At 36.8% G+C, this 57,671-nt stretch carries 65 protein-coding genes, 4 pseudogenes and 1 riboswitch (1 of these 70 only partly in view); of the genes and pseudogenes, 13 read left to right on the forward strand and 56 right to left on the reverse strand.

Annotation, left to right across the window (positions count from 1 at the left end):
• Nucleotides 1–150 precede the first annotated feature (150 nt).
• A pseudogene (locus tag KQI21_RS17130) lies at nt 151–319 on the reverse strand (Imm70 family immunity protein).
• A gap of 216 nt (nt 320–535) precedes the next feature.
• Between KQI21_RS17130 and KQI21_RS12295 the strand changes: the two are divergent.
• Complete coding sequence (locus tag KQI21_RS12295) at nt 536–718, forward strand: hypothetical protein (RefSeq protein ID WP_216484486.1); 183 nt, start codon at nt 536–538, stop codon at nt 716–718.
• 297 nt (nt 719–1,015) lie between these two features.
• Here the strand turns inward: KQI21_RS12295 and KQI21_RS12300 are convergent, their stop codons facing one another.
• The gene (locus KQI21_RS12300; RefSeq protein WP_216484487.1) at nt 1,016–1,342 is read right to left on the reverse strand and encodes a winged helix-turn-helix transcriptional regulator; all 327 of its coding nucleotides are present in this window, start codon (nt 1,340–1,342) and stop codon (nt 1,016–1,018) included.
• A gap of 111 nt (nt 1,343–1,453) precedes the next feature.
• Between KQI21_RS12300 and KQI21_RS12305 the strand changes: the two genes are divergently transcribed.
• The gene (locus tag KQI21_RS12305) at nt 1,454–1,789 is read left to right on the forward strand and encodes a DoxX family protein (protein WP_216484488.1); all 336 of its coding nucleotides are present in this window, start codon (nt 1,454–1,456) and stop codon (nt 1,787–1,789) included.
• Nucleotides 1,790–2,348: 559 nt separating this feature from the next.
• On the opposite strand, the gene KQI21_RS12310 is transcribed toward KQI21_RS12305, so the two are convergent.
• The 4 genes from KQI21_RS12310 to KQI21_RS12325 all read right to left on the reverse strand — a co-directional run bounded on the left by KQI21_RS12310 (nt 2,349) and on the right by KQI21_RS12325 (nt 6,085).
• Nucleotides 2,349–3,113: a 3-oxoacyl-ACP reductase gene (locus KQI21_RS12310; protein ID WP_216484489.1), complete on the reverse strand. Its 765-nt coding sequence runs from the start codon at nt 3,111–3,113 to the stop codon at nt 2,349–2,351.
• Between the two features lie 71 nt (nt 3,114–3,184).
• The gene (locus KQI21_RS12315) at nt 3,185–3,850 is read right to left on the reverse strand and encodes a hypothetical protein (RefSeq protein ID WP_216484490.1); all 666 of its coding nucleotides are present in this window, start codon (nt 3,848–3,850) and stop codon (nt 3,185–3,187) included.
• 314 nt (nt 3,851–4,164) lie between these two features.
• A riboswitch (TPP riboswitch) is annotated at nt 4,165–4,261 on the reverse strand.
• A gap of 167 nt (nt 4,262–4,428) precedes the next feature.
• Nucleotides 4,429–5,469, reverse strand: a complete 1,041-nt coding sequence (locus KQI21_RS12320; RefSeq protein WP_216484557.1) for an NAD(P)/FAD-dependent oxidoreductase — start codon at nt 5,467–5,469, stop codon at nt 4,429–4,431.
• Nucleotides 5,470–5,761: 292 nt separating this feature from the next.
• Complete coding sequence (locus KQI21_RS12325) at nt 5,762–6,085, reverse strand: hypothetical protein (protein WP_216484491.1); 324 nt, start codon at nt 6,083–6,085, stop codon at nt 5,762–5,764.
• 224 nt (nt 6,086–6,309) lie between these two features.
• Between KQI21_RS12325 and KQI21_RS12330 the strand changes: the two genes are divergently transcribed.
• The 6 genes from KQI21_RS12330 to KQI21_RS12355 all read left to right on the forward strand — a co-directional run bounded on the left by KQI21_RS12330 (nt 6,310) and on the right by KQI21_RS12355 (nt 12,666).
• Nucleotides 6,310–7,140 (forward strand): ABC transporter ATP-binding protein, encoded by an 831-nt coding sequence (locus tag KQI21_RS12330; protein WP_216484492.1) that lies wholly within the window; start codon nt 6,310–6,312, stop codon nt 7,138–7,140.
• The gene (locus tag KQI21_RS12335; protein WP_216484493.1) at nt 7,112–8,029 is read left to right on the forward strand and encodes an iron-hydroxamate ABC transporter substrate-binding protein; all 918 of its coding nucleotides are present in this window, start codon (nt 7,112–7,114) and stop codon (nt 8,027–8,029) included. The genes KQI21_RS12330 and KQI21_RS12335 overlap by 29 nt, the downstream gene beginning before the upstream one ends.
• A gap of 3 nt (nt 8,030–8,032) precedes the next feature.
• Complete coding sequence (locus KQI21_RS12340; protein ID WP_373687670.1) at nt 8,033–9,049, forward strand: FecCD family ABC transporter permease; 1,017 nt, start codon at nt 8,033–8,035, stop codon at nt 9,047–9,049.
• Complete coding sequence (locus tag KQI21_RS12345; protein WP_216484494.1) at nt 9,046–10,056, forward strand: FecCD family ABC transporter permease; 1,011 nt, start codon at nt 9,046–9,048, stop codon at nt 10,054–10,056. Before KQI21_RS12340 ends, KQI21_RS12345 begins: the two co-directional genes overlap by 4 nt.
• A gap of 1,039 nt (nt 10,057–11,095) precedes the next feature.
• Complete coding sequence (locus KQI21_RS12350; RefSeq protein WP_253291453.1) at nt 11,096–11,347, forward strand: hypothetical protein; 252 nt, start codon at nt 11,096–11,098, stop codon at nt 11,345–11,347.
• A gap of 398 nt (nt 11,348–11,745) precedes the next feature.
• A complete protein-coding gene (locus KQI21_RS12355) occupies nt 11,746–12,666 on the forward strand; it encodes a putative glycoside hydrolase (protein ID WP_253291455.1) in 921 nt (306 codons plus the stop codon).
• A gap of 531 nt (nt 12,667–13,197) precedes the next feature.
• Here KQI21_RS12355 and KQI21_RS12360 read toward each other — a convergent pair.
• Complete coding sequence (locus KQI21_RS12360) at nt 13,198–13,476, reverse strand: hypothetical protein (protein WP_216484495.1); 279 nt, start codon at nt 13,474–13,476, stop codon at nt 13,198–13,200.
• A gap of 326 nt (nt 13,477–13,802) precedes the next feature.
• On the opposite strand from KQI21_RS12360, the gene KQI21_RS16925 reads away from it, so the two are divergent.
• Nucleotides 13,803–14,012 carry a DegT/DnrJ/EryC1/StrS family aminotransferase gene (locus tag KQI21_RS16925; RefSeq protein ID WP_216484560.1) on the forward strand — a complete coding sequence of 70 codons (210 nt, stop codon included), beginning with the start codon at nt 13,803–13,805 and terminating at the stop codon, nt 14,010–14,012.
• A 230-nt stretch (nt 14,013–14,242) separates the two neighbouring features.
• On the opposite strand, the gene KQI21_RS12370 is transcribed toward KQI21_RS16925, so the two are convergent.
• The 6 genes and pseudogenes from KQI21_RS12370 to KQI21_RS12395 all read right to left on the reverse strand — a co-directional run bounded on the left by KQI21_RS12370 (nt 14,243) and on the right by KQI21_RS12395 (nt 21,331).
• Entirely contained in the window at nt 14,243–14,800 is a 558-nt protein-coding gene (locus KQI21_RS12370) for a hypothetical protein (protein WP_216484496.1), read from the reverse strand.
• A 14-nt stretch (nt 14,801–14,814) separates the two neighbouring features.
• Nucleotides 14,815–15,666 carry an SAR2788 family putative toxin gene (locus KQI21_RS12375; protein WP_216484497.1) on the reverse strand — a complete coding sequence of 284 codons (852 nt, stop codon included), beginning with the start codon at nt 15,664–15,666 and terminating at the stop codon, nt 14,815–14,817.
• A 37-nt stretch (nt 15,667–15,703) separates the two neighbouring features.
• Entirely contained in the window at nt 15,704–16,552 is an 849-nt protein-coding gene (locus KQI21_RS12380; protein WP_216484498.1) for a S8 family peptidase, read from the reverse strand.
• Nucleotides 16,553–16,672: 120 nt separating this feature from the next.
• Nucleotides 16,673–17,509: pseudogene (locus tag KQI21_RS12385) on the reverse strand (transposase).
• A gap of 284 nt (nt 17,510–17,793) precedes the next feature.
• Nucleotides 17,794–18,183, reverse strand: a complete 390-nt coding sequence (locus KQI21_RS12390) for a transposase (RefSeq protein WP_216484499.1) — start codon at nt 18,181–18,183, stop codon at nt 17,794–17,796.
• Between the two features lie 253 nt (nt 18,184–18,436).
• Nucleotides 18,437–21,331 (reverse strand): DEAD/DEAH box helicase, encoded by a 2,895-nt coding sequence (locus tag KQI21_RS12395; RefSeq protein WP_216484500.1) that lies wholly within the window; start codon nt 21,329–21,331, stop codon nt 18,437–18,439.
• A 1,224-nt stretch (nt 21,332–22,555) separates the two neighbouring features.
• On the opposite strand from KQI21_RS12395, the pseudogene KQI21_RS12400 reads away from it, so the two are divergent.
• Nucleotides 22,556–23,395, forward strand: a pseudogene (locus KQI21_RS12400) (IS256 family transposase); the annotation flags it as partial.
• Nucleotides 23,396–23,655: 260 nt separating this feature from the next.
• Here KQI21_RS12400 and rpsI (KQI21_RS12405) read toward each other — a convergent pair.
• The 3 genes and pseudogenes from rpsI (KQI21_RS12405) to KQI21_RS12415 form a co-directional block, all read right to left on the reverse strand.
• A pseudogene (gene rpsI / locus KQI21_RS12405) lies at nt 23,656–23,721 on the reverse strand (30S ribosomal protein S9); the annotation flags it as partial.
• Nucleotides 23,722–24,024: 303 nt separating this feature from the next.
• Entirely contained in the window at nt 24,025–24,819 is a 795-nt protein-coding gene (locus KQI21_RS12410; RefSeq protein ID WP_018709159.1) for an abortive infection family protein, read from the reverse strand.
• Nucleotides 24,820–25,019: 200 nt separating this feature from the next.
• Nucleotides 25,020–27,530 carry a DEAD/DEAH box helicase family protein gene (locus KQI21_RS12415; protein WP_216484501.1) on the reverse strand — a complete coding sequence of 837 codons (2,511 nt, stop codon included), beginning with the start codon at nt 27,528–27,530 and terminating at the stop codon, nt 25,020–25,022.
• Between the two features lie 318 nt (nt 27,531–27,848).
• Between KQI21_RS12415 and KQI21_RS12420 the strand changes: the two genes are divergently transcribed.
• Nucleotides 27,849–28,046, forward strand: a complete 198-nt coding sequence (locus KQI21_RS12420) for an Arm DNA-binding domain-containing protein (protein WP_216484502.1) — start codon at nt 27,849–27,851, stop codon at nt 28,044–28,046.
• Between the two features lie 139 nt (nt 28,047–28,185).
• Here the strand turns inward: KQI21_RS12420 and KQI21_RS12425 are convergent, their stop codons facing one another.
• Together KQI21_RS12425 and KQI21_RS12430 are read right to left on the reverse strand one after the other, a co-directional pair.
• Nucleotides 28,186–30,471 carry a S8 family peptidase gene (locus KQI21_RS12425; protein WP_216484503.1) on the reverse strand — a complete coding sequence of 762 codons (2,286 nt, stop codon included), beginning with the start codon at nt 30,469–30,471 and terminating at the stop codon, nt 28,186–28,188.
• A 16-nt stretch (nt 30,472–30,487) separates the two neighbouring features.
• Nucleotides 30,488–31,576: an AAA family ATPase gene (locus KQI21_RS12430; RefSeq protein ID WP_216484504.1), complete on the reverse strand. Its 1,089-nt coding sequence runs from the start codon at nt 31,574–31,576 to the stop codon at nt 30,488–30,490.
• 466 nt (nt 31,577–32,042) lie between these two features.
• Between KQI21_RS12430 and KQI21_RS12435 the strand changes: the two genes are divergently transcribed.
• Together KQI21_RS12435 and KQI21_RS12440 are read left to right on the forward strand one after the other, a co-directional pair.
• The gene (locus KQI21_RS12435; RefSeq protein ID WP_216484505.1) at nt 32,043–33,002 is read left to right on the forward strand and encodes a site-specific integrase; all 960 of its coding nucleotides are present in this window, start codon (nt 32,043–32,045) and stop codon (nt 33,000–33,002) included.
• 37 nt (nt 33,003–33,039) lie between these two features.
• Entirely contained in the window at nt 33,040–33,216 is a 177-nt protein-coding gene (locus KQI21_RS12440) for a site-specific integrase (RefSeq protein WP_216484561.1), read from the forward strand.
• Nucleotides 33,217–33,330: 114 nt separating this feature from the next.
• On the opposite strand, the gene rpsI (KQI21_RS12445) is transcribed toward KQI21_RS12440, so the two are convergent.
• The 38 genes from rpsI (KQI21_RS12445) to fusA form a co-directional block, all read right to left on the reverse strand.
• Nucleotides 33,331–33,723 (reverse strand): 30S ribosomal protein S9, encoded by a 393-nt coding sequence (gene rpsI, locus KQI21_RS12445; RefSeq protein WP_216484506.1) that lies wholly within the window; start codon nt 33,721–33,723, stop codon nt 33,331–33,333.
• 20 nt (nt 33,724–33,743) lie between these two features.
• A complete protein-coding gene (gene rplM / locus KQI21_RS12450; protein WP_216484507.1) occupies nt 33,744–34,181 on the reverse strand; it encodes a 50S ribosomal protein L13 in 438 nt (145 codons plus the stop codon).
• 1,369 nt (nt 34,182–35,550) lie between these two features.
• Nucleotides 35,551–36,291, reverse strand: a complete 741-nt coding sequence (truA, locus tag KQI21_RS12455; protein ID WP_216484508.1) for a tRNA pseudouridine(38-40) synthase TruA — start codon at nt 36,289–36,291, stop codon at nt 35,551–35,553.
• An 18-nt stretch (nt 36,292–36,309) separates the two neighbouring features.
• Nucleotides 36,310–37,107, reverse strand: coding sequence for an energy-coupling factor transporter transmembrane component T family protein (locus KQI21_RS12460; protein ID WP_216484509.1), 798 nt, complete (start codon nt 37,105–37,107; stop codon nt 36,310–36,312).
• Nucleotides 37,100–37,972, reverse strand: a complete 873-nt coding sequence (locus KQI21_RS12465) for an energy-coupling factor ABC transporter ATP-binding protein (RefSeq protein ID WP_216484510.1) — start codon at nt 37,970–37,972, stop codon at nt 37,100–37,102. Before KQI21_RS12465 ends, KQI21_RS12460 begins: the two co-directional genes overlap by 8 nt.
• Nucleotides 37,948–38,787 (reverse strand): energy-coupling factor ABC transporter ATP-binding protein, encoded by an 840-nt coding sequence (locus KQI21_RS12470; RefSeq protein WP_216484511.1) that lies wholly within the window; start codon nt 38,785–38,787, stop codon nt 37,948–37,950. Before KQI21_RS12470 ends, KQI21_RS12465 begins: the two co-directional genes overlap by 25 nt.
• A 433-nt stretch (nt 38,788–39,220) precedes the next feature.
• Nucleotides 39,221–39,574: a 50S ribosomal protein L17 gene (rplQ, locus tag KQI21_RS12475; protein ID WP_077319006.1), complete on the reverse strand. Its 354-nt coding sequence runs from the start codon at nt 39,572–39,574 to the stop codon at nt 39,221–39,223.
• Nucleotides 39,575–39,832: 258 nt separating this feature from the next.
• The gene (locus KQI21_RS12480; protein ID WP_077319005.1) at nt 39,833–40,777 is read right to left on the reverse strand and encodes a DNA-directed RNA polymerase subunit alpha; all 945 of its coding nucleotides are present in this window, start codon (nt 40,775–40,777) and stop codon (nt 39,833–39,835) included.
• A 210-nt stretch (nt 40,778–40,987) separates the two neighbouring features.
• A complete protein-coding gene (gene rpsK, locus KQI21_RS12485) occupies nt 40,988–41,377 on the reverse strand; it encodes a 30S ribosomal protein S11 (protein ID WP_216484512.1) in 390 nt (129 codons plus the stop codon).
• A gap of 23 nt (nt 41,378–41,400) precedes the next feature.
• Nucleotides 41,401–41,766, reverse strand: coding sequence for a 30S ribosomal protein S13 (gene rpsM, locus KQI21_RS12490; RefSeq protein ID WP_216484513.1), 366 nt, complete (start codon nt 41,764–41,766; stop codon nt 41,401–41,403).
• Nucleotides 41,767–41,789: 23 nt separating this feature from the next.
• Nucleotides 41,790–41,903, reverse strand: a complete 114-nt coding sequence (gene rpmJ / locus KQI21_RS12495; protein WP_005999442.1) for a 50S ribosomal protein L36 — start codon at nt 41,901–41,903, stop codon at nt 41,790–41,792.
• A 30-nt stretch (nt 41,904–41,933) separates the two neighbouring features.
• Nucleotides 41,934–42,152, reverse strand: coding sequence for a translation initiation factor IF-1 (gene infA / locus KQI21_RS12500; protein WP_010095735.1), 219 nt, complete (start codon nt 42,150–42,152; stop codon nt 41,934–41,936).
• Nucleotides 42,130–42,465 (reverse strand): KOW domain-containing RNA-binding protein, encoded by a 336-nt coding sequence (locus KQI21_RS12505; protein WP_077319002.1) that lies wholly within the window; start codon nt 42,463–42,465, stop codon nt 42,130–42,132. The genes infA and KQI21_RS12505 overlap by 23 nt, the downstream gene beginning before the upstream one ends.
• 181 nt (nt 42,466–42,646) lie before the next feature.
• On the reverse strand, nt 42,647–43,291 hold the full coding sequence (locus KQI21_RS12510) for an adenylate kinase (protein WP_216484514.1): 645 nt from the start codon (nt 43,289–43,291) through the stop codon (nt 42,647–42,649).
• Nucleotides 43,292–43,323: 32 nt separating this feature from the next.
• Complete coding sequence (gene secY, locus KQI21_RS12515; protein WP_216484515.1) at nt 43,324–44,613, reverse strand: preprotein translocase subunit SecY; 1,290 nt, start codon at nt 44,611–44,613, stop codon at nt 43,324–43,326.
• Nucleotides 44,613–45,053 (reverse strand): 50S ribosomal protein L15, encoded by a 441-nt coding sequence (rplO, locus tag KQI21_RS12520; protein ID WP_216484516.1) that lies wholly within the window; start codon nt 45,051–45,053, stop codon nt 44,613–44,615. Before rplO ends, secY begins: the two co-directional genes overlap by 1 nt.
• Before the next feature lie 32 nt (nt 45,054–45,085).
• Nucleotides 45,086–45,268, reverse strand: a complete 183-nt coding sequence (gene rpmD, locus KQI21_RS12525) for a 50S ribosomal protein L30 (RefSeq protein ID WP_216484517.1) — start codon at nt 45,266–45,268, stop codon at nt 45,086–45,088.
• 13 nt (nt 45,269–45,281) lie between these two features.
• Nucleotides 45,282–45,785: a 30S ribosomal protein S5 gene (gene rpsE, locus KQI21_RS12530; protein ID WP_216484518.1), complete on the reverse strand. Its 504-nt coding sequence runs from the start codon at nt 45,783–45,785 to the stop codon at nt 45,282–45,284.
• Between the two features lie 20 nt (nt 45,786–45,805).
• On the reverse strand, nt 45,806–46,171 hold the full coding sequence (gene rplR / locus KQI21_RS12535) for a 50S ribosomal protein L18 (protein WP_216484519.1): 366 nt from the start codon (nt 46,169–46,171) through the stop codon (nt 45,806–45,808).
• A 28-nt stretch (nt 46,172–46,199) separates the two neighbouring features.
• The gene (gene rplF / locus KQI21_RS12540; protein WP_077318995.1) at nt 46,200–46,736 is read right to left on the reverse strand and encodes a 50S ribosomal protein L6; all 537 of its coding nucleotides are present in this window, start codon (nt 46,734–46,736) and stop codon (nt 46,200–46,202) included.
• 31 nt (nt 46,737–46,767) lie between these two features.
• Nucleotides 46,768–47,166: a 30S ribosomal protein S8 gene (gene rpsH / locus KQI21_RS12545; protein ID WP_077318994.1), complete on the reverse strand. Its 399-nt coding sequence runs from the start codon at nt 47,164–47,166 to the stop codon at nt 46,768–46,770.
• Between the two features lie 29 nt (nt 47,167–47,195).
• Nucleotides 47,196–47,381: a type Z 30S ribosomal protein S14 gene (locus KQI21_RS12550; protein WP_077324032.1), complete on the reverse strand. Its 186-nt coding sequence runs from the start codon at nt 47,379–47,381 to the stop codon at nt 47,196–47,198.
• A 25-nt stretch (nt 47,382–47,406) separates the two neighbouring features.
• A complete protein-coding gene (gene rplE, locus KQI21_RS12555; protein ID WP_216484520.1) occupies nt 47,407–47,946 on the reverse strand; it encodes a 50S ribosomal protein L5 in 540 nt (179 codons plus the stop codon).
• A 24-nt stretch (nt 47,947–47,970) separates the two neighbouring features.
• Nucleotides 47,971–48,282, reverse strand: a complete 312-nt coding sequence (gene rplX / locus KQI21_RS12560; protein ID WP_077318991.1) for a 50S ribosomal protein L24 — start codon at nt 48,280–48,282, stop codon at nt 47,971–47,973.
• Nucleotides 48,283–48,475: 193 nt separating this feature from the next.
• The gene (gene rplN, locus KQI21_RS12565; RefSeq protein ID WP_077318990.1) at nt 48,476–48,844 is read right to left on the reverse strand and encodes a 50S ribosomal protein L14; all 369 of its coding nucleotides are present in this window, start codon (nt 48,842–48,844) and stop codon (nt 48,476–48,478) included.
• A 42-nt stretch (nt 48,845–48,886) separates the two neighbouring features.
• The gene (gene rpsQ / locus KQI21_RS12570) at nt 48,887–49,150 is read right to left on the reverse strand and encodes a 30S ribosomal protein S17 (protein ID WP_077318989.1); all 264 of its coding nucleotides are present in this window, start codon (nt 49,148–49,150) and stop codon (nt 48,887–48,889) included.
• Between the two features lie 27 nt (nt 49,151–49,177).
• Nucleotides 49,178–49,378: a 50S ribosomal protein L29 gene (gene rpmC, locus KQI21_RS12575; protein ID WP_216484521.1), complete on the reverse strand. Its 201-nt coding sequence runs from the start codon at nt 49,376–49,378 to the stop codon at nt 49,178–49,180.
• Nucleotides 49,368–49,802 carry a 50S ribosomal protein L16 gene (gene rplP / locus KQI21_RS12580; protein WP_216484522.1) on the reverse strand — a complete coding sequence of 145 codons (435 nt, stop codon included), beginning with the start codon at nt 49,800–49,802 and terminating at the stop codon, nt 49,368–49,370. Before rplP ends, rpmC begins: the two co-directional genes overlap by 11 nt.
• An 18-nt stretch (nt 49,803–49,820) precedes the next feature.
• The gene (rpsC, locus tag KQI21_RS12585; protein WP_216484523.1) at nt 49,821–50,462 is read right to left on the reverse strand and encodes a 30S ribosomal protein S3; all 642 of its coding nucleotides are present in this window, start codon (nt 50,460–50,462) and stop codon (nt 49,821–49,823) included.
• A gap of 3 nt (nt 50,463–50,465) precedes the next feature.
• A complete protein-coding gene (gene rplV / locus KQI21_RS12590; RefSeq protein WP_077318985.1) occupies nt 50,466–50,807 on the reverse strand; it encodes a 50S ribosomal protein L22 in 342 nt (113 codons plus the stop codon).
• A 19-nt stretch (nt 50,808–50,826) separates the two neighbouring features.
• Nucleotides 50,827–51,105 carry a 30S ribosomal protein S19 gene (gene rpsS / locus KQI21_RS12595; RefSeq protein ID WP_077318984.1) on the reverse strand — a complete coding sequence of 93 codons (279 nt, stop codon included), beginning with the start codon at nt 51,103–51,105 and terminating at the stop codon, nt 50,827–50,829.
• A gap of 57 nt (nt 51,106–51,162) precedes the next feature.
• The gene (rplB, locus tag KQI21_RS12600) at nt 51,163–51,993 is read right to left on the reverse strand and encodes a 50S ribosomal protein L2 (RefSeq protein WP_216484524.1); all 831 of its coding nucleotides are present in this window, start codon (nt 51,991–51,993) and stop codon (nt 51,163–51,165) included.
• Nucleotides 51,994–52,024: 31 nt separating this feature from the next.
• A complete protein-coding gene (rplW, locus tag KQI21_RS12605; protein ID WP_216484525.1) occupies nt 52,025–52,312 on the reverse strand; it encodes a 50S ribosomal protein L23 in 288 nt (95 codons plus the stop codon).
• On the reverse strand, nt 52,312–52,935 hold the full coding sequence (rplD, locus tag KQI21_RS12610; protein ID WP_216484526.1) for a 50S ribosomal protein L4: 624 nt from the start codon (nt 52,933–52,935) through the stop codon (nt 52,312–52,314). Before rplD ends, rplW begins: the two co-directional genes overlap by 1 nt.
• 26 nt (nt 52,936–52,961) lie before the next feature.
• Nucleotides 52,962–53,591: a 50S ribosomal protein L3 gene (rplC, locus tag KQI21_RS12615; protein ID WP_216484527.1), complete on the reverse strand. Its 630-nt coding sequence runs from the start codon at nt 53,589–53,591 to the stop codon at nt 52,962–52,964.
• A gap of 29 nt (nt 53,592–53,620) precedes the next feature.
• Complete coding sequence (rpsJ, locus tag KQI21_RS12620; RefSeq protein WP_143695765.1) at nt 53,621–53,929, reverse strand: 30S ribosomal protein S10; 309 nt, start codon at nt 53,927–53,929, stop codon at nt 53,621–53,623.
• A gap of 376 nt (nt 53,930–54,305) precedes the next feature.
• Nucleotides 54,306–55,496: an elongation factor Tu gene (gene tuf / locus KQI21_RS12625; RefSeq protein ID WP_216484528.1), complete on the reverse strand. Its 1,191-nt coding sequence runs from the start codon at nt 55,494–55,496 to the stop codon at nt 54,306–54,308.
• Nucleotides 55,497–55,619: 123 nt separating this feature from the next.
• A protein-coding gene (gene fusA / locus KQI21_RS12630) for an elongation factor G (RefSeq protein ID WP_216484529.1) crosses the window boundary here: on the reverse strand, nt 55,620–57,671 show its 3' portion. 27 nt of this gene lie beyond the right edge of the window; 2,052 of the gene's 2,079 nt are visible here — the last part of the coding sequence; the start codon falls outside the window, past its right edge; the stop codon is at nt 55,620–55,622.

Genomic DNA, 57,671 nt, shown 5'->3' on the forward strand with positions numbered 1-57,671 from the left:
AAAAATCATAGTGGACAGGCATAACCCGATCAGAAACTATTTTATTGAAGAATAGAAATTACCATATTCCTATAGAAAGAGCCATCCGTAATAGTAGGCAATGATGGTTAATTTTTTATTAGAGTTATCGTATGTTCGCCACCTACAGATTTATTGGCTTACAATTTCTAAATCAATCTTTTCATTTATTGAATCCTGTAATCCTCTTTTCCGAACCTCGATTAAATCTCTGCCATCACTTGTAACAAAGTAATTCGATATCTGTTATTTCAGAGCTAATATTGTCTTTCAATGGAGGTTGTTTAGATAAATCTTCAATATCCCAAGGACTGTATTGCTTATAGTAGTCTTTTTGTCAAGAACGCATACTACATTAACTACAAAGTCCGCATTTTATGGGATTAGACCTTATTTTTATGGGAAACTTGAGTTATAACAAAAGAAATGAAAAAATTCGATGACTTTAAATTCAAGAATAAATAAGTGATTATAATGGTAGATAATATTGAAAAAAACTATGGGATGCATTCAAAGATTGGGAAAGAAAACAGAAGATAATGAGCGGTATTCAAGTGATTGTTATGAAGAAATCACTAAAAACCTTACTTCTACAGAAACTTTTGAGAGTATCCCTGAAGTGATTTCAGTGCTATTAAAACTAAAAGACAGTTTTTTAATTGGAGAACAATTAATTACCTGCATGGACTATACAGCATAGCTGATACTACTGAAATACACCCTTTTTTGGAAAAAAACTCAAATAAGATAAGTGACCATATTAATGAATATGGAGACGAATTTACTAAAAATGCGTTCAAAGAATTCAAGTGATCAATAGGTATAAAAGAAGATTAACATGCTTCGTGTCCTTTGAATGTTTTATACATAATGCCTTTTTCTTTAACTGTTTCTATACTTTCGATATTTTTAGAACCAGTAAATATGTATAAAACTAAAAGTAGCCCTTCCTTTCCTGTAAAGAAGGGCAAAAATTACTTTAAATTTATTTATGTTGTTATGGTTGTTGTAGATAATTTTTATGGGATGTTCCCCACTTCTGCATGGATTTCAAGATCGGAATCACTTCTTGGCCATATTCCGTTAAAGAATATTCAACTTTCGGTGGTACCTGTGGATACACTTTTCGGTGCACTATTTTATGCTGCTCGAGTTCTCTTAACTGTGATGTCAACATTTTTTGCGTTATTTTTGGAATAGATCGCTTTAATTGATTGAATCTCATAATTTTATTTTCCATGAGGTGATATAAAATTATCGGTTTCCATTTTCCTACAATCGCTTCTATAGCAACTTCAACACCATTGCATGTATTGTCTTGCATACACAAATCCCCTTAAGTATCTTTTTTGATACTATACCACTTTTAAGTGCCTACTTCCATTAAATACTATACAGGCTATAATGTAATATAAGAAATGGAGGCACTATTATTATGTTAGCAATTATTATACAAATCATTTTAGCATTAGGCTTTTTTATGTTTGGTTTAATGAAATTCACTTCCGAAAAAATGGTAGAAGGGTTCAACCATTTTGGGTTGCCGCAGTGGTTTCGAATTGTGACAGGAATCTTCGAATGGATTGGAGCTATCGGGTTGATTGTCGGAATATGGTATCCAATTGTGGCTGCCCTGTCAGGAATTTGGATAGCAATTATTATGTTTTTTGCTATTATTACACATATCCGTGCAAAAGATCCTCTTTCCCAATCAGGAATGCCAGTGGTTTTTCTAATTTTATCTGTATTCGTATCATTTTTAAATATCTAATGACATGATTACAGTCAATGCTTTGATATAATAAAGATAATTTCCTTTCTATGGAAACAAGCTCCGACAGTTGGTAATGCCCCAGAAGTTAGAGTAAAAAATCTAACTTCTAGGGGGATCGCCGTTTGGAACTTGTTTTATAGTGGGCCTTCCATATTTGGACACATAAAGAAAGATGTTTTTTCTTTGATAAGTAAATACTATTTTATAACCTATTTTATGGGCATAGTAATGAATTATTTAAGTTATCTGCCCACTAAACAATTTAAATGTCTAAATTGCATAAAAATATAAGTTAAAGCGGTTCTAGATCTCCAAATAAATTGAGTAATTTAGCGGTTTGCATGTAAAGTTTCAACCGTTTTTTAAAGTTACCTTTTTAGGATATTAAATTATTCATTTATACTTTTATAAACTTATCCTTCACTTTGTGCTAGTTTTGATTTGATAAAGCAGTAATAATACCGTTTCTATCTATTTTATCCAGATATTGAGTTCTAAATAATAAAGGAATAAGACAACAAAAAATGACTACGCTTTAATAATATTGTACAATTTTTTAATCCATGACTAAGCCGCCATCGACCACCAGATTTTGCCCCGTTACGGCTCGACTCCATGGAGAGGCAAAAAATAAAATAACATCAGCGACATCTTCGGGCGTTGTCACTTTTCGTAGAGGGGTGCCTTCTTTAATCAGCTCAAAAACGGCATCCGGAGTTTCAGCACTCGCATCTGTTTTACTTAACAAACCACCAGATACCATGTTCACTGCAATCCCATCTGGACCAAGTTCTTTAGCCATGGACCGAGTAAAACCAAGTAAAGCAGCTTTTCCAGTATTATAATCGTGATAGGGAACGACTGGATGTTGCACAAGATTCGTTCCAATATTAATGATACGACCAAACTTTTGCTTGACCATATCTGCTCTTCCTGCTTGCAGTGTGTGGAACGCAGCCTTTACACTTCCTTCAAATTGTGTTTCGAACTCACTCCACTTTATCGAATCTAACTTATTACGTAACTCACCATTAAATGTAAAATCAATAAGTGCATTATTTACAATCGTTGTAATTGGCTTCCTAAAATGTTTCTTCGCCTTTATAAACAATGCATTTACTTCTTCCTGACTACGAACATCTGCCTTAATAGCAAGGGCATGATCGCTTCCAATCTGCTCAACCACTTCTTCAGCTTTTCCCTTATTCGTAAAGTAGTTGACAACTACTTTTGCACCAACTCTCCCAAAAGCTTTGGCAATAGCTGCTCCAAGCCCTCTACTTGCTCCTGTAACTAAGATAATCTGTTCCTTAATTTCCATACCAAACAACTCCTTCGTAATTAAAGTTTGATCAACGAAATGATAGTTTTTCCAACATCGAACAAAAGCAGCTAGAAAGCGCTCAGGTTAGTGACGTACAAACGGCAGAGCTGCTGACATTCAAGGAGTGCTTTTCTCCTTGAAAAATCACTATGCGCCGCTACCATAGCTTTTCTTGTCCTTGAAAAACCGCGATGTATTGCTGTCGTAGCAACTCTGTCCTTGAAAAAGAAGAACACTTTTTCTGCGTGCGATGTATCGCTGTCGAAGCTTTTCTTGTCCTTGAAAAAGAAGAACACTTTTTCTGCGTGCGATGTATCGCTGTCGAAGCTTTTCTTGTCCTTGAAAAAGAAGAACACTTTTTCTGCGTACGAAGTATCGCTGTCGAAGCTTTTCTTGTCCTTGAAAAAGAAGAACGCTTTTTCTGTGTGCGAAGTATCGCTGTCGAAGCTTTTCTTGTCCTTGAAAAAGAAGAACGCTTTTTCTGTGTGCGAAGTATCGCTGTCGAAGCTTTTCTTGTCCTTGAAAAAGAAGAACGCTTTTTCTGTGTGCGAAGTATCGCTGTCGAAGCTTTTCTTGTCCTTGAAAAAGAAGAACGCTTTTTCTGTGTGCGAAGTATCGCTGTCGAAGCTTTTCTTGTCCTTGAAAAAGAAGAACGCTTTTTCTGTGTGCGAAGTATCGCTGTCGAAGCTTTTCTTGTCCTGTCGCCCCAAACAATTCAGGGGTCTAGAAGCCATTTTTCTCAACATTATAAGCAGGTTTTTGAAATAAAAAAATTACGGTTTCTTACATCTGGGATAAAAGAAACATACCTCTAAAACAAGGGTATGCCGACGCTTTACAGCAAGCCCGCTTTTAGTCGGACTTCCTTTATATTCGAGTCGATGTTGACTTATCGGTGAAAGAAGTTCGAGGGTTGCTAACGACACGAGCGCTTAAGCTAGACGGCTCAAGCTACTTTTTAAAAAGTTATCCACAGTCGCAGAATTTTATAATTTTTCTATACAAAAAAAGATCACCCAAGGTAGTGATCTCATGACAATAAAAGAAATATCAATGGTAGTCACTTCCCTACGTCAGCTTTAACTGCATCAGGTTCAAAGGGTCAGAGTTTTCTCTTCTCAGCTATAGCTCCCCTAGTGTTCTATATATTATTGTTACAGATTAGTCTATCATATCGTGAGAAACAAGCAAGAATCTAAGATCATGTGTATCATTTTATCTCAATAGAGTTTAGGTCGTAACCTGTTCATCCGTGGCTTAACATTACACGGATTATAAAAAACTTGGAAACTTCCAAGTTTTTTACATTACTTTATTCTTTTAATAAATCTTCAACAATCTTTTCGTTTCTCTTATAAAGCTTTTCATTATGAGAGGATACCATTGCAGTTTTGGTTGCTTCAGGTTCAAGGTAAAGCTTGGCTTGATTAACTGCATTTGCTGCGTCCTGAAAAGCACCAGCAATTAGATGCAGTTTTCCATCGTGGTGTAAAATATCTCCAGCAGCGAATAAACCGGGAACAGAGCTTTCACTGCTGCTTGATCCAGCTATGAAATAGTTATCCGAAATTTGAATATCGAGTGGGCTGTTTTCTAGTAATGAAGTATCCCGCTCATAACCGTGGTTTACAATTACCTCATCAACTAGTAAATGCTGTACAGCACCAGATTCTCGGTTTGTGAGTTCAACTGCCTCGATACGGTCACCAGCACGATTAGCTTCTAATTTCGTCATTTCTGTTTGTGTAAAACAAACGACAGAATTATTTTTGAGATATGTAATCTGGGATTCATGACAGGAAAAATCACTACGGCAAGCAATATAGACTTCTTTTGCAATGCCTGATAATTCCTTTGCCCAATCGGTTGCAGCGTTACCACCACCAGAAATAAGCACGCGTTTATTTTTAAAGTCCTTCAAATATTTAACAGCATAATGTAAATTGGTATCTTCAAAATCCCTCGCATTATGAAGCGGTAACCGTTTAGGATTTCCGCCAACTGCAACAATTACTGTCTTGGAATAGTGTCTATTTCCTGATGCTGCTTCTACGATAAATATACCTTCCTCATTTTTATCTATAGAGATAACTTCCTCATTAAGTACCACTTCAGGATCAAATGTAAGTCCTTGTTGTGTTAGATTTTCTACTAATTGCAGTCCAGGAATAGGAGGCAGCCCTCCGATATCCCACACAATTTTTTCAGGATATACATGAACTTTACCACCAAGAAAAGAATGGTACTCAATGATTTTTGTTTTCATTTCTCGAAGTCCACTGTAAAATGCGGAAAATAAACCAGCGGGGCCTCCTCCAATAATTGTAATATCATAAAGGTCTGAATCAGGAATATGTACCATTTATATGCTCCTCACAAATGAAAATGATTATCAGTTGCACTTATCGTACAATATTTTAAGATATGATTCAACCTTTCATATAAATATTTTGTCTATTAGTGAAAAATATCAAACTATGTTATGAACTTATAAAGTATTTTTTACTTTAATTTATATAGTATTCTCACTAGAAAGTGATTGACAATTATGAGAAAAAAATATATCATTTTTTAATGATAATCATTATCAATTATTGATATATAAATTCAATTTAAAGTGAAACTTTATTCAATACGGGTTTTCTTTATTCAATACTAATAAGAAGTAAAACAAAGGCTCGGGCGCCCTTGAAAAAGTAAAAACACTTTTTCTGCGGCGATGTGTCGCTGACGTAGCTTTCCTTATCCTTGAAAAAGAAAAACGCTTTTTCTGCGTGCGATGTGTCGCTGACGTAGCTTTCCTTGTCCTTGAAAAAGGAAAACGCTTTTTCTGCGTGCGATGTGTCGCTGACGTAGCTTTCCTTATCCTTGAAAAAGAAAAACGCTTTTTCTGCGTGCGATGTGTCGCTGACGTAGCTTTCCTTATCCTTGAAAAGAAAAGCACTTTTCTGCGTACGATGTCTATTCAAGCAGTATCTCTAGTCCTGTCACCCAAACGAATAGGGCATTTAGTGCCGTTATCTCACGCTTAGACTTTACTTCTTCGTATTCTCTATAAATTCTTGAAGTAAAAGTCTGACGACACCTTAGATGCGGGATAATTTATAAAAACTGTAGCCGATTATCAACCGGTGTATTATCAAATGGTCATTATCAAAATTTAGTTGTGAAAATAAGCAGAGGTGAGTATATGATGTTTCGTTTAGCGGCGAACGACTTAAGTGTTGGTTATGGTAAAGAACCGATTGTAGAGAATTTATCTGTTAAAATTCCAGATAAACAGATTACTTCTATTATTGGTAGTAATGGTTGTGGAAAATCTACTTTGTTAAAAGCAATTACTAGAATTATTCCATATGAAGGAGGAACGGTGCTTTTAGACGGTTCCCAAATTGCAACCATGAAGACAAAAGACGTTGCAAAGAAAATGGCAATTCTCCCGCAAACAACGGATAGTGCAAGTGGGTTAACGGTTGGGGAATTAGTATCTTATGGGCGCTTCCCACATCAAAACGGATTTGGCAGATTAAAGCAGCAAGATATAGAAGCTATTCATTGGGCAATGGAAGTAACTGCTATTTTACCGTTTAAACATCGAACGGTTGATGAGTTATCTGGAGGACAAAGACAACGTGTATGGATTGCAATGGCTCTAGCACAAGAGACCGATATTATTTTACTCGATGAACCAACAACATATCTTGATATGGCACATCAACTGGATGTTTTACAATTATTGGAACGACTGAATAAAGAAGAAGGACGTACGATCGTCATGGTGCTGCATGATATTAATCAAGCTGCTCGTTTTAGTGACTTTTTAATCGCCATGCGTGCAGGTCAAATTATTCAATCCGGTAGTCCAGAGGAAGTATTTACAAAGGAAATGTTGCTACATGTGTATGAAATTGATGGTGAGATTGGAAAAGATCCACGTACAGGAAGGCCGATGTGTATGACCTATGATCTTGTAAAACAAAAGGAGAAAAACAATCATGAAAAGACTATTAATACTGCTATTTAGTATCATTCTTTTACTTAGTGCTTGTAATACCGACGAAGAAAAGAACAAAGATGATAAATCAAGTAAAACGGAAAAAGATACGATCACATATCAATCGGAGAACGGTCCTATTAAAGTCCCGGCCCATCCAAAGCGTGTTGTCGTACTAAGTCAATTTACTGGTGATTTATTGAAACTTGGGATCAATGTGGTTGGAGTTGATTCATGGGCAAAAGATAATCCCCGATTTAAAGAATTAAAAGATGTTGACACCGTTTCAGAGGATAATTTAGAAAAAATAATCGAATTAGAACCGGATTTAATCATTGGTTTATCTACCACAAAAAACTTGGATAAATTAAAAGAAATTGCGCCGACTGTCACCTATACTTATGGAAAAGTAGATTATTTAACACAACATATTGAAATTGGAAGGCTAGTGAATAAAGAAAAAGAAGCACGCGAGTGGGTAGAGAACTTTAAGCAAGAAACTGCTGAAGTAGGTAAACAAATCAAAGCAAAAATCGGCGAAGATACAACCGTTTCGGTAATCGAAAAATTTGATAAACAATGGTATGTATTTGGTAATAACTGGGGTAGAGGTACAGAAATTTTATATCAAGCAATGGGGCTGAAAATGACGGAGCCTGTGAAGAAACACGCCTTAAAAGACGGATATTATGCACTTTCAGAAGAAGTAATTCCGAAATTTGCTGGTGATTATTTAATTATTAGTGATCAATCCGGTGCGAAAGATACCTCATACTTAAAATCAGACATTTTCCAAAGTATCCCGGCTGTAAAAAAAGGAAATGTATTCGTCATTGATGGGAAGAAGTTTTATTTCAATGATGCATCCACACTTGATTTTCAACTCGAGTTCTTTAAAGAAAAATTTTTAGGGGAGTAAAAAGTGAAGCAAGTGGAAAAAGAAATCAATGATTCAGCTTTCACAATCAAATTAATAATAGCCATCACTTTATGCTTATTCACCTTCATTATTGCAACAAAAGTAGGAGCAAAAGAGACTAGCTTTAGCGATGTTTTTTCTGCGCTTATTCATCAAGATAATAGGGATGGTTATTCTGTTATCCGAGATATTCGCTTGCCGCGAGAAGTTGCAGTGATGTTTGTTGGTGCTGCACTAGCTGTATCAGGTGCGATTATGCAAGGAATGACACGAAATCCATTAGCAGATCCAGGTTTACTTGGTTTAACATCCGGCGCAAATGCAGCATTAGCATTTGCGCTAGCACTTTTACCAAAAGTAGATACATTTGGTATTATGATCACATGTTTTATTGGTGCCGCCATGGGGGCTGGGCTTGTCTTTGGTATCGGATCGATAAAAAAAGGTGGATTTACCCCTGTAAAGTTAGTCTTAGCAGGTGCGGCAATTTCTATCTTTCTTCAAGCTGTAGCCGATGGTATCGGGTTATATTTCAAACTTTCGAAAAACATTTCCCTTTGGACTGCAGGTGGTGCAATTGGAACTACCTGGCATCAATTATCTATTATTGTTCCATTTATTATTTTAGGGTTGGTAATTGCCTTATTCCTTTCTCGACAGGTTACCATTTTAAGCTTAAATGAAGAGGTTGCCATTGGCTTAGGACAAGAAACGAAGCGGATTCGCTGGTTATTATTTATCGTTATTGTCATTTTAGCAGGTGCTGCAGTAGCCTTAGTTGGCAATCTGGCGTTTATCGGATTAATGATCCCACACATCGTACGAGTAATAGTCGGTGTAGATTATCGTCAAATTATTCCGATGTCCATTTTTACCGGCGCCATCTTTATGTTACTTGCAGACTTGGTTGGTCGAACTATCCACGCACCAATGGAAACGCCAGTTGTTTCCATTGTAGCTGTTCTTGGTCTTCCATTCTTTCTATTTGTTGTTCGAAAAGGAGGAAGAGCATTACAATGATCTCATCACATCTGGTACGAAAACAACGTATCATTATACTCATTTTAGTAGTGCTCATTTTCATCACTTCCATTATAGCAATCGGTGTTGGTCCGTCATCCGTGTCTATTGATCGCTTAATTCCGACTATCTTGGGTGATGGAACTTTCAAAGAAGATTTTGTCTTTTTCTCGATTCGCTTACCACGGCTTATTATTGTTGTATTAGCTGGGATGGCGCTGGCACTTTCAGGAGCTATTCTACAAGGATTAACACGAAACGACTTGGCCGATCCAGGAATCATTGGCATCAACTCCGGAGCGGGGGTAGCCATTGCAGTATTCTTTTTATTCATGCCAATGGAGATTGGAAATTTTGTTTATATGATACCAATCGTTGCTTTTATAGGAGCAATGACCACTGTAATATTAATCTACTTATTTTCTTATCAAAGGAAAACGGGAGTAAAGCCTGTACATCTTGTCCTTGTTGGAGTCGGATTTTCGATGGCATTTTCTGGTTTAATGGTCGTACTCATGTCCGGTGCTAAAAGAGAAAAAGTGGACTTTATTGCGAACTGGCTGGCAGGAAATATATGGGGGACGGACTGGCCGTTCATACTGGCGCTATTTCCATGGATTCTAATTTTATTTCCATATGCATACATGAAATCGTATCAATTAAATATTTTTGGTATGAGTGAACCAGTTGGAATCGGCCTTGGAATGCAAGTTCAAAAAGAAAGAGTTATCTTATTAATTGTATCAGCAGCATTAGCAGCGGCCACCGTTTCTGTCACAGGCGGTATTGCATTTATTGGTTTAATGGCACCGCATATCGCAAGAGGACTTGTGGGTCCAAGACACCAGTTATTCTTGCCTATCGCTGTTTTAATTGGCGGTTGGTTATTATTAATAGCAGATACAATTGGCAGAAACATTCTACCACCTGATGGAATCCCAACAGGAATTGTTGTTGCTATTATTGGTGCACCATATTTCATTTATCTATTACTACGAAGCAAGTGACAAGGCGAGTGGGCAGAGACTTACTCGCCTACTTGTGTGACTTGAATTATTGAGGTATATATCCTTTCTATGGGAGCAGTAGATCCAAGTGAAAATTTCAGAAGCAATGAATCTGAAAATAAACACACGGTAAAAATTAAATTTTGTACTCAATATTTTTTAATACGTGTTGTAACTACTAGAACGATACTAGTCAGTTTTTGCTAAATAAAAATAAACAGTTTTAATAGCATGGAATAAAAAAAATGAAATACACTGATATATAGTTTCTAATGTTTAATCCACTGCCATCTTTGTTTATTTAGCCATCCTCTTTTTAATTGCTTCTATATGAACAAGGCTCCTGGTTATAGCTTTTCAGCTTTCATTGGTTGAACAAAGTATGAAAAAACGTTGTTTAACAGGTTACTATAAATTGGATAAAGATGAAAATATTAGTAATTTAAGATGTTTAACATGCAATGATATTACGATACAATGTAAAGTAGTTAACACCTTGCGATAAAATTGCGTAATAGAATTATTTTTGCTATAGCTAAGTAGTTGGTTGGAAGTGAAATATGAATTGACTGGAAGACAAAAACAAATAGTGATATTTTATTTTTTCATCGTTATTTGTCTTTCTATAGCTACCATATTAGGTTTATACGGTCAAGGATTGGCATATTTTTTGAATGAAGAAGTGTACTCAGCTATACATCCTATATATTATTTAACAGTTAGCACCATAATTAGTATTGGTATGTTTTTATTTTCCTTGCTATTAGTCTATCGTAGCTAAAAAGAAAATACTAAGTAAAAACATTTCCTCTAGATATACGTTTGTTATTTTTATAATTGATTTTTTTACTTCATGTTGGTCCCTGTTTGTCTTAGCTATGTGGTGGGGATAAACAAACCATGCAACCTTTCTTTTTATAAAAGGAGTTATTACACAGTAAAACATGAATATATTAAAATTTTATAATGAACCTAGATCCCCAGGTATTTGGCTGGAGGATATTACAAAACGGAAATTTAATTAAAAAGAAGAACCCAATTGAATTTTGAATATGTTAAGTTTGAAGTACTTCTGCCTGAAGATTACATATTTCTATTACGTAATGAACTAAACAAATATAGACTTATAACTGTTGGAGACTATGATCATGTTGTTTCTTACGGTGAAACAAAAGGATATTGGCAGTCTTTGGAAGCATCTAACCCCTTTCAAGTAAAAAAGAAAATATATCCTATGGTTCAAAATGCAAAACGGAATTTAGAGCTTCATATAAAAAAGTGGAAGAAGTAAAAAGCTATCATAAGAAGTATCCATTCTTAATACATCACATAAAATGCGTTTTTATAAAGGGTTTACGTATGGTTAACATTGGGATGGTCTGATAGCGCTACAATTCTATTGCGCACGAATACAACCTTAATTGGAACTCTGTTTAATTTTTATAAAATTCCGATTAATTAAAAGCAATGCGTCTTGTCTCATTTATTTTTCTCTGAATAATTGTCTTGTTATCGTACTTTCATTGTTAAGTTTTCGAAGCAAATGGTCGATATGCAGAGGTAAGTAAACTCAGTCTTTACATTGATTCCTATTGGATACGCGGATTCATAGAATAAGTAAATCATCAACGTTGAATGGTAACAGAAAAACAAATAATTTAGCAAATAAATATAGAAAAGAGGGTTTGTATGAATCGAAAATTTTTAATAATCATCGCGATAATGTTGGCTATACCTTTAATCACATTATCCTTTAAACTAGTAAAGTCAGTAGCGATGATTGAACAAGAAGAGATAGTGGAAGAACATCAAGAGCAAACTGATAAGCAAATTTCTAAACAAAAAACCATCCAACAAAGATTAGAAGATGTAGAAGAATTTAAATATTATCTAGATAAAGGGGATGAGTCAATAGCTAAGAAAATGAAGCAAATGGATTTAGTTATCGTTGAACCGATTGAAATGCAACAATCATATATTAACGCTGCGCAAAAAAGCGGAACTTTGCTTTATGGATACATTAATGCAATGGAAGGTGATAAATGGAATAAGGAACTTTATAACCAGTTAACTGAAGACGATTTTTATAAGGACGAAAATGGTGATAGAATGTACTTTGAAAAGTGGGATTCTTATATGATGGATATGACTTCCATCCATTATCAAGATGTATTATTACAAGAGATTAAGAAACAAGTAGTTGATAGAGGATTAGACGGCGCATTCTTAGATACTGTCGGAAATATTGATTCATTTTTACCTTCTGCTGAACAAAAAGAACAAAATAAGGCATTACTAGAATTTATAAAAAAAGCAAAAGAACAATTTAATGACTTATCAATTGCCCAGAACTGGGGATTTAATACGTTAATAAATTACACTGCCCCTTATATAGACTTCATCATGTGGGAAGACTTTTCATACAGCGTAGTTGGAGACGATGAATGGGCATTAAATAAAATGGAGCAATTAAAACAAGTAAGAGAAAAATACGGAACACAGGTTATGGCTGTTGGATTTTCTGAGCCTGATAAGAGTAAGGAATTAGCTCTAAAACATCGATTTAAATTTGTTTATAATGCTGCAGGATCTTATTATAATAAATGGTAAAAATTGAACAGTTGCAGTACATGCTGTAATCGACTGAAAGCATACCGTAAAAATGTATCATTATTCGTATTGAAGAACTCCTTCTTTACATGCGATTAAGCACGCGAAATACTCGGGGGTGTTTATAACCATTTATAGGAGGGGGTTGTTCGAATTTGGATAAGAAGAGATAAGTCCCTTTATATCTACAGCTAATATTATTAACTTATGTAGAACATCAGAAGCTGTCATCAACGAAAACTTTACAACATGTACCAGCTCAGCAAAATAACTGATGTATAGGTGCACCAAGAATTGGAACAACCATTGATTCTATACTAAGAAGTTTTCCCGGCAACTAATTCATTCCTTGTGGTGATAGTGGATTTACCAATATGACTTGTGTGAGGGGATCAATTTATTATACTACCCGAAAAAGTCTTGCGGAAGAGTATCATCCTTCTACTATTCCTTTATCAGAAACCATATTACGGGAAGAAGGAAATCATACATTGTTTTAAGACAACCATCTTAACAGAGATTTTGTAGCTTCTAATCCAAATGAAAAATGAGCGACAGATTACACTTATTTGATTCTGCAGCGCCCATTGGACGCATGTCTATTGTTGTATCTATTCCTTTTGCTTTTAGAAGATCACGATAATCTAATAAGGTATTTCTATTCTCATAGACAAAAACCTTAAATCCGCAATCTCTTGTTGCTTTTCTGCCAATAGGATCATTCGCATCCGCTGCAAAATAAGCTTTTCTCCGTTCTTGTTTTAAGCGCTTACTTAAAGCTCTTTTTATCCATTTTTTAAATGATAACAACCATAAGTATAAATAGCGCTTTCAAAATAGTCCACGCCTGCACGAATCCAAGGCCCTCCATCCCCAGTAATGACAAGGTATACTGACTGTATACATACTGGCTGAACGACTCCCAGAAATCCTCCCCATTTCTTAAAGAATACCAATAGCTTTTTTTATTCTTGAGTTCATGTTCTCTGCTGCCTGGATGCTTTTGCTCCCAGCCTTCATGAACCAGATTTGTAATTCATGAATAATGTTTCTTCCATGTATTTTAATGCTGGCCAATTCTTGATATCATAATACATGAGAACTCCTCCTAGTTATTTTTTGTCCAAAACTATTATATAAAAGGGAGAGATTATGATCCAGTATATGGGTCTTTAACTTTAGATGAGGTCAAACGACTTCAGAGTGATAAAACCAAAACAGTAGTTGTTGTTCATATTAGCGGAATTGTTGCGCCGGAAATATTTGAAATTATTAACCTTATAGAAGATGCTGCTCATGCTGTAGGTTATAGCTATAGGGAGGGTTATCTTGGAGATATGCGGTAGAGCATGAAAAAAGTAATAAAGAAAAGAATCAGTTCTTTCTTTGGAATCCTAAAATCATAGTAGCAAGCTTATTTTCCTAAGTTAAGATTATCACTGTTATCTATAAGGTATCATTTCGCTATCGTTTTCGATTTCAGGGAATGGAGTAGAAGAGCTTATTAGGGTGATAAAATATAGTAATATTGAATCATTATGCAAGTGTCTAATTAAAGGCAGTCCAAAGACTGCCTTTAATTTAGAAAACCAAACTCGTGGAGGTTTTGAAGATAAAAAGTAAAATCTTCATCATCCAGATCCTCTAGTGTATCAGTAGCTCCTTTTGATAATAGAGCTCCAACAACTAGAGCATTTAGGTATTTATTTAGATACGTAGACTGGTCTCTTATTACAAACTCTGTGACTATTTCCCCGTCGCTCTCCAAAATAATATCTATACGGCGACCTTCTTGCTCATCTAATAGAATGTGATTGTAAACTTGCTCTTGGTTTTTTTTAATTTTTTTAAAATTCAATGGGTTTTCTCTGTTATCAATTATTTCTTCACCATGGCTTTTTATCTCATCTTCATTAAATAAGCTTGAAAGAACTTTGCTATCTGTAATAGAAAGAGCTGTATAGATATGCTTATAATTCAGTTGATTATCATTTGGGAGATCTAATAGAATACGATGGTCAAATTGTTTTGCTTTAAATTTCTTCTTTAAAATCTCTACTACTTGTTCGCGATTATAATATAGTTGTTGTTTCTTAGAATTGTATTTTTTCTTCAAAGTACCTAAGCTTACCAATTATAATACCTCCTTTACTTTACAGGGCTACCGTAAAATGAATGTGCTTTAGGAGTTCTTTTGTACGGATGCCAATGATAGTAATAACCTTTTTTTGGCTTACCATTTTTCCTATCTACCTCATGTATAGGCTGACCATTTCTATTTGCTCCAGCTGCAACAGCTTTTGCCTGATTTTTTGATACTGAATATACATCATTTCTACCTTTCATTCTACTAATTGCCTTGCTTCGCGATAAACCACCTCCAATATAGACTGATCCACCTCTTACAATAGCTCTAAAGTGATTATATTTTTTACTTTTCTTAGCTTTAGTAGCCACAACGTATGCAACACCACCAGCAATTATCATTGCGCCTGTTGTAAAAAGAGCTGCCAATAGTGCTTCTGACATTACAATTCCCACTGGGATAACAAAAGCGATTGATGCTTGTCCCTTGGTGGAATCCAAATTATATACTTCTCCGGTAGCTACATCAGTAATGCTTCCCTTGATAGTTTCTTCTGACAATTGAGAAATCTCTATGCTATACTTTTTCTTTGTTCCTTCTTCAGTTATAAATAAGTTGAATTGATTTGTACCTGGTTCAATCTCAAACCTAGCTTCTACTACTCCTATTTCATCGTCAGTAGTTGCTGCTTCCACTGTTACTGTATCATTTTCATTTGTAAAGTCTATATCTTCTACTGTTATGTTTTGCTCCTCTAATTCTTTATTAAGTGAATTTTTCAATTCTGATTCACTCAATGGAAGGCTTAAACCATTTTCATTAGAATCAGCATTAATTTGAGAAACGGGAAGAATATTGAAAATTAGAATAGCAACTAATAGAGTACTTATAAACCTAATAATTTTGGAGTTCATGTTATCACTCTTTTTTTTTATTTAAAAGATATTCCATTCAATCTTTAATTGGTACTCCTTTCCCATATATTTTTGAATTGCCTAGATTGGTAGATATTTTCTGCAGTTCTTTTTTAACAGCTTTATACCTATCCTTGTTTCTAGGAATATCTTTTTTATCTAATATTTTTATCACACTACTGGTTATATAGGGGGTAGCAAAGGATGAGCCGGTATATTGTGATTGACCGCCTTTAGAGCTGATTGAATTAATATTTTCACCAGGAGCTACAAAATCAATTTTGCCTTTAGCATTGAATTTAAGAGGGTTATTATCTGAGTCTATGGAACTCACTGAAATTACATTTGGATATCTAGCAGGGTAATCTGCATTTAAGCCATAGGTATTACCACTTGACGCGATAATTATTACTCCTTGGTTCACCAATTCATTAATAACATACCTTATATCTGATGAATCATTTCTAAATCCAAAACTAATATTAATTACATCAATATGCCCTTGCTTTTTTAAGTGATCTAAAGATTCTAGAAAAGCTTTGTAATCAATTTTTCCTTTACTGTCTATAACTTTGTATGAGTATAGAGAAATTTTTTTATTATAGGAATTTTCTTCTGAAAGAATGATTTCGCTAATTGGTGTCCCATGATCAAGGTCGTCACTATTTTCATTAACAAAACTCTTGGTTTCGACAATATTATTTTCTAAATTTGGAGTCGGATTTATACCGCTATCAATTACTGCAATATTAATATTTTCTTTAGAATACTTAGCATTGGCATTTGAATCATGTGTGTTATTGTTGCATCCAGAATTAATTAATATAGTAGAAAAGATCAACATATAAATAAATGATTTTTTGAACATTTTTCCATCTACTTCCATTTTTATTACTATATAATTCGATTAAAGTAAAGTATTATTAAATGAGTCAATTTCATAATTGCCCTTTTTAAAAATACAAAGACATACAGAATTTTAAAATTGTATTTTAAAAAACAGAAATCATGCTACTTGTTGCTGATTTAATTGTGCATTTATACGATCAGCAGCTAGTTTGGAAGCATTGTAAATAAGTGTTACCATGTCAAAATGAATTTTTGCGCGTTTCCCAGTGCGATAACGAACATTGTTAAGCTGAAAGAATTCCTTCAGATATGCATGAACCCGTTCGACAGCGGTACGACGTTTAAAAATGCATTTCGGGTCTTGAGGAACTTCAGCGCGTAGTTCGGCTAAAGGCACATCTAATTGAGCTTCAATTTTTCTATCATATAACGGCGAATTCACTTCTTTTTCAGCTTGTTCTTTTAGCTATGGTTCATGATCTTGTTTCGATTTACGTCCACGTTTTTTTGGTTCGGGTTTTAGCTTTTCTTCTTTTGACGGTGCTTGATCACGTGCTTCAAAATGAGTTGCATCGATGGCAGCTGTATCATCCAAGATAAAACCTTCTGCGATTGCTTGAAGGACAACATGATCTCGTTCTGTCTCTAAAACACCGCACTCGTCTAATTTCGTTACAAGCCGTGAATAAGAAGCCTCTGAAGGTACAGAGTCTGATACTAAAAATCCGCAATTCAATTTGAAAACAATATCATCATGTAGCCGTTTGACTAGATCTTTCATCGTTGGGATGTGTTCGACATATCTCACAAAAGTGGAAATAATCATAGCTGCATAATTTAGTTCTTCCGGCGCACCTAGTCGTGATTTTTTGGTTACTTTGTGATAAATCTTATCCAAATCTATCGCTGAGATAATTGCATCATATTTTTGGGTAGGTTCCATGTCGTATAATTCTTGAATGCTAAATAAGCTAGTTTGTCGTATAATGGTCATAGGGAGTACACTCCTCCAGTCTTTTTTTGGCTGTATAGCAACTACCATTATACAAGATTTGGGGAGGTGCTTCCTTTTTCGTGTCTCTAAGCCCTTGTGGTATAAGGACTTAGAATTATGAAATTCATTCAAATACAACCATAAAAGTGATTTTTCATTATGCCTAAGTAATCATCATATGGAAGAGAAATTAAATCAGCTACTAAACTCAAAGAAAAGAAATAAAGGTAGAAATAAACTTTTAAAAGAGGTCAGAGAAACAGCAACAGAGTTTAGGTTCTTTGTCAAATTTGGTGGCGGAATATAGCCGCTATAGCATCATCTCTTTTGACCTTAAATGATTTTTTAACCTTTTGTTGCCATAATATTTTCTTTTTCATTCGCTCAAAACTTTTGATCCCAAATGAATTGCATTTCAATACTTTTATGATGTTATTTACACCTTCAATATAGCCATTGTTAAATAGGTACATAAACGAATGAACAACTTCTTTCTTCCAGCGTTGGAATGTCTTCTTTACAGATTGAAATGCTTCTAAATTTGAGTTTTCCATACTTTTATACAGGATTCCAAGCTTGATTTTACGGTATTCTTGATTACTTTCTTTTAACCAATGTACTAGCTTATTCTTTAACTCACAAGCTTCTTTTAAGCGAGGATCTATAGGAGGCAACTTGCCCCCTCCTTTTCCTTCTCGTCTTCATCTAATTATAGATTGATTTCCATTTCACTTTTGTTTTCTGCTTTTACTACAAAATCCCTACGTCGTGTATTTGTGTACCGTACAGTTGCGATTATATCTCCGACTTTATCTTTTCCAGACAGCAATTTAGCATCTTATAATATGAGGTTTCAAAAACTAATGATCTATTTTCTAGAATTTCCTTGTAAAAGCTTTACTAGCATCTCCCTAACCACTTAATTTTTTATGAAATAATCGGGTTATTTAATATTAGTTTTCGCAACAAACCGCTTGGCTTATCAGTTTCTGGTGATAAGCAATTTATATCACCAAAGACTAGAAAGCTATCTTTGGCACGCGATATCGCAACGTTTAATAAACTATTTTTACTGTCTACAAAATGACATCCTTCCTTACCACCATAAACAGTGGATAGAATAATAAGCCTTCTTTCACCACCTTGAAATGTATGAACTGTTCCTACATCAACTAAATCTTTTATTTCTTTTGGTAATCGCCTTTTAATTTCATTAGCTTGTCTTCTAAACGGAGTAACTACACCAATAAGTTCTCCTAAAAATTCGTTATCATCATCCGCAGAATTATTATTTTCAACATATGATCTCATTATTTTATCGAAATTAAGTCTGATCCATTTCACTACTTCCTCTGCTTCTTTGGTGTTATATCTGCTTCCTGAGGCTGTTTGTGATTGGTCAGAGTCAATTTGCAAATAGCCAAGGTGTGGGATTCCTAGTTTATAAAGAGCGTATTCAGGATCTTCAGAACCAAAGCCACGTTTTGGCTCAAGCATCCCTTTATAAACAAGTTTATTACAATAATCAATAATTTCGTTATAACATCGCCTATGTTCACTTAAGAAGAGCCCTCTTACATTATTTTTAACATATTTACTGCATTTACATGCTATTTTCATAACACTAGACGATGATGTATTTAATCCGAGCTCTTTTAATGTCTCGAATTCCTCTTTAGATTGGATGACTTCTGTAGTAAACGCTAAAGACATATCTAATGACTCATTAATATTCCAAACAGGTTCAATTTGATAAACATCCCCAACTACTACCGCTCGTTTCGCTAATGCAAAGGAACCAACAGCGATTTCTGGTGAGACTTGTCCAGCCTCATCAATAATTAATAAATCGATAGCATTATATAGGTAAAAGTTTTTGTTCGTTGCCACATCATAGGCTTTGAGCAGTTGTGATAATTGGAAAAATGTCATAACGAAACAAGGAGTAATCATACTTAGATTTCCATAGATTTGCTCTAATACGTTTTTAAAGTTCTTTCCAATTTGTCTTTCCGTAAGCCTCTTTGCTTCCAACCATTCACACTCATAATAATGAACAGCTAACCAGAATACATGATATCTTAACGTAGTGTCAAGACTCTCATTAAAATGATTTAGCGAATCAAATGTATTCTTACTATCTAAAATATTTAATTGACCTAATTTATCAATATACTCTGCTATCTCTTGCTCTATCTTTTTAACTTTGGCGTATTCCGCTTGTTTACTTTGGTACTGACTTCTTAACTTTTCCATCCTATCTCCATATATTTTTATAATATATTCTTCTGTTATTTTTTCATGTGGAAAATCCTCATCAATAGTAAGGAAGCCATATATTCTCATATTTCGCTTTTTTTTGATCGCTGGTATAAATGAAAAATACTTTTGAATAAACGGTGTATTTTTAAAGTGATTCTCCCACTCCAATAGTCGGTTCTTGTTTTTCTCAAAAGTGCTTTTTCCTTTATCGATTTCACGTTGAATCCAGTCTAAATAGAAGTCAATTGTCTTGTGTTTTTTTATGTAGGGATCTATTTGGTGAATTAATGTGATCAATTCCTTCTGAATCCTGTTTATTTTAGTCAATCTACTATGAATTGCCTGCTTACAGCTTTCTATATCTCTAAAAGTTTGATGAAAAAACAAACTACATTCTTTTAGCAACTTTTCCTTTGATAGACTTATATTAATATCACTTTCAATTTCTTTAAAAAATGCTTCTCCTTTAGGATTCGTATAGTGAATACCTTTAGATCTTGCTTCTCGTTCTTTTAATTTAGATGGAAAATATACACCGAAACTATTGACCCCTTCAATCCACCTTTTAGTGAGATTGCTAGCGTATAAAGCATCATTTTTATCAGCAGAGGTAATAAAAGATTCAATAATGTTTGTAACTGCTTGGTTATTAGTTGAAGTGGCTACAATAAATGGTGCTTTTTCTTTTTGTAGCGCCTTCTCTACATATAATGTTGCAATTAGTGATTGTAGTAGGGCAGTTTTCCCTGTACCAGGTGGTCCATTAACCGCAAGTATTTCCCCCTCCTCCATCTCATTAAAGTGGTTTACACATTCTCTTTGGGATGGGGATAACGAGTATTGGTTATTCATTTGAGCTACATGCTTTTTCATCGCTAGTTGATCATTTTCAACTAACGGGAATTCATCTTGAAAACCTCTATAAATAAATGACTGATAGAGCTTAAGATTATTAATATCCTCTTTAAGAATATCATCGTACAGCGCAATAATACCTTTATTCGCATCTATTGACTTATCTTTAATGACGTATATATTAGATTCGAATTCCATATTATGAATATTTGTATCTGTAAGCTCTGCTTTTGTTACAGCTTTAAACATATCTTTAGCAAACTCGAAATACGTTGTCCAACTTTTATTCTGTTCTAAACGCTGAAAGTTATTACTTATGTATTCGTCAATTTCTTTCATACTTCCAATAGCTAACTCATCATCTATTAAAGGAAATAAATATTCACGAGGTATCCATGGTAGCTTATTATTATTTGGGATCTTTAAATAACCCTCTTTATTAATAACAGCTGGAATATAGAACACGCCTGTCATTTCATCAACCTGAGTATTTTTTTTAGTTTGATCCATATAATTTGTCTTAATCGTTTTGGCAGCAATGATAATGTCTTGCTCGGTTTTCTGAATCCATTTTTTATTTTCATTCATTGTCAACTTTCCTGATTCAATCGTTTCTAAATCAGTAATAAAGAATTTTTCCTTTCTAAAGTCTATCTTTAATTTTGCTGCTAAACTTTTACGATAATAATTAGTGAATTGATGCAATTGATTAAATCTCCTTTTCTATAAAGCACTTTTAAAGTATTTTAGAGCGAAATTGTTTTACTCAATTAATTCCACTACTTTAGAAATTTTTAATTGTTGAAATGAGTTAACTTCTCATTTTATATAAAGCACTTTTAAAGTATTTTAGAGCGAAATTGTTTTACTCAATTAATTCCACTACTTTAGAAATTTTTAATTGTTGAAATGAGTTAACTTCTCATTTTATATAGTTTAAATTCCATTCCATTTAGGTACTTATACCTACAACCTTTTTTACCACTAAATACTATTTTAAAAATTTTACAACTATTTGTCCATGAATTCGAATATATTCGCTTTCTTTGTAAGCGCCAAATAGTCCCCACCTGTCATCAGATGGGGACTATTTGGACAAGAATGTACGATTATCTTCATTTGATAAATGTGGTGCGCCTATAAATACAAAAAAAGTTCATGAACAGGTGAAAGTTCAAAGGTTGGATAAATACATTAAGCAATATAGCTGCTCCAAATTTTTAAAGAAAAAGATTATCCCTCAAACTGGGGAAAGAAAATATTCCCCATAAAAAATTATAGTAAAGATTAGTATACTTTTTTTCTGTCTACTATAAGAGGATCATAACAATCAGTGGGGATTTTCTTTTATCTTTTACCGATTATTAGATGTACAAAATCGAACATTCGACTTACAGTTGGATCCTCTACTTATCCTCTGAGATTTCACCTCGTAGCATGGAAGGGCGGTCTTACTGCCAGTTACGTCTGGATAAAAGATGTTCAAGTTAGACTGGGGACACTCTGACATTCAAACCACTTTAACTATCTATACCCAGGTCACCAATGCTACAAAAAAACAGCCCATCTGTTTAAAAACCATGTGGATTTTTAAATATGGTAGCCGTCACTATAACTTCAAACAAAAAACAGCACTTTCCAAGATGTGAGAAAAAGCTGTATCCCAATAGTAACAAGGGGTTTTAACGTTTTGAGAAATATACAGATAAATTTTAAGTATATTGGATACATCGTAATCCACTTGTATCAATGTTTTATATAATTAATAGTGGATAAAAATGTATGAAAAAGGATTGAAAATGATATTACTTGAACCAATTTGAGAGAGTATAAAATATTTTGTGTAAATGAATAAAACGACGAAAAAGGAAGACCTTTTCTTGGTAGAATTAAGTCACCACAACCAATCCTAGAAAAGAGGTCTTCCCTATGAACCAGTTTACAACAGAAATCGTCGAAGCTCTAGTAAAAAAACAAGATATTACCGAAGTTTTTCGGACGCATTTAGAAGCAGCCATCAATACGCTACTGGCAACAGAACTAACGGCTTTTTTAGATTACGAAAAATATGATCGAATTGGCTTCAACTCCGGCAATTCACGTAATGGTTCATATTCACGTACATTACACACGGAATACGGTGATTTAAACATCCAAATTCCACGTGATCGTAACGACGAGTTCAAGCAACAGACAATCGCCCCCTATAAACGTTCAAATGACACGTTAGAATCAACCGTTATTCACCTCTTCCAAAAAGGGATTACGATGTCAGAAATCGCCGGTTTAATCGAAAAAATGTATGGCCATCATTACACGCCACAGACGATTTCCAACATGACAAAAGTGGTCACAGAACAGGTAGAAGCCTTTAATAAACGTCCCTTAAATGCACGCTATGTCTGCGTTTATTTAGATGCGACCTATATTCCTGTTCGTCGTAAAACGGTATCTAAAGAAGCTGTTTATATCGCTGTTGGTATTCGTGAGGACGGCTCAAAAGAAGTACTGGCCTACACGATTGCACCAACTGAATCTGCTTACAACTGGCAGGAACTGCTCACAGAACTCAAGGAACGTGGTGTCGAAGAAGTGCTTCTGTTTATTTCTGATGGCTTAAAAGGCATGGTGGATGCCATTTCTACAGTCTTTCCGAAAGCACAGTACCAAACTTGTCTAGTACATGTGGCACGGAATATCTCCCACAAGGTCCGTGTAGAAGATCGTCAAGAAATCTGTGATGACTTTAAAACCATATACAAGACTAACTATATAAAGTCAACTAGCTTTAGCGACGACATTTAACTGTGTATGGCAAAATAAAAGTGCAAACTTTGCAAAGAAAAAATGCAGAGTCTTGCACTAAATTTTTGTGCAAATAAAAAAGAATTGCCAGTCACCCCAAGTTCCACTACATTAAATTGTGTTGATCAAAATAATATCGTGGTCAACATGTGGTCAAATACTATTTAAAGGCATAAAAAAGACCCTTTCCACCGAAGTGAAAAGAGCCTTGAAACATAGAGATATTAACGTTTTGAGAACTGTGGTGCACGACGAGCGCCTTTAAGACCGTATTTCTTACGTTCTTTGAGGCAGGGTGTTTAACATATTACACAAAAAGCCCTAAAATGCCTAAAAATCAAAGTTTAAGGGTATTTAACAAAATATCGGTCTACCAATTTATCTGTGTTTATATTAAATTTACATTCAGATTACATTCAATAAGCTAGAATTACATTCACTAATTTATATTAAATGTCACCTTCAAATTTTTCACCCTTAGTGAATACCAAAACAAATAATATATTAAAAATGTGCAGAGAATCCTCTTGATGTTTTAGTTTTTCCTGTAGTTACATTATTCTGTTCAAGCCCCCTCCTCTGTAATATCCTCTTTATCTTTCATCAAGATAAGTTTGTATTAGAAATAGAGACATAGAACCAGCTAAATTAACTGCTAGCTCTGCATGGCGAGCAGAAGGTTTATAGTATTGTACTTTCCCTTTTCCGTGAGCATCACCATGTATATTTCTTAAATTTCCTAGTCCATTAACAATTGATGAGCATCCACCTAAAATTTGTTTAAAAAGTTTTTGGTTATGTTGTTCAGGAGATAAATTTAGTTCATTAGCTACCAACTTATATATGTCATGTAAATTAGCACTTTTGCTGTAATTTATATTTCTTTCATCCAATATATATTTCAGAACGCCTTCTACAAGTGTTCTGGATAAAGTTATAGCACCTTCAGGATCATTTTCTATTCTCTCTACAGCTGTGTTCCAGTAATTAATGACATGTTCAGAATTAAATATTTGTAAGTTCTCACCAATTGATTCAATTAAGGGTAGTTTCTCCTGATCTTCAAGATATTCTAGCAGTTTATTAAAGTCATCCCATATAAATTGTCTTCTTTCAGCATATGTAGGGAACTTATACTTTATAAACTGCCAAAACTGGGAAAGGTCTCTATTATTTATTACATAGCGGGGTAACAACTGTTTAGTTTGACCATTTTTCATGAAATAACTTCTAAGTTCAATATAATGGTCGTCATTAACCGGGCCATCGTTAGTGCTCATATTAATTAATAACCTTTGCAAGTATTCCGCCTTCTCACAATCACTTATAAAATCATCTAAGTTTGAATTTTTGCTTGCCTCTAATAGGTTAACATGTGTATTATTCAAATGAACCACCCTTCTTAAATGATGCGCTATTTAAGTACCGCCATTACGTAATAATGGCAGCATTTGAATTGTAACTTTTCTTGACAACCCAGCCTAAGTAAAACGGGCGCTGAATCTTGCTCCTCTCTTACGCCGCTTACTGATTTCACTTTTTGCCTATTAAAGCCACATGTCGAATGTTGAAAAGGCGAAACAAAATTTTACACGCAAATTTCAAAAGGTACCAAATAGTTTTTTGCAATGCGGTCTGAACGTAGAGTCGAACTTTCTAATAAACGATTACATTCCACTTCTAGCATTTCAATATCTAATTGTGATTTGCTAAGTGAAGATAATAGTAAACGTGCATCTGAAACCAAAGACATTAGCTTCTCATATGTGAGTGCGTGGGACGCCCCTGCTACAGCAGCGCGAGTAGCCTTATTCTTAGGATGCACACTAACTCTTACGCAATCGTATTCCGGATATTCACTTGCAAACCACTCTGCCGCTACCAAGAGTTGCCCATGCTGTTCCTTTGTCAATGCATTTTTTTCTTTTTTCCTACTCTTTGCTTCAATAACAAATCCAACTCTTTCTGGTAGTAGCCAAAGTACATCCGGACCTTCACCGTCTAAATCGTGACGTTCAGAGCTGAGTCCAATCATAGCAGCCAAATCGCAAAGAGCTTGTTCAAATCGATTAGCTGTAGCATCTTCATGCAAATTTGCTACAACTTCCTCGAATGATTGTAAAAACCCCTGTCGGAGTCGATAGCCTCCTATTTTCTGAGCAATTGCTCTTGCCTGTGAGCTTGGTATAGATAAGGGACGATATGGTGGAAGAATTCTTGGTCTAATTAAGTTTCTGTTGTTGGCAAACGCTTGACGTTGTAGGTCTAAAGCTCTATCTGCGTTCCCCCATCTCTCTGCTATACGAGCTGCTAATTGTTGAAACCATCCACGCATTTGTATATCAAGAGCTTGTTCATTATTTTTTACCACTTGTTCAAGTTTAGCAATTGCTTGTTCATGATAACCATCACTCCAAAGATTTATTGCTTTCCTTTCCGCTTTTGCCTGAGTAAAATGGAAATCATTAGACTCATCTTCATCGACCAATTCAGCTAGAGTTTCAGCGTGGTATTCAATCCAGTCTTTATCTCGATCTATACTTCTTTGAATAGTTTGTGCTAAATCTTTAAGACTTCCTATTTCCTTACTTACTTCAATTCCCATATCTAATTGAGCTCTGGTTGCACTAGTAAGGAAACGAAAGTTCGCATCCTTTGCTACCCAAGATGAAATATCTCTTCCCACTAATAGAATTACACAATGATCCCCTGCTCCACGAGCACCCCTACCTATTCCTTGCTCAATCCTTTGAGCTAACATACGAGTGATAGTCGTCCCTCCGTATAGCGCACTTGCTCTATAAAGCTCATAATCTGATGTTCCTGATGGTAAGCCATTCATAAGAAGGATTCGACAGGAGTCTCCAGGCAAATCCATTCCATCATAGCGATTGGCAAAGACAACAGGGCCTCTAATCTCTTCTTTTTGCAATTTAGTAACCAAACTTTCGACTTCTTTTGACCCCTTTGCCACAGTGGCCACTTCCGACCAAGCTTCTGTCGCTTTATCAGATGGAACCAGAACAATCGACCCCACGTCTAATTTATCCGCGGCCCATTTAATTATTCTTTCACCATGTTCCTTTTCGTATTCAAATGACATTAATTCAGGAATAAGGATCATTCTTTCACTAATACCTGCCAAGGAACGAGATTGAAGAGCCTTTTTAACAGAATCAGGATTTACATCAAAAGTTCGAATAATTTCACTATCATCTGCAATAGTTGCTGACATATAAATTCTTCTAGGTGCGTCATAGAATGTTGGAAATACATTTAATAAGGGAAGAATGGGTGTAATTGTAAAAGCTTCTTTACTTACAAGTGCGTGGCAGAGATGAAGTTGATCCCTCAGTAAAGGCCAAACTAATCTATACTTAACCGAATCAGATTTTAATTGCTCCCTAACCGCATCTAATTGTTCATGCCAAGCCCAGTAGGGTACTTCCAGAATTGAATAGTCAGAACCAGACACTATATCTTCTAATGTCCCTAGTTTATCAATATCCCTAAATGATTTTCGAAATAAGTCAACTAGTTCTAGATAACGAGAAGGGTTATCCTTAGATTTCACTTTAAGAGTAAAAGAATCACGAACTACAGAAAAAGCTGCATGTGCATCGTCAAGAATAACTGCCGCTACATTCTGAGGATTTACTTCACCTCGAAGACCAAATTTACTTTTTCCATTAAACAGTGCCTTATACGTCCCGACCATAATAGCTTTCCCATTAACAAAGTCTTCATCAAGTGGTTTACCTGTTACATATGGTACAGCATGGATACCTAATTCATCCGCCTTTTCAAGTGTTTGCTGAACAAGTTGTGTTGTCGGAGCTAAATAGAGAACTGGTTCACCAGTCTCGTTTTGAGTAGATTGTGCCATAAGTAATCCAACAAGAGTCTTGCCGCCTCCCGTATGTAATTTCAGTACTATATCCTTTTCATTTCTACGTTCAAACCATTTTTGAAGAATCTCAGTTTGACTAGTATATAAGTCATTAACCCCCTCGGGTTTTGGTAATCTTCTAAATATCTCTGTAGGATCTATCGACTTCGATTTTGATTTTTTTGACTTTAGTTTTTTAAAATCAACCATATCATCCACTTCCTCTTAGTTTCAGTTATATATAGGACGATTTTATCACAAGTATATAAAAATTCCCTCTACTTTTCCTATAATGTGTAAATATTAACTATAACTAAACTATTCTACTTGTTAACCCAAAAAGACCGATTCAAATATATAGATCGATTGTTAAAAAAATATTACAAAGTCCCTCATCAAAAATCAAAATATTTATTAGCCTTATTATTATATTTCTCACAGGCTCTTTTACTCAAGAGCTCTGTTATTTTTGATTATCCTATTTAGATATATATCAATGTATTTTCTTTAAAAAGGAGTTTTGTATTATTGGCATCATATAAAAAATATCAATCTAAATCAGGCTTACGCTGGCTGGTTCAAATTAGCTTGGGTAAAGATCCCATTACTGGTAAGTATAAAAGTACTACTAGAAGAGGATTCAAAACAAAGAAAGAAGCAGAAGCTGCTGCAAGAGAAATACTTATAAGACATTCTAAATTTATATGTTTTCTTTATAGCCTTTAAAAAATGTATAATCAAACTTAACGAATAAACCTACACATTGCGGGAAATTTTGAATCTCATGCACAAATTCATATGAAAAAAGCCCATCACACATTAAGGCAATGAGCTAGGAAGGAAGTTCTTAAATCTAACTTTATCTTTATTTTACAAATAGTTCATTTCTATTTTTCACTTGGGCCATTTCTAATTTATTATACTGTGTAATTGTGCTTTGATATGCGTCACCTTGATATTTCTCGTACTCTACAGTAACAACTACAGCATAATTAAAAAAGTCAGAAAGGTGTTCTTCAATATTTCTATCCATAGCATGTAATACCAAGAATGGAGAATCTAGATTTTTATATTGTACAGAAACACCTTTTTTCACAATTGTATCCCATTTAAATTCAGCTCTTCTTTCTTGTTCATTCAGATACCTTGTGCCTGACTTTGTAATAGGAAACCGGCTTTGTTTCCAATTTTGATTCAATAATTCCTTTACCTCATCTTCCTGAGTGATTAGATTCCTTTTGTAATTATGCTTTCTATCAGGAGATGTAAACTTATACTCGTTTGCATTTGGATAAAAGTATTCCTCAATCCCGCTTGTTGTGTAATCTTCCGTATTTAGAGGATTAGGTTTTGCGGCAAAAGCAATAGTCCAATAGATATTTACCTTTCCATTATAATCAAGATCCTTTACTATCGGGATTTCTAACCGAGCATATTTTTTAGGTAGTATCCTTTGTTTATATAAAACTGTAACTCTATTACTATCGCACCCTAATATATCTTCTACCTTATTTGGAGTTGCACCATAACCTAAATACCTATCAAATTGCATGTTAGGATGAATTGAACTATTTATAATTAATGCTTTAGCAACCAATGGATCAACCAAATTACATCTTCCCATCAACTCCGCCGCTTTTCTAGCCACCAACGGTGCAGCAAAGCTAGTACCACTAGCAAAAAAACGCGAACTTCCATCTATACCCACCAAATGAAAAGGGTTTCTTTCGCAACCACCAAATTCTACTATGTCAGGCTTTACCTTAGCTCCTTCTCTCCCCTCTCCAGTACTACTATATGGCGCTCTAATTATTTTTTGTTCTAGATCAAATGTATAAGCTCCAATACCTAGACCATTTACAGTATCCGAGGGAGATTGAATTCTTCTACTATCATCGTCTTCCAAATCACCATCATTTCCTACAGCTACTGTAAATAACCTTTCTCCATTTTGTGATAGACTGTCGATTACATACGTGAATCTTGAAATATAATCATCTTCAATAGGTCCATATGGACCTATTGATAAATTATATATTTTTATATCCGTTCTTTTGGGTACAACCTCTTCAATAACATCTATAACTTCATATAAGTCTACATCATTGGGATCAGATGGAGGAAGGACACGGAAGCTCTCCACATTTACAAATGGGGTTTCAAGCGTATCTTCTTTCCCGTATTCCTTTAGATCACCATAGAGGATTGTACCTACCACTCCCGTTCCGTGTTGGATAAAATCTGGGATTTCTTCTGTTTCAATAGAATAATTTTCTTTAGAGAAATCTTTAAAATACGGAGAATTTTCTTTGAGTCCCCCGTCAAACACTCCCACTAAAACAGATGATTTTGTTTTTTCAGGCGGAGGTTTTGGCAAAGATAGGTTAGTTAGAGATCCTCTAATTTCTGGAACTCCTCTAAAAACCATTGGATGTACAGTTCGAATTGGATTAAAATTTACCAAGTGCTCTAATGTTTCCCGTTCCACATATGCACTGATGAATGTTGGGCCAGGTGAATAACTGCGAATTTTAACCTTATTAGGATTTCCCCCATATTTATTAAACAGATTCATAAATCTTTCTTCCGCTACATCTTCCAAGTTACCAAACGGATGTAAAACAAATTCAACACGCCCACTATCCCAGTCTTTATTAAAAATATTTAGAAGATAATTGTTATCCCCAATATAAAATTCCTCCACTATTCTAATGTCATCAATAAAACCTTTAGGTAATTCAGAAGACTTTTGATTAAGTAGATGCTCTAAATACACTAGTTCATCCTCTGACATTCTTAGGAATATACTCTTCCCCTGCCTTATTTTCTCTTTTCCATTGTTCACTTCTTTCTCCTGCCATTTTTTTGAACCAACGTCTTTTACTCCCGACTGCTTTATTAAATTATTGGGATGATATGATTTCGCGGTATAACCCAGAGCCATTTTCATGTTAAATATTACTTCATCTAATCTATTTTCAGGTGGAATTTCTTTAACTTTGCCTTTCACCGTATAAATCTGACTGAGTAGTTTGTTCCTTGCCTCTTCATAAGATGGTCTTCTGTCAGTAATAGGGGCACCCGGTCTATTTTGATCTGGAAAAATATAGTTCTCTCCTCTACCTAAAATAGGTCTAAATTTATCATCCATCTAAATTTCCTCCTTTTTATTTTAGATAATACTGTATAGTTGAAGGACTTTTTCCTAACCAACTAGCTAAAGTCCTTATAGAAACATCTAAGTTTTCCTTTGCTAATTTACAAAACTTCTTGTTAAATTCAACAATATCTCCTTTTATAAAATCGGGTAATTCCCTAAGTAAAGCATTTTCAAGACTTATTTCAGAAAGAATAGACTTCCTTTTAGCTCTTTCCACTAACTTGCAAATATCAGCACCTGACAATCCTTCAGCCATCCCACCTATTAATTGAATTATATTGACTACATCTTTATTCATTTCAATATTAGTTAGTTCGTTCAACAGAATTTGGATTCTTTCCTCCTCTTCAGGCAATCTAATTTCAATTGCCCTATCAAATCTCCTCCAAATTGCGTCATCTAATAGGCTAGGATGATTAGTTGCTGCAATTAAAATGGTGTGGCTAGGCCAATTCTCTAGTTCCTTTAATAGCACATTTACTATTCTTTTTAATTCTCCTAAATCAGACATGTCATCTCTTCTTTTAGCTACGGCATCGAACTCATCCAAAAGTAGGATTGAGGGTCTTGATTTTGCATAATCTAAAACTTTTTTCATGTTTTGCCCGGTTTTTCCTAGATAACTCGAAATTGTACTAGAAAGGTCAAGAACAATTAGGCTGAGGTCAAAAACCCCTGAAATATATTTTGCAAGTTCCGTTTTTCCAACACCAGGAGGCCCATATAATAATAAAGAACTAGGTGGATTCAATCCCACACTCATAAGTTTCTTTGATTCCTTTCTCTCTTGGATAAATGTATCAATTAGCTCATTAACCTTATTCGTAAAAATCGGTCGTGCAATTTCTATCGGTTCATCAATTGTTGCTAGAGAGAAAAGTGTCTCAGTATCAACAGGTGAATCCCCCATCCCTATTGATCTTTTTGTACTAGCACCAACTCCATGTTGCGAAAGTGCCTCAGCTATCTCATCTGCAATTCCGGGATGAGTATCCTTAATTCGTCTAATTAACCTCATGGCAATAGACCTTACAGTTCTATAATCCTCATCTAACGATGCTCTGATAAGGGTTGGCAACAATTTTTCTAAACTCATCGTATCATACACCTCAATTTACTATTTAAATAATACACAACAAAAACACTTTAAACACAACATAATTTATTAATGGTGTATTATAATATTACCCATTCAATAATTATAATACACTTAAGTGTATATTTTAACAATAAAAAACTTAATTTTTGAATAAAAAAGTGAACCTTTTATTCTCGAGATAGGACTCAATAAATTTATAACTCATATTTTATTGCTAGCACAGCAGCCTCTATCTTTAATGGATTGAGTTAACTTAAATTTAGTATTAGTATAGGAATCGATAAACGGAAATAAATCCCTAACCAACGCTCTCTACCTTTTATGCTTAAAAAAAGTTTAAAGTTACTTTGGTAAATTCTCCGGTTTATCTACACAAAATGACAGAAGTAATCAGTAAAACTATATTAATCCGCTGATAAAATACGTCTCGTCTTTTAATTATTTATAAAGGAGTTTTGTAATATTGGCATCATATAAAAAGTATCAATCTAAATCTGGCATACGTTGGCTTGTCCAGATTAGTTTGGGGAAAGATCCCATTACCGGAAAATATAAAAGTACAACTCGAAGGGGGTTCAAAACAAAGAAAGAAGCAGAAGCTGCCGCAAGAGCAATTCTCACACAACATTCGCGGGGAACTTTTATAACTGAAAATAAAATTACCTTTGAGGAAGTATATAACGAGTGGATGTTATCAGAAGAAAGACGATTGAAACCATCTACGATGCACAGTAAAGCTATGAAATTTAAAAAGCATATTTTACCGTATTTCTCAAAACTATATATACAAAGAATAAGTTCTGATCATTGTCAGGATTTTATTGATCAGCTTTCGTCTAAGATTAAATCATTTAAAGAATATGGTAATCAGTTAGAGCTGCTATTTCGTTATGCGATTAAGATAAAGATCATTGTTAAAAACCCTATGGATTTCGTCATCTATCCGTCTATTTCTGACGAGCAACAATACTCGCAGGATGGATTGAACGTACTTCACTGGGAAAAGGATACGGTTCAGTATTTCTTAGAAAAATGCGAGGAAGAATTGACCTTTAGGGAATATGCCTTATTCAGAATGCTCCTGTTTACTGGTATTAGAAAAGGCGAGTTAGGAGCGCTTCTTGAAAGTGATATTAACACGGAAAAAATGAGCATCACTATCAATAAAACACTGTTTTGGAAAAGTCAAAAGTATTCATTGCTTACTCCTAAAACCCCAAACTCTAGAAGAGTCATTTTCCTCGATCAAAAGACATTTGAAGTTCTATTACACTTAAAAGAATTAAACCAAGAGTTACACAATGATTTTGGCAATCCAGAGATAGAGCATTTCTTATTTCCAAGTGTTTCTGATTTAAAACCAATGCGACATTCTTATCCAAATAAATTATTAGAATCAGCATGTAAAAAGTTTGAGGTATAATATTAAAGTTCATGGGCTTAGGCATACACATGCCTCTATGTTATATGCAGCTGGTGCTCGAATGAAGGATATACAGAGGAGATTAGGACATGCAAGATTAGCGACAACCATGGATACCTATACTCATCTGACAGAAAAAAGTGAAAAGCATTTAAATCATCTGCTTATTGAATATCTAAAATCAAAGAATAATGGTCCCCAAAAGATACGGTAGTGAATGTAATTAAAATAATTCCAGTCACTTTCCAGTCAATGCACCTTTTTTTATTAAAAAAGCCTGCTTGGAATCGAGTTCCAAACAGGCTCAAACCCAGTAGTACCAAGGGGTTTAACGTTTTGAGAACTGTGGTGCACGACGAGCGCCTTTAAGACCGTACTTCTTACGTTCTTTCATTCTGGCGTCACGAGTTAGGAAGCCTTCTGCTTTAAGTGAGCTACGGTATTCTGGGTTAGCTTCAAGCAATGCACGGGCAATTCCGTGACGGATTGCTCCAGCTTGACCAGTGAAACCACCACCGTGAACATTAACGATTACGTCATATGTTCCTTGTGTTTCAGTTGCTACTAGTGGTTGATTTAAAATTAACAGCTGCGTTTCATATGGAAAATAACCAGCTGCATTACGTCCGTTGATCGTAATGTTACCTGTTCCAGGTACTAAACGTACACGAGCAGTTGATTTTTTACGACGACCTGTGCCATAGTATTGTACTTGTGCCAAATTCTTTTACCTCCTTTTAGTTACCCGCGAAGCTCATAAACTTCCGGTTTTTGTGCTTGATGCGTATGTTCTGGTCCTCTGAATACATGTAGTTTCTTAGCCATTCTACGTCCTAGAGGGCCATTAGGAAGCATACCTTTAACTGCTATCTCCAGCATACGTTCAGGGTATTTCGTACGCATTTCGTATGCAGTACGTTCTTTTAAACCACCTGGATAATTTGTATGGCGGTAGTATATTTTGTCTGTAATTTTATTACCAGTCAATTCAATTTTCTCAGCATTAATAATAATTACATGGTCACCAGTATCTGCATGCGGTGTGTAAGTTGGCTTATGCTTTCCACGAAGGATTGTAGCAACTTCACTAGCTAAACGACCTAATCGTTTACCTTCTGCATCAACAACTAACCATTTGCGTTCAATGTTATTTTCATTTGCCATGAAAGTTGTGCGCATGAGTGTTTCCCTCCATATCCTTAAAATCAAAAACAAATTCGTTCGTCTATTTCAACATAATTAGTTTCCGGGGCTAATCATGGTTTTGAAATAAAATGCCATAGATCATAATACACCAAATGCTAGCATAATGTCAAGAGTTACTCCTCATTATTCACACTTTTTCTCCATATAAGTGTGTGTTCAAAAAGGAGGATAAAAAACGGTCAAGGATAAGATCCCAAGCGACCTTGAAAAAGCAGTGTACTTTTTCTGCGTGTGATGCGGAGCTGACGTAATTTCCTTTCCTTGAAAAGCCGCGGTGTATTGCTGGCGAAGCATACTCTGTCCTGTTGTAGTGCCAACACTAGCACATTCCTTTGCGTCAAAGTTCGAGGCGACGCAGTTTTTGATAGCGGGCTGTATAGGTCATAATGCCTTCTACGTTGCACACAGGACGTGAGCAATTTTAGTAGAAGATCTTTTATTAGATACATGAAGTACTAGTATAGCTTCCTTGGCTCATTCCTACGCAGGAAAAGTTTTTTTCATTTCCAAGAAGCACAGAAACAAGTCAATAAAGAAAACTTAGCTAGCGGCAAGCACAGCTAGACGCTAGCCTAGTTGCACTTAATACTTAGAACTTAAAATTTTTGACTTTGCTAATGAACTTCAATGCTTTATACGTTCTCACGTGCATAGAATTTCGGAGTATCCTTATTACCAGGCCTTTTTAAATAACCTATATTAGAACGTTTAAATAGTACTTAAAAATAACCGCGTGAATTTCCTTTATTTCATTATAAAGTGGATCTTCAATCAGTAGGGATTCTTTCCCCCCTACCTGATTGTTAGTACGCAAGAGTATGACCTAAAAGCCTCTGAACAGAATCGGACATTTGACTTGCAATTGGCTCTTCCACTTATCCTCCTAGGTTTCACCTTGTAGCATGAAAGAACGAACTCATATTTCTAAATACAAGCCTTCTGTTGATCAAAATGCTACTTCTTCATGCTTCGAACTTCGCATTCGCAGGACATACTAGTGTCAATCATTGCAATCCGACAAGCAAAACTATCGACAGCATTACACCACATACAGAAAAAGAGCTTTTCCTTTTTACCAGACAAAGTAGCTTAACAGCGTTACACTCCGCACAGCAATTTTTGGAAGGATAAGAAAAGGTTTCAATAGTGACACACCATTCAATGCTTTTCATTCAAGGTCATTGCGTTGTTCTGTACCGACCGCGCTCCTCTTTACCCTTTAAACACGAGTACGTACATACACGTTTATTCTTCTTACACTTTATACAGTACGTGTATCGCTCATATTCATTTCACAAGCCTTTTCAACTGTTTTAAGGGGTTTTTTGTACTTGTCATTCCTTTAATACTTCACACGCCACAAATAAAGCCCCTGTGGCGGCGCAGTATCACCTGCTAGTCTTCTATCCTTCTTTGCAAACAATTCCTCTATTTCGTCTTGATTTCTCTTTCCTTGGCCAACATCTAATAAGAACCCAACGATAATCCGTACCATATTATACAAAAAACCATTTCCTCGAAAGATAAATTCGATTTCTGATCCTCTTTTTTCACAAGACACTTGATACAGCGTTCTTTCTCTGCTCCCTTTTGTTTCTGCTTTTGCAGAAGAAAAGGTCGTGAAATCATGGGTTCCCTCAAAATAGCGGCACGCCCTTTGGATAGATGAAATATCTAAATCATACGGGAAAAAATATGCATAATTACGTCTAAACACATTAGGTTCCGCTTCATTTAACACGTAGTAACGATATTCCTTTTCAACGACATCGTATCTTGCATGAAATGTATCGTGAACCGTCTCTACCTCTTTAACGTAAACATCATCAGGGAGTAATGTATTCAGTGCTTGTTTCCAATTATTTAAAGGAATGTCATAAGGCGAATCAAAATGGATGGTCTGACCGATGGCATGTGCCCCTCCATCCGTCCTCCCGGATGGATGGATCCGGATATGTCTTCCCTTATGCATTTTCATTAAAACATCTTCTATTATTCCTTGAATCGTACGTTTTCCCGGTTGTATTTGAAAACCAGAGAAAAAAGAGCCGTCATATTGAATGGCGCATTTCAATCTTTCCATTTTATTGCCCTTTCTTACCTAATTTCTTGTCAAGATTAATCCAATAATAACAGTACTAAATAATATATAGATTATGATATCAAGTTTGCCGAATTTTAATTCACGCAGTTTGGTTCTTCCTTCACCACCTTGGTAACCTCTAGCTTCCATTGCCATAGCAAGTTCCTCAGCACGTTTGAAGGCACTCACGAATAATGGAACAAGTAATGGTACGACAGCCTCTACCCTATCCTTGATCGGTCCCGTCCGAAAGTCCACCCCTCGTGATGCTTGCGCTTTAGAGATCTTTTCTGTCTCCTGTAATAATGTCGGTATGAACCGCAATGAAATAGACATCATTAATGCCAGCTCATGTACAGGAAACTTCACTCTTTTTAATGGGTGCAGAAGGCTTTCGATCGCATCGGTTATTTCTATCGGTGTTGTCGTTAGTGTTAAAAGCGAGGTTACTAAGATAAGCAAAAAGAAGCGCATCGAAATAGCAAACCCTTGAATAAGGCCTCCTGAATAGACTTTAAAGGAAAAAATCTCGAAAACAGGCGTACCTTCCTTCGTAATAATGATATGAAGCAAGAAAGTAAAAATAATTAAAAACCACACAGGCAGAAGACCTTTTAAAATAAATCGGATCGGTACTCGTGATGTAAACATACTAGCTAAAGCAAAGGTAGTAAGTATGGCATAACTCCAAACATTGTTCGCTAAAAATACAATAAATACAAAAATAAAAATAATAGTGATTTTTGTTCGTGGATCAAGCCGGTGAACAAGGGAATTCCCCGGTACGTACTGCCCAATAACAATGGCATTATTCATGGACGCTTCCCTCCTTGATCACATTAGCTATTGTACTAGCAAGCTCTTTTTCAGTCTGACGGGTAAAAGGAATGCTTACTCCAAATCTTGCTTCAAACCGATCAAGAAATGTTACTATTTCTGGAACATCAAGTTGAACTTTCTGTAATGCTGCTTTTTGTACGAAAACTTCTTCTGGCTTACCTTCCATATATTTTGTTCCTTTGTTCAGAATAATCACATGGTCAGCATAGGTAACGGCATCCTCCATACTATGTGTAACTAATATCGTCGTCAGCCTCTCCTTTTGATGTCTATCATAGAACATATCCATCATTTCCCTTTGGCCTCGGGGATCAAGTCCTGCTGTAGGCTCATCGAGAACAAGCACTTTTGGCTTGGTTGCCAATACACCCGCAATTGCAACTCTCCGCATTTGTCCACCGCTTAAATCGAACGGAGATCGTTCTAAAAAGTCTTCCGTTAATCCGACTGCTGGCAGCACCTCATTAATACGCCGTTGTATTTCGCTATCCCCAACACCAAAATTTTTCGGACCAAAGCTAATGTCTTTAGCGATTGTTTCCTCGAATAGTTGATGCTCCGGATATTGGAATACAACGCCGACACTACTTCTCAATTTTTTCATATCCTTTGGCTTCTTGTCAGGGGTTAAGTGATAATCACCTATCCATACTTCTCCTTCTGTAGGCTGAAGTAAACCATTTAGATGCTGTATTAATGTCGACTTTCCTGAACCTGTATGTCCAACAATGGCGACAAATGTACCTGAAGGAATATGAAAATTCAACTGATCGATAGCTTTATGAGCGAATGGCGAATTCTGCTGATATGTATAGCTTACGTTCTTGAATATAATGTCCATAATTCCTCCAACAATTCTTTATGATTTAATGGTTCCTGACTAATCGGAATACCCGCTTGTTTTAATTCATTAGCTAAGGTTGCTATAAACGGTACATCCAAACCAATTTCCCGCAACTCCTGTTGTTGAGAAAAAAGCGTTCTTGGCGTTGTTTCCTGCCAAACTTCACCCTCATTCATAACAATAACGCGATCTGCTTGAACTATTTCCTGTAAATCATGTGTAATTGTCAGTAACGCTACATTGTTTTTCTCTTGGACCCCCGTAACGGTTGCCATTATTTCTTTTCTTCCTTTTGGATCAAGCATGGCAGTTGCCTCATCCAAAATGAGAACTTTTGGCGATATAGCTAAGACACTTGCTATGGCAATACGCTGTTTTTGTCCTCCAGATAGACGATGAGGTTCTGTTAAACGATAATCTTGCATACGGACAGCATCAAGCACGACTTCTATACGGGTAAGCATGTCTTCTCTTGAAAAGCCTCGGTTCTCCATGCCAAACGCAACATCATCTTGTACAGTCGTTCCAACAAATTGATTATCGGGATTTTGAAATACCATCCCTACATCTTTTCGGATATCCCAAATCGTTTCCTCTTGAACAAGCTTGCCATCAATATAAATTTCTCCTTCTTGAGGAAACAACAGTCCATTCATAAGTTTTGCGATGGTTGATTTACCGGATCCATTATGGCCGATAATGGCTACCCATTCCTCTTTATAGATTTCAAAACTGCAATTTTTTAATACCCAAGGCTGCTCTTCTCCATATCGAAACGATACATTTCTAAACTCAACCAATTTATTGCTCATCGATTACTCCTCCTATGTCTCCTATCCTTGGGAATTTGGTATTCTAGTATTAAAGTATCCGATTTTTATATCAGCAACGTTATCGCTGTCTCACTTACTTTAGTATTGCTACATAGATATCTGACATCCACCTGCGTGGACAAGCAACTCTCACCACTGTCCAATAGAAAAACTTGGCTTGTCGCCAAGTCTTTATGGCGAAAGCTATAGTTTTTCTTATACTATAAACCCTAAAGTTTTATACTTTCCTATAAAGATTATCACAGACGAAAGCTTGTCTACACCAGCGATAGTGCAGATGACCGGCTAATTGTATTCATACTTCAAAAAAGTTTCTTAAGGTGCAAAAAAAGGGCTTGGATGCACCTCGTAGAAGAGATTCAGTCCTGCCCTTGTCGTTGTAGTTACATGAAACTAGGTGATTTTTTTCCGATTACACTAGTTCAATGATGGCCATGTTCGCTCCATCACCTTGACGAGCACCTAATTTAAGAACACGTGTGTATCCACCTTGACGATCTTCATAACGCGGAGCCACATCATTGAAAAGTTTTTGAATCACATTATCATTTTCGTTGGCTTCTTTATTGTATAAAAAGGCTGCCGCTTGCCGACGTGCATGAAGATCTCCACGCTTGCCCAATGTAATCATTTTTTCAACGACAGATTTTAGCTCCTTTGCTTTTGCTTCCGTTGTTTCAACCCGTTCATATACAATTAAATCAGAAGCAAGGTTACGAAGCAAAGCCATACGCTGATCGGTTGTACGACCTAATTTTCTAGCCATGGACTATCCCTCCTTTTCTTTGATGACTTAAAAACCATTCAATGAAGAAACTTATAGCCTTTGTAAGGCATTCATGCCAAAAACTCCTCTTAACGTACACCTTTTTTCTTCCTCAGAAACGAAATTATCTTTCTTGCTCCAAGTGAAACAGAAAATGATGTAAAGAATGAAGCAGCCGGCTAATATGAATGGGTTATTCGTATATGCAAACACCGCTTTCCGATGCGTAATTTGCTTATTTATAGTGATCAAATATGATTAGTCATCATTACGCAAACTAAGTCCAAGTTCACTTAACTTTGACTTTACTTCTTCTAACGACTTGCGACCAAGGTTGCGCACCTTCATCATATCTTCTTCTGTTTTATTTGCTAGTTCTTGCACTGTATTTATTCCAGCACGTTTTAGACAGTTATAGGACCGAACAGAAAGATCAAGCTCTTCAATGGTCATTTCCATCACTTTTTCTTTCTGATCTTCTTCTTTTTCAACCATAATTTCAGCATTTTTCGCTTCATCCGTTAATCCCACAAAAATATTAAGATGCTCGGTGAAAACTTTTGCTCCTAAAGAAACAGCTTCTTCAGGGCGAATGCTTCCATCTGTCCATACGTCCAATGTTAATTTATCATAATTGGCTACTTGGCCTACACGTGTATTTTCCACCTGATAGGTCACACGAGAGACTGGCGTAAAGATTGAATCAACTGGAATCATACCGATTGGCTGATCATCACGTTTGTTTGCTTCAGCAGGACGATAGCCGCGTCCACGTTCTGCTGTCATTTTCATATGCAAGCTGCCTTTGCTATTTAATGTAGCAATTAGCAAATCCGGATTTAATACTTCTACATCACTATCATACGTTAGGTCTGCAGCCGTAACTTTTCCTTCTCCCTGCACATCAATCTCTAATGTCTTCTCCTCATCGGAGTAAATTTTTAGAGCCAGTTTTTTCAGATTCAAAATAATCGTTGTCACATCTTCAACAACACCATCAATTGTTGAAAACTCATGAAGCGCTCCATCAATTTGAACTGATGTAATAGCAGCACCTGGAAGTGAGGATAGTAGGATACGACGCAAGGAGTTTCCTAGGGTGGTACCATATCCACGTTCAAGCGGTTCGACTACGAATTTTCCAAATGTAGCATCATCGCTGATTTCTACCGTCTCAATTTTTGGTTTTTCAATTTCGATCATTCCTTAAAACCCTCCTTTAAAACGTCGAAACCCCGGTTAGACCGTATGTCTAACCGAAATTCCCCAAATAGGCAGTTGGCGTTTCTGCACTACCTGTTATTCATTCGTACGTTCTTGTCTCATGGATGCTGTTCACTAAAGAGTACGACCTTTAGACTTTTAGCTATCATAACCCATTATAGACAGGGTGACAAATTATATACGGTAAAATTATACACGACGACGTTTTGGCGGGCGACAACCATTATGAGGTACTGGAGTTACATCACGAATAGCTGTAACTTCCAATCCTGCTGCTTGAAGTGAACGAATAGCTGCTTCACGTCCAGCACCTGGTCCTTTAACCGTTACTTCAAGTGTCTTCATACCACTTTCAAGTGCAGATTTAGCAGCAGTTTCAGCTGCCATTTGTGCAGCGAAAGGCGTAGATTTTTTTGAACCTTTAAAGCCAAGCGCACCAGCTGAACTCCAGCCAACCGAATTACCTTGCATATCCGTAATGGTAACAATGGTATTGTTAAAGGTAGAACGGATATGTGCTACACCTGACTCAATATTCTTTTTCACACGGCGTTTACGTGCGGTTGATTTTTGTGCCATTAGTTGTTAACCTCCTTTAGCATTTATTTCTTTTTCCCAGCAATCGCATGACGTGGGCCTTTGCGTGTACGTGAATTATTTTTTGTTTTTTGTCCACGAACCGGAAGACCACGACGGTGACGAATACCACGGTAAGAGCCAATTTCAATAAGACGCTTAACATTTAGAGAAACTTCACGACGAAGATCCCCTTCTATCGTATACTCATCTACTGCCTTACGAATTCTTCCTAATTCGTCCTCTGTTAGATCCCGTACTCGAGTGTCTTCAGAAACGCCTGCTTCTTTAAGGATTTTCTGTGCAGTCTTTTTTCCAATTCCGTAAATATACGTTAAGGAAATGACTATTCGTTTATCACGTGGAATATCAATACCTGCAATACGTGCCATAAAGTTTTAACACCTCCTGTTTATTATCCTTGTTTTTGCTTATGCTTCGGATTTTCACAAATCACCATTACTTTTCCATTTCGTTTAATGACTTTACATTTTTCACAAATGGGTTTTACAGATGCTCTGACTTTCATCATCTTACCTCCTTTAATATCGGAGCTCACTTATTTATAACGGTACGTAATTCGTCCTCTTGTTAAATCATACGGAGAAAGTTCAACCGTTACTTTATCGCCAGGAAGAATGCGAATAAAATGCATACGTATTTTACCAGATACATGAGCTAGTACCGTATGACCATTTTCTAACTCGACATTAAACATCGCATTAGGTAGCGTTTCAGTTACGGTTCCTTCCACTTCAATTACATCGTCTTTCGCCATCGTGTTGATCTCCCTTCTTCAAATCAGTCACAACTTCATTGACAAATTTTGCTATGGCAAATCGCAATTTACCATTTGTGACACGACCAGTTTCTAGAAGGCTGTTTTGGACTTCTGGAGAAATATAATCCATTAACTCGATATGATGAAGATTCTTTTTCTTTGGTCGATCATATTTACGTTTTTCCCCATCAGCAAGCAAGACATACTTATCATCGACTAAATTAATAACGACTGCGTATTGACCCGCATCACGTCCTTGCATAATACGAACAACTTGACCTATCAGCGGAATCGAATCATCTTCCTTCAACAAGCGATCACCTTCACTTAGGCTATAGTTTATATGGTTCCTTTTAAACAAAAGGATTAGTTACCTTACTCACTTTTATCCTGTGTCACGTTTATTCAAGTATATATTAATAGTCACATAATACTCACGACTAATTATAACTTTTCAACAGTAAAAATGCACCTTTTCCAGTTAAAAGATACTATTTTTCTATTTTTGCTTGGATATCTTGAAATACTTGATTGATTTCTTGATCACCATTTACCGTTACCAGATAACCTTTATCATGATAAAAGTCTAATAACGGCTTCGTTTGCTCTATATTTACAGATAGACGTTTTTTAACCGTTTCAGGTTTATCATCATCCCGTTGGATTAAAGTTGAGCCATCTTTATCACAGATCCCGTCTTCTTTTGGCGGGTTATAAACTACATGATAAGTTGTTCCGCATGTTGGACAAATTCTACGGCCAGTTAGACGCTCCACTAATTTTCCTTCTGGCACATCTACATGGATGACGTAATCAATGGATTGATTGATATCCTTTACTATGCTTTCTAACGCTTCTGCTTGAGCGATCGTTCGCGGAAAACCGTCCAATAAAAAGCCATTTTTGCAATCGTCTTTGCGTAGACGCTCTTTGACGATGCCGTTTGTAACTTCATCTGGAACAAGCTCTCCTTGATCCATATATTCTTTTGCTTTTTTACCTAGGTCTGTTCCCTCTTTAATAGCTAAACGGAACATATCTCCTGTTGAAATATGAGGGATGTTATATTTTTCGTTTATTTTTTCAGCCTGCGTACCCTTACCGGCACCTGGCAGACCCATTAAAATTAAATTCAACAGATTTCCCCTCGCTCTCGTTTCCAGCAAAATTACTTAATAAAACCTTTATAGTGACGCTTCACCAGCTGGCTTTCTAATTGTTTCATTGTTTGCAGAGCTACACCAACAACAATTAATAAGCTCGTTCCACCAATTTGTACGGATTGCGGTAGGTTAGCCATTTTACCAAGAGCAATTGGCAATACAGATACAGCTGCTAAAAATAATGCCCCTACAAACGTTAAACGGTACAGAACTCTCGTTAAATAGGTTTCCGTATTTTTACCTGGTCGAATTCCAGGAATATAGCCGCCCTGCTTTTGTAAATTCTCTGCCATTTGTTCCGGGTTTACTTGAACAAAGCTGTAGAAATACGTAAAAGCAATAATCAGTACGACATAAATTCCCATACCTATTGGCTCTGTATAATTAAAGATCCGTTGAATCGTCGCGGCAATATCCCCATCAAAAAAGCTGGCAACTGTACTTGGTGCCATAATAAATGCAATTGCAAAGATAACCGGGATGACACCAGCACTATTTACTTTTAACGGTAAATGTGTAGAGTTGCCCCCTACCGGAGAACGATTAACAAGTTTTTTCGCATATTGAATAGGTATTTTACGCAGTGCTTGTTGAATAAAAATTACGCCAACTGTTACTGCAATAACTACCAAGGCAATTAAGGCGACAATGACAATATTAATAAACAGATCATCACCAGGGTTCATAAAATACTGGCTATATAGTTGCTTGATACCGTTTGGTACTGCTGCTACGATACCAGCGAAAATGATAATCGAGATTCCATTGCCTACGCCATTTGCGGTAATTTGTTCACCAAGCCACATTAAAAATGCTGTTCCACTAGTTAAAACAATGGCAATAACAGCAAATTTCATCGGACCAGGATCAGCGATCAACATACCGCCTGCCATTGCATTAAAGCCTATTGACATCGCAATTGCTTGAATAAATGCAATTACGATTGCACCATAGCGTGTAATCTGGGCTAATTTCTTTCTGCCTACTTCTCCTTGCTTTTTCCATTCCGTAAACTTTGGTACAACATCCATTTGCAGTAATTGCATAATAATGGATGCAGTAATGTACGGCATTATTCCCATGGCAAAGATCGAAAAGTTTTGCAGTGCTCCTCCACCAAACGTATTTAAAAAGCCAAACACGTTTTGAGAATTCATAAAATCAATTGCCTGCCTATCTGTAAAAGGCACAGGAATAAATGTACCAAGACGGAAGACAACTAACATGAGTAATGTAAAAATTATTTTCCGTCTTATATCACCTACGCGCATAAAATTGGAGATTGTACGGAACATTAGATCACCTCTGTTTGTCCGCCCGCTGCCTCAATTGCTTCTTTAGCTGAAGCAGAGAACTTGTGAGCTTTTACTGTTAGTTTCTTTTCAATCGTTCCATTACCTAGTATTTTAATACCAGCTTTTAATTTACTAACTACGCCTTCTTCCAGTAATAGCTCAGGTGTAATTTCAGTGCCATCTTCAAAGCGGTTTAACGTATCGATGTTAACAATGGCAAACTCTTTACGATGAATATTTGTAAATCCACGTTTAGGCAGACGTTGGAATAGTGGCATTTGACCACCTTCAAAACCTGGGCGAGTGCCACCTCCAGAACGTGCTTTTTGTCCTTTATGTCCACGTCCGGATGTTTTTCCATTACCTGATGACATTCCACGGCCTACTCGATTACGGCTTTTACGTGCACCTTCTGCTGCCTTCAATTCATGAAGTTTCATGCGAGCACCTCCTCTTTACGCTTATTTCGTAATTAAACTTCTTTAACCGTTAGTAAATGAGATACTTTGTTAACCATACCGCGAACGGCTGGTGTATCTTCATGAACAACCGATTGGCGAATTTTTTTTAGTCCTAATGCTTGAACAGTTTTTCTTTGTGCTTCTGTTCCACCAATAACACTGCGCGTGAGGGTGATTTCTAATTTTTTAGACATAACAATTCCCTCCTTATCCTAACAGTTCTTCTACAGACTTTCCACGTAGTTTTGCTACATCTTCTGCGCGTTTTAAGTTTGTTAATCCGTTTAAAGTTGCACGGATCATATTAATCGGTGTGTTTGAACCTAGTGATTTTGTTAAAATATCACCAACACCAGCAAGTTCTAAAATAGCACGTACCGGACCACCGGAAATAACTCCAGTACCTTCTGCTGCTGGTTTTAACAATACATTACCTGAACCAAACTGACCGTGAATTTCATGTGGAATTGTGGTCCCAACGATTGGTACGGTAATTAGATTTTTCTTTGCATCATCAACTGCTTTTTTAATTGCTTCTGGTACTTCTTGCGCTTTTCCAGTACCAAAACCTACATGACCATTTTTATCTCCGACTACCACTAGAGCTGCAAAGCGGAAGCGACGTCCACCTTTTACAACTTTTGCAACACGGTTAACCGCAACAACACGCTCTTCAAGATCTAACTTGTTCGGATCAATGTTTTTATTCATGTATGTCCCTCCTTTATCGATTAAAATTCAAGACCTGCTTCTCTTGCAGCATCTGCTAAAGCTTTCACACGTCCATGATAAAGGTAGCCTCCGCGGTCAAAGACAACCGATTTGTAACCTTTATCCTGAGCACGTTTAGCAATCATTTCTCCGACCTCTTTTGCTGCTTCTACATTGCTTGTAGATCCAGTTACATTTAGTTCTTTATCTTTTGTAGAAGCACTTGCAAGTGTAGTTCCACTTACATCATCAATTAATTGTACATAAATGTGTTTATTTGAACGGTAGACGTTTAAACGAGGACACTGTGCTGTACCATGAACTGTCTTACGAACACGAGCGTGCCTTCTTTTACGTACCGCATTTTTATCAGGTTTTGTAATCACTTAGGTCACTCCTTTCTGCTACCTAGTCTTACTTGGCAGTTTTACCTTCTTTACGACGTACATATTCGCCTTCGTAACGAATTCCTTTACCTTTATAAGGCTCAGGCGGACGAATTGCTCTAATTTTGGATGCAATTGCTCCCACTTGCTCCTTATCAATTCCTTTAACGATAAGCTGTGTGTTTTTTGGTACGTCGATTTCGATGCCTTCGATTGGTTCGATTTCAACAGGATGAGAGAAACCAGCATTAATGACTACTTTGTTTCCCTGTTTTTGCGCACGATAACCAACACCGATAATCTCAAGTGACTTTTCAAATCCTTTACTTACACCTTCAACCATATTATTGATCAGGCTTCGGGTAGTTCCGTGTAATGCGCGGTGGTCTTTGTGATCACTTGGGCGTTCTAACGTAACCACATTTCCTTCAATATTTACTTTAATATCTTGATGTAGTTCTCTCGATAATTCACCTTTAGGGCCTTTCACAGTAACGACATTACCATCAAGTTTAACTTCTACGCCTTGGGGAATTTCGATTGGTTTAAGTCCTATACGAGACATTCCATGCACCTCCTCAACATTTAATACTCAATTACCAGACATATGCAATTACTTCGCCACCAACAGCTTGTGCACGTGCTTCTTTATCGGAAAGCACTCCTTTAGATGTTGATACGATAGCTATTCCTAAACCGTTTAGCACTCGAGGTACTTCCGTTGCTTTTGCATATACACGGCGTCCTGGTTTACTTATACGTTTAATACCTGTAATTACTCGCTCCTCGTTTGCACCATACTTAAGGAATATACGAAGAATGCCTTGCTTGTTGTCTTCCACAAGCTCGTAGTCAGAAACGAAGCCTTCACGCTTCAGGATGTCAGCAATTTCTTTTTTCATAGTAGATGCTGGAAGTTCTAACTTTTCATGTTTTACCATGTTAGCATTACGAATGCGAGTAAGCATATCTGCAATTGGATCTGTCATAACCATTTATCATTACCTCCTTCCCGAATAGGGGTTTACCAGCTTGCTTTTTTGACACCAGGAATTTGACCTTTATAGGCAAGTTCTCGGAAACAAATACGGCAAAGTTTAAATTTACGGATTACAGAATGTGGACGTCCACAACGCTCACAACGTGTATATTCACGAACTTTAAATTTTTGTGGTCGTTTTTGTTTTGCAATCATTGATTTTTTAGCCACTATTTTCCCTCCTTCGCTCTTTAGCTTACTTTTGGAAAGGCATGCCCAGCTGACTCAGAAGTTCACGAGCTTCTTCATCAGTGTTGGAGCTTGTTACAATAACAATATCCATACCACGGACTTTGTTAACTTTATCATAATTAATTTCTGGGAAAATTAGCTGTTCTTTAATACCTAATGTGTAATTTCCACGGCCATCAAATGCTTTTTTAGAAATTCCACGGAAGTCACGTACACGTGGAAGTGATACAGCAATTAGCTTTTGTAAAAAATCGTACATACGCTCACCGCGAAGGGTTACTTTCGCACCGATCGGCATTCCCTCACGAAGGCGAAAACCAGCGATTGATTTTTTTGCACGTGTAATTACAGGCTTTTGACCAGAAATTAATGCAAGCTCTTCAACAGCATTGTCCAAAGCTTTTGAGTTTTGTACTGCGTCACCAACACCCATATTAATTACAATTTTGTCGATTGCTGGCACTTGCATTACAGATTTATAGTTAAATTTTTTCATTAATGATGGTATTACTTCATCTTGATATTTTTTCTTCAGTTGATTCATCATGTCGCCCTCCTTTCGCTAAACCTATTTATCTAACGCTTTACCGGATTTTTTAGCGATGCGGACTTTCTTTCCATCACGCACTTCATAGCCAACACGGGTTGGTTCACCGGATTTAGGATCTAACGGCATTACGTTAGAAACATGGATTGGTGCTTCTTGGTTCAGAATTCCGCCTTGCGGATTCTCTTGAGAAGGTTTGGCATGTTTTTTTATCATGTTAATGCCTTCAACAAGCACTCGCTCTTTCTTCGGGTATGCTTCTAAAACTGTGCCTTCTTTTCCACGGTCTTTGCCGGAAATAACTTTGACTTTATCACCTTTTTTTACATGCATGCTTAACGCACCTCCTAACAAGGCTAATTTTTAGCTCATAAAGGATGTTCAAAAAGTCAAATAAAAATGACGCATCATTTCATCGTTGGCTTGTTTCTCCACTCTCATGCATTTAACTGTATACACTCTAGCTGCTCAAAACGGCGCCGTCTTGAAATTCTCAATCCTTTTTATCCTCTATTTGAACACACTCTTATAATACTTCTGGAGCAAGAGATACGATTTTCATGAACTTTGCATCACGTAATTCACGTGCGACTGGTCCAAAAATACGAGTTCCTCTTGGACTTTTATCATCACGAACAATTACCGCTGCATTTTCATCAAAACGAATATATGATCCATCTTTACGGCGTGCACCAGATTTCGAACGCACAATAACAGCTTTAACAACATCGCCTTTTTTGACAACGCCGCCTGGTGTTGCTTCTTTCACCGTACAAACAACAACATCACCGATATTAGCTGTTTTTCGTCCAGATCCGCCCAATACTTTAATGGTTAACAATTCACGAGCACCAGAGTTATCTGCAACTTTCAAACGACTTTCTTGTTGAATCATAACGCTGTGACCTCCCTTCAGATACCTTCTGAGCGAATTTTATTAGATAATTACCGCTTCTTCAACAATTTCTACTAAGCGAAAATGCTTGGTAGCTGATAGCGGACGAGTTTCCATAATTGTCACAATATCACCAATTTTTGCTTGGTTATTTTCATCATGAGCTTTAAATTTCTTAGAGTACTTTACACGTTTTCCGTATAGCTTATGAAATTTGTAAGTTTCAACTAACACCGTAATGGTTTTATCCATTTTATCAGAAACTACACGGCCAGTGTATACTTTACGTTGATTTCGTTCAGTCATTTTGAGGCTAACCTCCTCTCGAGATTTCTAGTTATTTACGCCCAATTCACGTTGACGTGCAATAGTTTTCATACGAGCAATTGATTTTCTTACTTCACGGATACGAGCAGTGTTTTCCAATTGACCAGTTGCAAGCTGGAAGCGTAAATTAAATAATTCCTCTTTTAAAGATTTAACTTTTTGTTCAATTTCGGCAGTGGTTAGTTCTCTAATTTCATTAGCCTTCATTGCTTTCACCACCAATTTCTTCACGTTTTACAAATTTAGTTTTAATCGGAAGCTTATGAGAAGCAAGACGCAACGCTTCACGAGCAACTTCTTCTGATACACCTGCGATTTCAAACATGATTTTCCCTGGCTTAACTACTGCTACCCATCCTTCTGGAGCACCTTTACCGGAACCCATTCGTACTTCTAATGGCTTTGCAGTATATGGTTTATCAGGAAAGATTTTAATCCAAACTTTACCGCCACGCTTCATGTAACGGGTCATTGCAATACGAGCAGCCTCAATTTGACGGCTTGTAATCCATGATGCTTCTATTGCCTGCAAACCGTAATCACCGAAAGATATTGTTGTACCGCCTTTAGCTTGGCCTCTCATTTTTCCACGATGTTGTCTACGATATTTCACACGTTTAGGCATTAACATAATGCAGTGCCCCCTTCCTTATTTATCAGTTTTAGTTGGAAGGACTTCACCACGATAAATCCACACTTTAACACCTAGCTTACCGTAAGTAGTGTCAGCTTCTGCTGTACCGTAATCGATGTCAGCACGCAGCGTGTGTAGTGGTACTGTTCCTTCGCTATAGTGTTCCGCACGAGCAATGTCTGCTCCACCTAGACGTCCAGATACTTGTGTTTTAATTCCTTTAGCGCCAGCACGCATAGTACGTTGAATTGCTTGTTTTTGTACACGTCGGAATGAAACACGATTTTCTAATTGACGGGCAATATTTTCAGCAACTAATCTTGCATCAAGATCTACTTTTTTAATTTCTACGATATTAATGTGAACCCGCTTGCCGGTTAAACTGTTCAAAGCTTTACGTAGTGATTCTACTTCTGAACCGCCTTTACCAATAACCATACCAGGCTTTCCAGTATGAATTGTGATATTAACACGATTTGCTGCACGTTCAATGTCAATTGAAGAAACAGCAGATGTTTTTAAACGGTTTTCTAGATATTCTCTAATTTTAATATCTTCATGTAGTAAGTCTGCATAGTCTTTATCTGCGTACCATTTCGACTGCCAGTCTTTAATGATACCGACACGAAGACCGATTGGATTTACTTTTTGACCCACTGACTATCCCTCCTTCTTTTCTGTTACCACAACTGTGATGTGGCTTGTGCGCTTATTAATTCTGCTTGCACGACCTTGTGCACGCGGACGGAAACGTTTCAACGTAACACCTTCGTTTACAAATGCTTCAGAAACAATCAGATTATCCGTGTCCATTTCATAATTGTGCTCTGCGTTTGCGACTGCAGAATTTAATACTTTTTCTACAATTGGAGAAGCACCGCGTTGTGTATGACGTAAAATCGCAATTGCTTCACCTACACTTTTTCCTCGAATAAGATCAACGACTAGACGTACTTTACGAGGAGCAATACGAACCGATTTTGCAACGGCTTTAGCTTGCATGATATGTGCCTCCTCTCATTTAGCGTTTTGTTTTCTTATCATCGCCGCCGTGCCCTCTAAAGGTGCGTGTTGGCGCGAATTCTCCTAGTTTATGACCGACCATGTCTTCCGTAATATAAACTGGTACATGTTTGCGTCCGTCGTACACAGCGATCGTGTGTCCAACGAATGTAGGGAATATAGTAGAACGACGTGACCAAGTTTTAATAACTTGTTTTTTGTCACTTTCATTTAACGTTTCAACTTTCTTCAATAAATGGTCATCTGCAAAAGGTCCTTTTTTCAAACTGCGACCCATGGATTAACCTCCTTTCGGATTGGAAAGACGGGCTGTTTTCCCGCCACTTTTTTTCGATTATTTTTTACGTTTACGAACGATAAATTTATCAGTTGGTTTGTTGCGTTTACGCGTCTTGTAACCAAGTGTAGGTTTGCCCCAAGGTGACATTGGTGACTTACGTCCGATTGGTGCACGTCCTTCACCACCACCGTGCGGGTGATCATTAGGGTTCATAACAGACCCACGAACTGTAGGGCGTTTGCCTAACCAGCGGGAACGACCTGCTTTTCCGATACGGATGAGTTCATGTTCAATATTACCGACTTGCCCTACTGTTGCACGACAAGTAGATAAAATCAAACGAACTTCACCAGAAGCTAAGCGAACCAAGGAGTATTTTCCATCGCGACCTAGAACTTGAGCTTCTGCACCCGCAGAACGAGCGAGCTGTCCTCCGCGTCCTGGTTTCAACTCGATATTATGAATGACTGTACCTACTGGAATATTTGCTAAAGGGAGCGCATTTCCTAATTTAATGTCTGCATTCTCACCAGATTCAATCTCTTGATTTACTTTCAAACCTTTCGGAGCTAAAATATAACGTTTTTCTCCATCAGCATAGTGAATTAATGCTATGTTTGCTGAGCGGTTTGGATCATATTCAATAGTAGCAACGCGTCCTGGTATACCATCTTTATCTCGTTTGAAATCGATGATACGGTATTGACGCTTATGACCGCCACCTTGATGACGAACAGTTAATTTCCCTTGATTATTTCGACCGCCTCGATTGTGCAATGGGCTTAACAGGGACTTTTCAGGCGTATCTGTTGTAATTTCTGCAAAATCAGATACGGACATATTACGTCTACCATTGGACGTTGGTCTAAACTTTTTAATCGCCATCTTTTTTCCCTCCTTCACGAAATCTTGTTAATTATGCTTCAAAGAAGTCTAGTTCTTTGCTATCTTCTGAAAGCTGTACAATGGCTTTCTTGCGATTTGGGCGGAAACCACCATAACGGCCCATACGCTTGAATTTACCTTTTAAATTCATTGTATTAACTTTTACTACCTTCACTCCAAACACATGTTCAACAGCTTGTTTAATTTCTGTTTTGTTTGCTTTTGGAGCGACTTCAAATGTGTATTTTTTTTCTGCCATTAGATCAGCTGAATGCTCTGTAATGACAGGGCGCTTTATAATATCACGTGGATCTTTCATTATGCAAGCACCTCCCCTGCTTTTTCAGCTGCATCCTTCGTCAAGATCAGCTTGTCATGTCCAAGCAAGTCTAGAACATTGATTTCCTCAACTGTTATTACTGTTACAGTTTGAAGATTATTAGTTGAACGAATAACTGTGTCATCTTTTTCAGTAACTACGATTAATGCTTTTGTATCAATTTTTAGTGCTTCAAGCATTTTCACAGCTTCTTTTGTTTTTGGTTCATCAAAAGTAAGACTTTCTAAAACAACGAGGTTGTTTTCTTTTAATTTTGATGAAAGCGCAGATTTTAATGCGAGACGACGTACTTTTTTTGGTAATTTATAGCTGTAGCTACGTGGAGTTGGACCAAATACTGTACCTCCGCCGACCCATTGTGGGGAGCGAATAGAACCTTGACGTGCACGACCAGTACCTTTTTGACGCCATGGTTTGCGTCCTCCACCACTCACTTCAGAGCGGTTTTTTACCGCATGGGTTCCTTGACGCATAGAAGAACGTTGCATTACTACAGCTTCATGTAAAACATGCGTATTTGGCTCAATGCCGAATACAGAATCGTTTAACTCCATTTCACCAGCTTGAGCTCCGTCTTGTTTAAATAGTGCTACTTTAGGCATGACATATCCTCCCTTCATCTGTATGATTAGTTAGCCTTGATCGCACTCGTGATTTTTACGAATGATTTTTTTGCACCTGGAACGTTACCTTTAATTAATAGCAGGTTACGCTCTTCATCTACTTTTACAACTTCAAGGTTTTGGATGGTTACTTGATCGCCACCCATACGTCCCGGAAGTGGTCTTCCCTTAAATACACGCATTGGATCTACTGCACCTAGAGAACCAGGGCCTCTATGGTAGTGAGATCCATGGGACATTGGACCGCGTTGTTGATTATGACGCTTAATAGAGCCTTGGAATCCTTTCCCTTTTGTTGTTCCTGTTACATCAACTTTATCTCCAGACTGAAATACACTAACGCTAATTTCTTGACCTACTTCATATTCGTCAAGCTTTGCATTACGGATTTCACGAACGTAGCGCTTAGGGGTTGTGCTTGCTTTTTCAGCATGACCTTTTTCCGCCTTGTTTGTACGTGATTCTTTCTCATCAGCAAAACCAAGCTGTATTGCCTCATAACCATCGTTTTCAATCGTTCTTTTTTGCAATACTACATTCGGCTCAGCCTCGATTACAGTTACAGGAATTAATTCCCCACTCTCTGAAAATAACTGAGTCATGCCGATTTTTCGACCTAAGATTCCTTTCGTCATCCGTTACACCTCCTATTTAAAAACAATCATTATAGTTTAATTTCAATATCTACACCAGATGGCAAGTCGAGACGCATCAATGAATCAACAGTCTGTGGTGTAGGATTAACAATATCGATTAAGCGTTTATGTGTACGCATTTCGAATTGCTCACGTGAATCCTTGTATTTATGAACCGCACGTAATACCGTATATACTGATTTTTCTGTAGGTAATGGAATCGGTCCGGATACTTTAGCTCCAGAACGTTTCGCAGTATTTACAATTTTCTCAGCTGATTGATCTAGAATACGGTGATCATAAGCTTTTAAACGGATTCTAATCTTTTCTTTTGCCATTATTTTCCCTCCTTTATTCGCCCATATTAAAAATAGACATACTCTGCAGAAATTTCTTGACTACCCGCCATGGCAAAGGGGCCGGGTGTGCCAACAACCTTCTGCTTCATCGCCTTTAATGACCAACATTCTCATTATATAGAATATGGTTAGTCATTGCAACTTTTTTTGAAAAATCTATGTGATTGCACATTTATACATTATACGTACTTTAACTAATAATTTCAAGAGGGTTTACATTTTTTTTGGATATCGATAGTTTATAGCTTATGTTTTCAATGCAAAATTACGAAACTCGAAACAAATCCTTTAAATGCAGAAAACACAGATAGCGTCGTCACGCCATCTGTGTTTTTTACCATTATATTTCAATTTCTTATTCAACGATTTCTGTAACAACACCAGAGCCTACCGTACGTCCACCTTCACGAATAGAGAAACGAGTTCCGTCCTCAATTGCGATTGGGGCAATAAGTTCTACTGTCATTTCAATGTTATCTCCAGGCATAACCATTTCAGTTCCTTCTGGAAGTGAAATTACTCCAGTTACGTCAGTTGTACGGAAGTAGAATTGCGGACGATAGTTTGCAAAAAATGGAGTATGACGTCCACCTTCTTCTTTTGATAGCACATAAACTTCAGCTTTAAATTTAGTATGTGGAGTAATAGAACCTGGTTTAGCCAACACTTGTCCACGGTTTATCTCTTCACGAGCAACACCGCGCAGTAGTGCACCAATATTGTCTCCGGCTTCTGCATAATCAAGAAGCTTACGGAACATTTCTACTCCAGTTACAGTAGTTTTAACAGCTTCTTCGTTTAGACCGATGATTTCTACTTCATCACCAACACGTACTTCACCACGTTCTACACGGCCGGTAGCAACTGTACCACGACCAGTGATGGAGAATACGTCCTCAACTGGCATCATAAATGGTTTGTCTTTATCACGCTCTGGAGTTGGGATGTACTCATCAACAGCGTTCATTAATTCAACGATTTTTTCTTCGTATTCTGGTACACCTTCGATAGCTTTTAATGCAGAACCAGCGATTACTGGAACTTCGTCTCCTGGGAAATCGTACTCTGTTAGAAGATCACGAACTTCCATTTCAACTAGTTCAAGTAGCTCTTCGTCATCTACCATATCCACTTTGTTTAGGAATACTACAATAGATGGTACCCCAACGTTACGGGATAATAGAATGTGCTCACGAGTTTGTGGCATTGGACCATCAGCAGCAGACACAACAAGAATAGCTCCGTCCATTTGTGCAGCACCTGTGATCATGTTTTTAACATAGTCAGCGTGACCTGGGCAGTCAACGTGTGCATAGTGACGAGTTTCTGTTTCATATTCTACGTGAGAAGTTGCAATTGTAATTCCACGTTCTTTTTCTTCTGGTGCGTTATCGATTTGGTCATACGCCATTTGCGAACCCTTACCATTTCTCTTATGCATTACAATAGTAATTGCTGCAGTTAACGTAGTTTTACCGTGGTCAACGTGTCCAATTGTACCAACGTTTACGTGACTTTTCGAGCGATCGAACTTTTCTTTAGCCATTTATAGTTCCTCCCTTAATTAAATGAAAGTGTTTTGTAAATTTATAGTTAGCCAGAAACAATGCTTATTCATCACTTCTTAGCCTTTAATACAAGTTATACTTTAGATTAATTAAAAAATCAATTATTCGCCAGCATTTTTCTTAATAATTTCTTCGGCGATACTCTTAGGCACTTCTTCATAATGGTCAAAGTGCATTGTGAATGTTCCACGTCCTTGAGTGTTGGAACGCAATGCTGTTGCATAACCAAACATTTCAGAAAGTGGTACAAAGCCTTTTACAACTTGGGCAGGTCCACGGGCTTCCATTCCTTCCACACGCCCACGACGAGATGTAACATCTCCCATGATATCTCCCATATATTCTTCAGGAACAACGATTTCTACTTTAGCAATCGGTTCAAGAAGCACTGGGTTACATTTATTTTTTGCTGCTTTTAATGCCATAGATGCAGCAATTTTAAACGCCATTTCGTTAGAGTCTACATCGTGGTAGCTACCATCATACAATGTTGCCTTAATATCGATTACTGGATAACCTGCTAATACCCCGTTTTCCATTGCTTCTTCAATACCAGCTTGAACAGATGGAATATATTCGCGCGGAACAACACCACCAACGATATTGTTGACAAATTCGAAGCCAGCACCTTCTTCGTTTGGCTCAAATTTAATCCAAACATGACCGTATTGCCCACGTCCACCAGATTGTCGGATAAATTTACCTTCTACTTCAGCAGCAGAACGGAAGGTTTCACGGTAAGCAACTTGCGGCGCTCCAACATTTGCCTCTACTTTAAATTCACGTTTTAAACGATCAACAATAACATCTAAGTGGAGTTCACCCATACCAGAGATAATGGTTTGACCAGTTTCTTCATTTGTTTCTGTTTTAAACGTTGGGTCCTCTTCAGCTAATTTTGCTAAAGCAATTCCCATTTTATCTTGGTCCGCTTTTGTTTTTGGTTCAATTGCAACACCAATTACAGGCTCTGGGAATTCCATCGACTCAAGGATAACAGGATTCTTCTCATCACAAAGCGTATCTCCTGTACTTGTATCTTTTAAACCAACCGCAGCAGCGATCTCCCCAGCATGCACTTTCGAAATCTCTTGACGTGAATTAGCATGCATTTGCAGGATACGACCAATACGTTCACGTTTGTTTTTCACAGAGTTTAAAACATAGGAACCAGCATCTAACGTTCCGGAATATACACGGAAGAAAGTTAACTTACCAACATATGGATCTGTCATAACTTTAAATGCCAGAGCAGCAAATGGTGCATTTTCAGAAGAAGGACGAGTTGTTTCCTCCTCTGTACCAGGCACAATTCCTTCAATATCTGCAACGTCTGTTGGTGCTGGAAGATAGTCAATAACACCGTCTAGCATTAATTGAACACCTTTGTTTTTAAATGCTGAACCACAAAACACTGGATAAAACTCAACATTTAACGTCGCTTTACGAATAGCTGATTTCAGCTCGTCATTCGTAATTTCTTCGCCTTCAAGATATTTCATCATTAAATCTTCATCAAGCTCAGAAACTGCTTCAACCAAGTTGTTGCGCAATTCTTCGGCTTTTTCTTTATATTCATCCGGAATTTCACGTTCTTCTGCATGAGTACCTAAATCGTCTTCATAAAAGAAAGCATGCATCGTGATTAGGTCAATGATCCCCTCAAAATTATCCTCTGCTCCAATTGGAAGTTGAACAGGGTGAGCATTGGCACCTAAACGTTCTTTCAGCGTTCCAGTTGCATATAGGAAATCAGCACCGACTTTATCCATTTTGTTTATAAATACAATTCTTGGTACACCGTAAGTTGTTGCTTGACGCCATACGGTTTCTGTTTGTGGTTCTACACCAGATTGAGCATCAAGAACGGTTACTGCACCATCGAGTACACGTAATGACCGTTCAACTTCTACAGTGAAGTCTACGTGACCAGGTGTATCGATAATGTTAATACGATGATCTTTCCAAGAAGCTGTTGTAGCAGCTGAAGTGATCGTAATTCCTCGTTCCTGCTCCTGCTCCATCCAGTCCATTTGTGAAGCACCTTCATGTGTTTCACCAATCTTATGAATACGTCCTGTATAGAAAAGAATACGCTCAGTAGTAGTGGTTTTACCTGCATCGATGTGTGCCATAATACCAATATTTCGCGT

Origin of the sequence: Virgibacillus proomii (assembly GCF_018916875.1) — a bacterium.
In the GTDB taxonomy this organism is placed as follows: domain Bacteria; phylum Bacillota; class Bacilli; order Bacillales; family Amphibacillaceae; genus Virgibacillus; species Virgibacillus proomii_B.

Excerpts from the sequence above, each read along its gene's own strand:
- KQI21_RS12300 (WP_216484487.1), bottom strand. The coding sequence starts at position 1,342 with ATGCAAGACAATACATGCAATGGTGTTGAAGTTGCTATAGAAGCGATT.
- KQI21_RS12305 (WP_216484488.1), top strand. The coding sequence starts at position 1,454 with ATGTTAGCAATTATTATACAAATCATTTTAGCATTAGGCTTTTTTATG.
- KQI21_RS12310 (WP_216484489.1), bottom strand. The coding sequence starts at position 3,113 with ATGGAAATTAAGGAACAGATTATCTTAGTTACAGGAGCAAGTAGAGGG.
- KQI21_RS12315 (WP_216484490.1), bottom strand. The coding sequence starts at position 3,850 with ATGGCTTCTAGACCCCTGAATTGTTTGGGGCGACAGGACAAGAAAAGC.
- KQI21_RS12330 (WP_216484492.1), top strand. The coding sequence starts at position 6,310 with ATGTTTCGTTTAGCGGCGAACGACTTAAGTGTTGGTTATGGTAAAGAA.
- KQI21_RS12335 (WP_216484493.1), top strand. The coding sequence starts at position 7,112 with ATGAAAAGACTATTAATACTGCTATTTAGTATCATTCTTTTACTTAGT.
- KQI21_RS12345 (WP_216484494.1), top strand. The coding sequence starts at position 9,046 with ATGATCTCATCACATCTGGTACGAAAACAACGTATCATTATACTCATT.
- KQI21_RS12355 (WP_253291455.1), top strand. The coding sequence starts at position 11,746 with ATGAATCGAAAATTTTTAATAATCATCGCGATAATGTTGGCTATACCT.
- KQI21_RS12375 (WP_216484497.1), bottom strand. The coding sequence starts at position 15,666 with ATGAACTCCAAAATTATTAGGTTTATAAGTACTCTATTAGTTGCTATT.
- KQI21_RS12380 (WP_216484498.1), bottom strand. The coding sequence starts at position 16,552 with ATGGAAGTAGATGGAAAAATGTTCAAAAAATCATTTATTTATATGTTG.
- KQI21_RS12415 (WP_216484501.1), bottom strand. The coding sequence starts at position 27,530 with ATGGTTGATTTTAAAAAACTAAAGTCAAAAAAATCAAAATCGAAGTCG.
- KQI21_RS12425 (WP_216484503.1), bottom strand. The coding sequence starts at position 30,471 with ATGGATGATAAATTTAGACCTATTTTAGGTAGAGGAGAGAACTATATT.
- KQI21_RS12430 (WP_216484504.1), bottom strand. The coding sequence starts at position 31,576 with ATGAGTTTAGAAAAATTGTTGCCAACCCTTATCAGAGCATCGTTAGAT.
- KQI21_RS12440 (WP_216484561.1), top strand. The coding sequence starts at position 33,040 with ATGTTATATGCAGCTGGTGCTCGAATGAAGGATATACAGAGGAGATTA.
- rplM (WP_216484507.1), bottom strand. The coding sequence starts at position 34,181 with ATGCGCACAACTTTCATGGCAAATGAAAATAACATTGAACGCAAATGG.
- truA (WP_216484508.1), bottom strand. The coding sequence starts at position 36,291 with ATGGAAAGATTGAAATGCGCCATTCAATATGACGGCTCTTTTTTCTCT.
- KQI21_RS12460 (WP_216484509.1), bottom strand. The coding sequence starts at position 37,107 with ATGAATAATGCCATTGTTATTGGGCAGTACGTACCGGGGAATTCCCTT.
- KQI21_RS12465 (WP_216484510.1), bottom strand. The coding sequence starts at position 37,972 with ATGGACATTATATTCAAGAACGTAAGCTATACATATCAGCAGAATTCG.
- KQI21_RS12470 (WP_216484511.1), bottom strand. The coding sequence starts at position 38,787 with ATGAGCAATAAATTGGTTGAGTTTAGAAATGTATCGTTTCGATATGGA.
- rplQ (WP_077319006.1), bottom strand. The coding sequence starts at position 39,574 with ATGGCTAGAAAATTAGGTCGTACAACCGATCAGCGTATGGCTTTGCTT.
- KQI21_RS12480 (WP_077319005.1), bottom strand. The coding sequence starts at position 40,777 with ATGATCGAAATTGAAAAACCAAAAATTGAGACGGTAGAAATCAGCGAT.
- rpsK (WP_216484512.1), bottom strand. The coding sequence starts at position 41,377 with ATGGCACAAAAATCAACCGCACGTAAACGCCGTGTGAAAAAGAATATT.
- rpsM (WP_216484513.1), bottom strand. The coding sequence starts at position 41,766 with ATGGCACGTATTGCAGGTATTGATATTCCACGTGATAAACGAATAGTC.
- rpmJ (WP_005999442.1), bottom strand. The coding sequence starts at position 41,903 with ATGAAAGTCAGAGCATCTGTAAAACCCATTTGTGAAAAATGTAAAGTC.
- infA (WP_010095735.1), bottom strand. The coding sequence starts at position 42,152 with ATGGCGAAAGACGATGTAATTGAAGTGGAAGGAACCGTAACTGAAACG.
- secY (WP_216484515.1), bottom strand. The coding sequence starts at position 44,613 with ATGTTCCGTACAATCTCCAATTTTATGCGCGTAGGTGATATAAGACGG.
- rplO (WP_216484516.1), bottom strand. The coding sequence starts at position 45,053 with ATGAAACTTCATGAATTGAAGGCAGCAGAAGGTGCACGTAAAAGCCGT.
- rpmD (WP_216484517.1), bottom strand. The coding sequence starts at position 45,268 with ATGTCTAAAAAATTAGAAATCACCCTCACGCGCAGTGTTATTGGTGGA.
- rpsE (WP_216484518.1), bottom strand. The coding sequence starts at position 45,785 with ATGAATAAAAACATTGATCCGAACAAGTTAGATCTTGAAGAGCGTGTT.
- rplF (WP_077318995.1), bottom strand. The coding sequence starts at position 46,736 with ATGTCTCGTATAGGACTTAAACCAATCGAAATTCCCCAAGGCGTAGAA.
- rpsH (WP_077318994.1), bottom strand. The coding sequence starts at position 47,166 with ATGGTTATGACAGATCCAATTGCAGATATGCTTACTCGCATTCGTAAT.
- rplE (WP_216484520.1), bottom strand. The coding sequence starts at position 47,946 with ATGAATCAACTGAAGAAAAAATATCAAGATGAAGTAATACCATCATTA.
- rplX (WP_077318991.1), bottom strand. The coding sequence starts at position 48,282 with ATGCATGTAAAAAAAGGTGATAAAGTCAAAGTTATTTCCGGCAAAGAC.
- rplN (WP_077318990.1), bottom strand. The coding sequence starts at position 48,844 with ATGATTCAACAAGAAAGTCGTTTGAAAGTTGCAGATAACTCTGGTGCT.
- rpsQ (WP_077318989.1), bottom strand. The coding sequence starts at position 49,150 with ATGACTGAACGAAATCAACGTAAAGTATACACTGGCCGTGTAGTTTCT.
- rpmC (WP_216484521.1), bottom strand. The coding sequence starts at position 49,378 with ATGAAGGCTAATGAAATTAGAGAACTAACCACTGCCGAAATTGAACAA.
- rplP (WP_216484522.1), bottom strand. The coding sequence starts at position 49,802 with ATGTTAATGCCTAAACGTGTGAAATATCGTAGACAACATCGTGGAAAA.
- rplV (WP_077318985.1), bottom strand. The coding sequence starts at position 50,807 with ATGCAAGCTAAAGCCGTTGCAAAATCGGTTCGTATTGCTCCTCGTAAA.
- rpsS (WP_077318984.1), bottom strand. The coding sequence starts at position 51,105 with ATGGGTCGCAGTTTGAAAAAAGGACCTTTTGCAGATGACCATTTATTG.
- rplB (WP_216484524.1), bottom strand. The coding sequence starts at position 51,993 with ATGGCGATTAAAAAGTTTAGACCAACGTCCAATGGTAGACGTAATATG.
- rplW (WP_216484525.1), bottom strand. The coding sequence starts at position 52,312 with ATGAAAGATCCACGTGATATTATAAAGCGCCCTGTCATTACAGAGCAT.
- rplD (WP_216484526.1), bottom strand. The coding sequence starts at position 52,935 with ATGCCTAAAGTAGCACTATTTAAACAAGACGGAGCTCAAGCTGGTGAA.
- rplC (WP_216484527.1), bottom strand. The coding sequence starts at position 53,591 with ATGACGAAAGGAATCTTAGGTCGAAAAATCGGCATGACTCAGTTATTT.
- rpsJ (WP_143695765.1), bottom strand. The coding sequence starts at position 53,929 with ATGGCAAAAGAAAAGATTAGAATCCGTTTAAAAGCTTATGATCACCGT.
- tuf (WP_216484528.1), bottom strand. The coding sequence starts at position 55,496 with ATGGCTAAAGAAAAGTTCGATCGCTCGAAAAGTCACGTAAACGTTGGT.